Raw genomic sequence first — 56,662 nt, 5'->3', positions numbered from 1 at the left:
CTTCAGGCCCGACACGATCGCCGGCAGCACGAAGTTGCCTGCACGATCGATGCGGGTGCCGCCGGTTTCGATGGTGCCGCCGGCGGCCTTGGCCTGGGCGATGGCGTCGAGGAACTGCTGGACGGCGCCGTCGCTGTTCAGTGGGCCCATCAGGTTGGCGGCATCGGTGGGGTCGCCGATCTTGCCTTCCACCTGCTTGTAGGCCTTGACCAGGGTGGCCAGCACGTCGGCGTAGATCGAGCGGTGCACGATCAGGCGGCGGGTGGTGGTGCAGCGCTGGCCAGCGGTGCCGACGGCGCCAAAGACGATGCCCGGCACCGCCAGCTTCAGGTCGGCGGTTTCGTCGAGGATGATGGCGTTGTTGCCACCCAGCTCCAGCAGGCAGCGGCCCAGGCGGCGGGCGACCTTCTCATTGACCGTGCGGCCGACCTGGGTCGAGCCGGTGAAGCTGATCAGCGGCACGCGGCGGTCATCCACCAGCTTTTCCGACAGCGCGGTACCGGCATCGTTGACCAGGAAGAAGATATCCGGGAAGCCAGCTTCGCGCAGCGCGTCGTTGCAGATGCGCATGGAGGCGATGGCGGTCAGCGGGGTCTTGTTGGACGGCTTCCAGATGCAGATGTCACCGCAGATGGCGGCCAGGAAGGCATTCCAGCTCCACACCGCGACCGGGAAGTTGAAGGCAGAGATGATGCCGACCAGGCCCAGCGGATGGTACTGCTCGTACATGCGGTGGCCTGGGCGCTCCGAATGCATGGTGTAGCCGTACAGCATGCGGCTCTGGCCCACGGCGAAATCGGCGATGTCGATCATCTCCTGCACTTCGCCGTCACCTTCGGGCTTGCTCTTGCCCATTTCCAGTGCGACCAGCGAACCCAGGGCGTCCTTGTGCCTGCGCAGCGCTTCGCCGCACAGGCGCACGGCTTCGCCGCGGCGCGGGGCCGGGGTGGTGCGCCAGGTCTTGTACGCTTCCTGGGCACGGGTAATGACGGTTTCGTACTCGGCTTCGGTGGTGGCGCGGACCTGCGCGATCGGCTCGCCGGTGGTCGGGTTGACCGGGGTGATCAGCTCGCCGCCGGTGGCGCTCGACCATTCCCCGTTGCCCAGGTAGGTGCCAGCGTTGATCGCGTCCAGACCAAGGGACTTGAGCAGCTCGGAAGACATGCAGACTCCTGTGTTTCGTTACGTTGTTGGCGCCACCGCGGGCAGGTGGGGGTCGCGGCGGACTGAACCGGCGATGGTAGCAGAGGGCTGTGGCGAGGCTTGGTGCAGTGCGGGGTGGGGCCACGCCGAGACGCTTTCCCAGTGCGGGGTGCCTGTTCAGGCAGGCAGGGCTTCTTGCAGGCTTCGCGCGGTGCCAGGAATGGCCGGCTGCGGCGACCACGCAGGCGGGTTGCGATGCCATTGCCAGGCGCTGTCAATGATCGGTGCCAGCTCAGTCCATTGCGGCGTCCACCCCAGGATTTCGCGGGCGCGGGTGGAGGAGGCAACCAGACTGGTGGGATCGCCCGGCCGGCGTTTCGCCATCTCAAATGGAATGCTTCGCCCGCTTACCTCTGCGGCAGCGGCGATCACTTCGCGGACAGAGAATCAGCAGGGCCAGCATTGCCCTGCAGAAAAGACCGAAATTCTCGCTGGCCTTGAGGTTCCCGCCAGCAGTGTACCGGCCACCGGATAGATGGCGCTCGACATCGCGGCATGCCCTGAAAACCCAGTGAAATCGATGCTCGCAATGCCCACTTCCCAGCCCATGTACGCAAGCTTGCTCGCCAGCGTCAACGCCGCCGTGAGCGCGATAGCCATCAATGCGCGCCACTTGAATGCCGAACGAGGCAGGCTTGACAGCAGGATGGCAATCATCGGCAGCAGCCAGCGGCTGTCACCTAGGCTTGATAGCAGTTTCCAGGCGTCGGGCATCTGTCTTGTAATTTGGGAGGGCAAAAGATGATAGCGACACCCGTGGGATTCCAGCGCCCCCATGCTTGGTCCATTCACCCAGACGCGGTATCCTTCCTTGCTGCCGATGGCCCCGTAGCTCAGCTGGATAGAGCGTCCCCCTCCTAAGGGGAAGGTCGCCCGTTCGAATCGGGCCGGGGTCACCAAAATCAATAACTTAGGCAGGGACAGTCAAGCGCATTTCTCACTTGTTCCCGCATATCCACAGGATTTGGTCCCAGTGGTCCCAGTGGCGCGGATCGGTACCTCAGCTTCGCCACGTCGCCATCGTCGCCTTCAGGCGTTAGGTGGGCGTAGTACTTCTCGGTCGTGACGTAATCGGCATGGCTGGCCAGAATCTGCACCCGCCGCAAGGGCACCCCGGCCATGACCATGTGCTCGCAGAATGTGTGCCGCAGGCGGTGGAGGCTGCCGCCGATCCCCGCGCGCTTGGCATCTGAGGCAAACCAGTCAGAGGCCGTGTCCTTGTGCACGGCCACCAGCGGGTCGGGCAGACGGCGCAGCGCCCAGCGCACATACCGATTCAGTGGAACCTCTCGCCACTTGCCAGACTTGGTGCGCCCCTGACCATCCTCCCTCGTCTGGCTTGCTTTCCACCCCGAGCCTGCGCCCGGCCACCGATTCCTTGCAAAGCCCAACCAACTCTCCTCGGCGTAGTCCTGTGTGGGCCATGAACAGCCACAGCGCGCCCGGTCAGGGTTGGCATGGTACAGCTTTCGCATGGCCAGACGGCCGTAGAACCTCACCGCCACGCTACGGACACCGCGCGGTGCTTTGGTTTCTTCCAGGGGGTTGAAGTCCGGCTTTTTCCACTTCACGCCACGCCGAAACGCGGCCTGCAGCCGGCGCACCTCTTTGCCGACGGTCTCCGGCGCAACCTTGTCCTTGGTCAGGCGATCTGTTCTGTAGGACTCCATTTCCATGGGGCGCAAGGTATCGATGGGCCGATGACCGGAGCGGGCAATGAACATGGCGCCGGCGCAAGCACTGATCCAGAGATGCCGGTGTTTCCCGTCGTACAGGGGTGGGCGGGTCAGCCGGCTGCGGGTGGATCGCCAGCGCGCATCCTGAATGGCCCGCGCGCCTGCTCCTGACGCGTGCACGCGCACTGCACATGCACACCGCGAAGCTCGTTCCATCCCTGTTATCACGATGGAGCAAGCAATGAACAACCCCGGCACCCGCAAGCCCACATGGCGCCAGAGCAAGGGCCTGTGGATCATCATCGGCGTGGCCTTGGCCATTTTCGTGGTGACGCTGTTCATGCGCTGGTAAAGGAGCCGCCGCAGGTAAGTAGATCCACGCCATGCGTGGATGAGGGCCCCCGCAGTGCGGACCAACGGTCCGCACCCACCATCGCCCGCCACCCGCAGTAGATCCACGCCATGCGTGGATGCCTCAGCCCTGCTGCAGCAGCTCCACCAGCTGCCGCAGGCGGTAAGGCTTGGGCAGGAATTCAACCTGCTCCGGCAGCGGCGGCAGCTGCGATCGTGCATAACCGGATGACAGGATCATCCGGGCGTGTGGCTGGTCACGGGCCACGTGCTCGCTCAACTCGATGCCGGACATGCCATTGGGCATGCTGATGTCGCTGAACACCACGTCGAAACGCTGTCCTCCCTGCAGCAGGGCGACGGCCTCATGGCCGTCGGCCGTGGTCGCCACGTCGATGCCAAAATCGCGCAGTGCCAGGCCGATCATTTCGCGCAGATCGGACTGGTCCTCGACCATCAGTACGCGGATCGGTTCATCAGTCATGGGCAGGGTCCTCCATTGCGGGTAGCAGCAGGCTGACGGTGGTGCCAACACCGGGCGTGGTGGACACATCAACGAAGCCGCCGCTCTGGGTAGTGAAACCGAACACCTGGCTGAGGCCCAGGCCGCTGCCTTTGCCGATGTCCTTGGTCGTAAAGAAGGGCTCGGTCGCCCGTTCAGCGATGTCCGGGGCCATGCCATGGCCCTCGTCGCACACGCTTAGTGTCACATATCGACGCTGCAGCGCGGTGTCCGCGTCTGGGTCCAGCCGGTGCTCGAGCGCGGTGGCCACCAGTACGCGACCACCGTCCAGGGTGGCGTCGGCAGCGTTGGCCACGAGGTTGGCAAGCGCGGTCTGAAGCTGCAGCGGGTCGCTACTGAGCGGTGGCAGGCCGGGCGTAAGTGCTGCTTCCACGGTGACCCCGGGCGGGCAGGCACTGCGCAGGGCCGGCAGCCAGTCGCTGATCTGCTGGTTGATGTCCAGCGGCTCGCGGATGAGGGTCTGGCCGGTGCTGAAGGCCAGCAGTTGCCGGGTCAGCAGCGCGCCGCGGTCGGTCGCTGCCTGGGCGGTCGCCAGCAGATCGGCCGCGCGGGCATCGCTGCCCACGCGCAGCGCCAGCAGGTCCAAGGCATTGCCGACGGTGGTCAGCAGGTTGTTGAATTCGTGCGACAGGCCGCGGCTGAGGCGGCCCACGGTTTCAAACTGCTGGGTCTGTCGCAGGGCGCGCTGGGCATCGCGCAGCAGGCGCTGGGCCCGCCACTGCTCGGTGATGTCACGGGTGATCTTGACGAAGCCGAGCAGCTCGCCGTTCTCCACGACCGCTTCGATGACGATGCTGGCGCGGAACGAAGACCCGTCACGGCGTACCCGCCAGCCTTCGCTGGACGCGTGGCCGTTCTGTGCTGCAAGCCGGAGCAGTCGCTCGGGTTCGCCGGCGTCGCGTTCATCGGGCAGGTAGAAGCGGCTGAAGTGGGTGCCGATGACCTCACTGGCACGATAGCCCTTGATGCGCTCGGCGCCGGGGTTCCAGCTGCACACCTTGCCTTCCGGATCGAGCAGGTACAGCGCATGATCGCGCACGCTGTCGATCAGCAGCCGCAGTTGTCGTGAGGTGTCGGTCAGTACCGACGGCGTAGATGCACCTGCGTCCACCTGGAAATCAGAATTGCCCCTGTGAGGCACGAGACCCTAGGTACTGAAGTGTGAAGAATGCGTGCACGAGCGACCTGTGCCATTGGTCCTGTGCGGCTGAATGCGACACGGGGTACCATCACCCACCTTTTGTGATCTGGAACCCATTTGCATGCGTCCTGGTGCAACTACGCGTGACCGCTGGATCTGGGCCGCCGGCGCCGTGCTGCTGGCAGCGACCATCACCATGGAACTGGTGGTTCCACTGGGGTACGCGGTGTGGCTGCTGTACTTCATGGCCATCGGCGTCACGGTATTCCAGCGCAGCGCCCGCGCACCGTTCGTGGTCGCCGTGCTGGCCTGCGGCCTGTTGGCGATCGGTTACAACGTTGCTCCGGCCAGTGCCAGTTCCTCGTTCTCGTTGGTCAACCGCACCATTGGCGGCGTGGCTTTCCTGATGATCGCGCTGATTGTTTCCCGCGCGATCACGGCGCGGCGCGAGGCGATGCGGGCACTGTGGCTGCAGGAGGCCGAAAATGCGGTGGCCATGAGCCTGCGCGGTGACCTGGGGCCCGAACAGATTGCCGATGCGGCGATGACCACCTTGGCTGCGCAGCTGCGGGCCGAGGTCGGCGTGCTGTACCGCATCGAAGGTGGCCGGCTGCAGTTGACCGGCGGTGTTTCGCTTCCAGGCGGGCTGCCGGCGTCGGTGACGCTGCAGGAAGGCCTGCTGGGCCAGACTGCGCGCGACCAGCAGATCCGCCATGTGCAGGGCGACGACCAGCATGCGTTGCAGCTGCAGTCCAGCTTGGGCCAGGTGGCGGTGCGCGAGCGCATCCTGGCGCCGATCAGCAGCGATGGTGTGGCGGTGGGTGTTGTCGAACTGGGGCGCTCGCGGGACGCAGGCCAGCGTAAGCTGGATGTGGAACTGCTGGAGCGCTGCGGCGATACGGTGGGCATGGCGCTGCGTGCGTCATTGCTGCGCGCCCAGCTGGTAGTGCTGTTGGAAGAGTCGCAGCGGCAGGGCGAGGAACTGCAGGCCCAGCAGGAAGAACTGCGCGTGGCCAATGAAGAGCTGGAAGAGCAGAGCCGCAGCCTGATGCAGTCGCAGGCCAATCTGGAGCAGCAGCAGGTCGAGCTGGAACAGAGCAATGTCCAGCTGGAAGAGCGCACCCACGAACTGGAGGCGCAGAAGCAGGCGCTGCTGGTGGCGCAGGGCCAGCTGGTGCGCAACAGCAACGAGCTGGCGGCGACCTCGCGCTACAAGTCCGAATTCCTGGCCAACATGTCGCACGAGCTGCGTACGCCGCTGAACAGCTCGCTGATCCTGGCCAAGCTGCTGGCCGACAACAAGGACGGCACGCTGACCGAAGAACAGGTCAAGTACGCCCGCGCGATCCTGTCTTCCAACAACGACCTGCTGGCACTGATCAACGACATTCTCGATCTGTCCCGCATCGAAGCCGGCCATGTGGAACTGTCCGACGAAGTGGTGGTGGTCGACAGCGTGCTGCAGCGCCTGCGCGAGACGTTCGAGCCGATGGCACGGCAGAAGGGCCTGGGCCTGCAGATCGAGGCCGATGCGCTGGCACCGAGCCAACTGGTGGCCGACAACCAGCGCTTGCAGCAGATCCTGAAGAACCTGCTGGCCAACGCAGTGAAGTTCACCGAGCACGGCAAGGTCAGCCTGCACGTTCGTGCCGGTGGCCGTGGCCGCATCCGCTTCGAAGTGTGCGATTCAGGCATCGGCATCGCCCGCGACCAGCTGCAGGTGATTTTCGAAGCCTTCCGCCAGGCCGATGGCAGCACCCGTCGTCGTTATGGTGGCACCGGCCTGGGCCTGTCGATCTCGCGCGATCTCGCTGCACGCATGGGCGGCGACATCCAGGTGGACAGCGAGCCGGGTCGAGGCAGCTGCTTCATCCTGGAACTGCCGTTGCAGGGTGCGCCGGCCAGCGAGGTGCCGCGCGAGGCATTGGAGGCGACACCGCAGTCGTCGCCCCCGGTGCAGTCAGCCCCGCCGACGGTGCGCAAGCCCACGACTGCCCCGGTTGCAGCAGCGGTTGCCGTGGCCGATGACCGCAGCAGCCGACAGCGCGCCGGGCGTCTGATCCTGGCGGTGGAAGACGATGCAAGCTTCGCCGAGGCGCTGGTGTCGCTGGCCCATGAACTGGACTTCGACTGTGTGGTGGCCACCACGGCGGAAGAGGCGCTTGCTCTGGCGAGCGAACTGCGGCCCAACGGCATTCTGCTGGATATCGGCCTGCCCGACGTCTCCGGCCTGAGCGTGCTTGAACGTCTCAAGCGCAACCCGGAAACCCGTCATATTCCCGTGCATGTCGTCTCGGGGATGGACCGCAGCCAGGTGGCGCGCGAGCTGGGCGCGATCGGTTACGCCGTAAAGCCGGCCACCCGCGAACGACTTGCCGCAGCCATCGAACAGCTGGAACAGACCAGCCAGCGTGATGTGCGCCGGCTGCTGATCGTCGAGGACGACAGCGATCTGCGCCGCAACCTGGAACTGCTGCTGGGCCGTGACCAGCTGCAGATCGTGGCGGTGGGTACTTTGGCCGCTGCGCTGGAACAGCTGAGCACGGTCACCTTCGATTGCATGGTGATGGACCTGTCCCTGCCCGATGGCAGTGGCTACGACCTGCTGGAACACATGGCCGGCAACGATGATGTCGGCTTCCCGCCGGTAATCGTCTACACCGGCCGCGCGCTCAGCCGCGAGGAAGAGCAGCGCCTGCGCCGTTATTCCAAGAGCATCATCATCAAGGGCGCACGCTCGCCCGAGCGCCTGCTGGACGAGGTGACCCTGTTCCTGCACAGCGTCGAGGCCAGCCTGCCCAGCGACCAGCAGCGCCTGCTGCGCGAGGCCCGTCGCCGCGACACCGTGCTCGACGGCCGCACCGTGCTGCTGGCCGAGGACGATGTGCGCAACATCTTCGCCCTGTCCAGCGTGCTGGAACCGCTGGGGGTGACCCTGGAGATCGCGCGCAATGGCCAGGAGGCGGTGGATCGCCTGGCCCAGCGAGAGGTCGACCTGGTGCTTATGGACATCATGATGCCGGAGAAGGATGGGCTGACCGCCATGCGCGAGATCCGTGCACAGCGCCACCTGCAGGATCTTCCGATCATCGCGCTTACCGCCAAAGCCATGCCCGATGACCGCGAGCGCTGCCTGCAGGCCGGCGCCAATGACTACATCGCCAAGCCCATCGACGTGGACAAGCTGGTCTCGCTGTGCCGGGTCTGGTGCTCGCGGCAATGAACGAACAGGCGCTGTTCGACCTGGAACTGAAGGTGCTGCTGGAAGCGCTGTACCAGCGCTACCACTACGACTTCCGCAGCTACGCGGTCTCCTCGCTGCGGCGGCGCATCCGCCAGGCCATGCAGCGCTATGACTGCGAGCGCCTGGTCGACCTGCAGCACCGGTTGCTGCACGAGCCGGACCTGTTCGCCCAGGCGATGCAGTTCTTCACCGTGCAGGTGTCGGAAATGTTCCGTGACCCGGCCTATTTCAAGCAACTGCGCGAGCAGGTGGTGCCCGTGCTGCGCACCTACCCGTCGGTGAAGCTGTGGGTGGCCGGCTGCAGTACTGGAGAAGAAGTGTGGTCGCTGGCCATCCTGCTGCATGAGGAAGGACTGCTGGAACGCAGCATCGTCTACGCGACCGACATCAATCCGGCCGCGCTGGCCAGTGCGGAAGCCGGTGCCTACAGCATCGACCGCCTGGCCCAGTTCAGCCGCAATTACCTGGCCGCCGGCGGTACCGGTTCGCTGTCCGATTACTACGCCACCGCCTACGACGGTGCGGTGTTCGACCGCCAGCTGCGCCGCAACGTGGTGTTTGCCGACCACAGCCTGGCCACCGATACGGTGTTCTCCGAAGTGCACCTGGTGTCCTGCCGCAATGTGCTGATCTATTTCAACCGCGACCTGCAGGATCGTGCGGTAGGCCTGTTCCGTGAGGCGCTGGTGCACCGCGGCTTTCTGGGCCTGGGCAGCAAGGAATCGCTGCAGTTCGGCCAGCACCACGACGCGTTTGAAACCTGTTCGCGCGAACATCGGCTGTACCGGAAGGTCGTCTGATGGGAACTGCACGCCCGCATCTGCTGGTCATCGGCGCCTCGGCCGGTGGCGTGGCCGCACTGCAGCTGCTGCTCGGCGCGCTGCCGGCGGGTCTGCCGGTGCCGGTGCTGGTGGTGCTGCATGTGCCGCGCGACCGCAGCAGTCGTATCGCCGAAGTGCTGTCGCCGTACTGCGCGCTGCAGGTACGCGAGGCGGAGGACAAGCAGCCGCTGCAGGCGGGCACGGTGACCTTCGCTGCACCCGATTACCACCTGCTGGTGGAAGATGCGCAGACCATTGCGCTGTCGATGGACGAGCCGGTGCTGTTTTCGCGCCCGGCCATCGATCCGTTGTTTGAATCTGCCGCGGCCGTGTTCGGGCCGCAGCTGCTGGCGGTGCTGCTGACCGGTGCCAGCAGCGATGGCAGCGAAGGTGTGGCCGCGGTGCGCGCCGCAGGTGGCCGGGCCTGGTTGCAATGCCCCGAGGAGGCCGAGGCATCGATGATGCCGGCGTCCGCCCTGCAGCACGCCGGCGCTGATGCCGTGCTGCCTCTTGAATTGATGTGCCGTCGCTTGAAGGAGTTGTTTGCATGAATCTGCTGCCACCGGACCCTGCGCAGTCGCAGGCACCGGTCAACCTGCTGATCGTCGATGACGTACCGCAGAACCTGGTGGCGATGCAGGCGCTGTTGCGCCGCGAGGGCGTCAACCTGCTGCTGGCCGGCTCGGGCGCGCAGGCGCTGGAGCTGCTGCTGGAGCACGAGGTGGCGCTGGCCCTGCTGGATGTGCACATGCCCGAGATCGACGGCTTCACCTTGGCCGAGCTGATGCGTGGCTCGCAGCGCAGCCGCGATGTGCCGATCATTTTCCTGACCGCCTCGCCGGATGACCCGGTACGTGCATTCAAGGGCTACGAAAGTGGCGCGGTCGATTTCCTGCACAAGCCGGTGGCGCCGCAGGTGATCCTGAGCAAAGTCAATGTCTTCATCGAGCTGTACCAGCAGCGGCAGTTGCTGAAGTGGCGCAACGATGCGCTGGAGCGGGCGCTGAAGTTGAACGAGACGATGGCGGCCGTACTCACCCACGATCTGCGCACACCGCTGTCGGCCATCCTGTTGTGCGCCGACAAGCTGTCGCTGGAACTGCCACCGGGCAACACCAGTGCGCAGCAGACGCTGCAGCATCTTGAGGCCAGTACCGTGCGCATGGCGCGCATGGTCGAGCAGCTGCTTGATTTTTCGCGTATCCGCAGCGGTGGGCTGCGGCTGGAGGCTGCCAGCTGCGACCTGGAGGAGCTGGCACGCGCGGTGATTGCCGAGGCGGGCAGTGCGCACGGCAGTGATCGCATCGCGTTCGAAGCACGTGGTGATGCCACCCTGCACGGCGACATGGATCGCCTGGGCCAGGTCGTCGCCAACCTGGTCGGCAACGCGCTCACCCATGGTGGCAAGGATGTGGTGCAGGTGGCTGTAGATGGCAGCGATACGCGCGCGGTGACGCTGCGCGTGCGCAATGTCGGCCACATCGGGGAGGCGCTGCTGCCGCGGCTGTTTGAGCCGTTCAAGGCGAGCTTCCACCAGAGCAAGGGTCTGGGGCTGGGCCTGTACATCGTCGACCAGTTCGTTGCCGCGCACGGTGGGCGCCTGAGTGCACACAACGAACAAGGGCAGGTGGTGTTCGAAGCGGTGCTGCCGCGCTGCGCCGACACTCCCATGCGCCGTTGACTGAACTCTTCAGGGAACGCGTGCGCGATCTGAGACGGGCTCGTCCGTAACTGTTACCTTGGCCGCTCACGTTGCCAAGGACGCTTCATGCCATTGCGCGCCATCGCTTACGCCAGCCAGGCCCGGCCGGACCTCGCCGCCGAACGCCTGCAGACGTTGGTGAACGATGCGGCCCGTTTCAACCGGATGGCCGGGGTGACGGGGGTCCTGCTGCATGACGGGCAGCGGTTCCTGCAGTACATCGAAGGGCCGCCCGATGGCATCGACCCGGTGTATGAGCGCATCCTGCAGGCGGGCAGCCATGTGGACATCGTCGAGCTGGCGCGCGGGCGGTTGGGCCAGCGCCAGTTTCCTTACTGGTCGATGCGCGCGTTGCAGATCGATGCGCCGAAGCTGCGTCAGCTCAGCACCAGCGACTGGTCGGGTTTCTCGCGCACGGCGGATGGAGATCGTGCGGTACCCACGGCGGTGGATCTACTGAGCGAGATCGTGCGTCCGGCGCTCAACGCCGGTTGATTGCACCGGAACGTCGTGGTGCCGAGCCAGGCGTGATTGCGCTTGCGGTGCTACGCGCAGTACGCCGCATGCAGTGCCTGCAGTACGCCCTGCGCCGGACCCTGTTCAAGCCGATAGTGGATGGCCTGTGCCTCGCGCCGAGTGGCCACGATCCGTAGTGCGCGCAGAACGGCCAGATGCTGGGACAGCGCCGATGCGCCCAGTCCGGTCAGTGCCTGCAGTTCCGGTACCGGCGCCTCCCCCTCGACCAGCCGGCACAGCACGCGCAGCCGCGCGGGGTGGGCAAGTGCCTTGAGCAGGGTGGCGGCCTGGTCGGCGTGGCGGGCCATGGTGGCGCTGTCCATCGTCGCGGTAGGCATGGGCTTGATCTTTTATTTCAGAAGGAGCTAATTTAGACATATCTTAATTAATGGGCAAGTCGATGTACGGTTCTGACAAGGGTGGGGTATGAGCCTGCCGTGGGCCGCGCTGGCCGGGGGCGGCCTCATAGGGTTGGCTGCTGTGGTGCTGTTGGCTGCAACCGGGCGCGTGGCCGGCATCAGTGGCATCGCTGCGGGCGCGCTGCAGTCCAGTCGCGGTGATCGCTCCTGGCGCGGGGCCTTCCTGGTCGGCGTGCTGGTCGCTGCAGGCCTGGTGTTGTGGTGGCAGGCAGGGCCGGGGCAGGCGCCGCGCGTTCTGATCCGCGACATGCTGCCGGCCTGGCAGCTGATCGGGGCGGGGCTGCTGGTCGGCGTCGGGACGCGCCTGGGTAACGGTTGCACCAGTGGCCATGGGGTGTGCGGCATGGCGCGCGGTTCGCGTCGTTCGCTGGTGGCGGTACTGGTCTTCATGGCCTGTGCGGTGGCCACCACGTTCGTCGCGCGCCACGTGCTGGGAGCGCAGGGGTGAGTCGCGCAACCTGGGCGGCCGCTGCCGCAGGCGGGTTGTTCGGCGCAGGACTTGCGCTGGCCGGAATGACCGACCCGCGGAGGGTACTGGGTTTCCTTGACGTTGCCGGCGCTTTCGATCCAACACTGGCATGGGTACTCGCCGCTGCAGTGATGGTCAGTGCGGTCGGCCAACGCTGGGTACTGCGCCGTGCGCATCCATGGTATGCCGCTGGTTTCCAGCTGCCCGCCACGCAGGGTATTGATCGCCGGTTGCTGCTCGGTGCAGCGCTGTTCGGCATCGGCTGGGGTTGGGCGGGCTATTGTCCCGGCCCGGCACTGGCGGGGCTGGCCGTGGGTTCGCGCGAAGCGCTCTGGTTCGTGCCCTCCATGCTCCTCGGCTTCTGGCTGCACGACCGCTGGCGGGGCTGAGATTTCACCCGGGCTTCACCAGTGCAGGTTTCAGATCGGGGCTTTCAGGGGGAAGGAGCACGGTATGAAGCGGATGAACTGGCAGGGCGGGGCGGCGCTGGCCATGGCGCTGGCTGCGGCAGTCGCACCGGCGTGGGCGTGCACGCGCGCGGTCTATCTGGGTGACAACGGCGATGTGATCACTGCCCGTTCCATGGACTGGAAAGTGGACGTTGCCACCAACCTGTATGTCCTGCCGCGTGGCATCGAGCGTACCGGCCAGGCCGGGCCGAAATCGGCGAAATGGACGGCGCGCTACGGCAGCGTGGTCGCCACCGGCTACGACGTGTCCACCACTGACGGCATGAACGAAAAGGGCCTGGCCGCCAACCTGCTGTGGCTCGTCGAATCGGAGTATCCGCAGCAGCGCGGCAACAAGCCCGGACTGGCGATCTCGCTGTGGGCCCAGTACGTACTGGACAACTTCGGCAGCGTGGCCGAAGCGGTGGCCGCGCTGGAGAAGGAGCCGTTCTCCATCGTCACCGAAAAGGTGCCCGGCGAGGACCGCCAGGCCACCCTGCACCTGTCGATGTCCGATGCGAGTGGCGACAGCGCCATCATCGAGTACATCGGCGGCCGCCAGGTCATCCACCACGACCGCCGCTACCAGGTGATGACCAACTCGCCCATCTTCGAGCAGCAGTTGGCGTTGAACGCATACTGGAAGCAGATCGGTGGCACGGTGATGCTGCCCGGGACCAATCGCTCGGCTGACCGTTTCGCGCGTGCGTCGTTCTATATCAATGCCATTCCCAAGTCGGAAGATCCGGTGGAGGCGCTGGCCAGTGTGTTCAGTGTCATCCGCAACGTGTCGGTGCCCTTCGGCATCACCACGCCGGGCGAGCCGAACATCTCCTCCACGCGCTGGCGCACGGTGGCCGACCACAAGCGCCGGCTGTACTTCTTTGAATCGGCATTGACGCCCAACACCTTCTGGGTCGACCTCAACAAGGTCGACTTTGGCGGGCAGGTGCTCAGGCTGGATCTGGGGCCGGACCAGCGCAACACCTTCTCCGGTGATGCGCTGTCCCACTTCGTGCCGAGCAAGCCCTTCGCCTTCCTCGGTACCGACGGTTAGGGCCCGCGCGAGTCGTCCTTCGGATAGACCGCCAGGATGTCGCAGCCTGGGCGGGCGAAGCCTGGGGTATGGCTGCGCCCGTCCCCTTCGATTGCTGAAGGCACCATGACAATGCGGTCGCGGGGATTGCCGCAGATCAGGCCGTTCTGCAGGCCGGATTGGAATTCCACGTCGGTTGAGCCGGCCAGGATCGAGCAGCTGCTGGCCAGTTCCACATGGTAGTAGCGGTGGCCGCCATTGCGGCGTGGGTTGGTTTCCACCACCACGCCTTCCGGGCTTTCACTCCAGCCGCGCACGTTGCGGGTAGCGAAGCAGACGGCGGACGAGGTCTGGAAGGTATGCCGGGCGTCGCTGCTGCGGCGCCCCCGGCCCTTAGCGGTTACGGTAACGCCGGGCAGGGTGGCCGCATACTGACGGCTGCTTTCGCGGGCGATGGTGGCGAAACTACGGGCGTCGATCAATGTGACCGTGCTGACCGGGCAGCTGCGACCGTCGACCACCACCCGCTCACCCGGCTGGCCGCAGGCCCAGCCTCGGGGTGCTTCCAGCCTGAGGGTGTCGGCTTCATTGACGCCGGGGCAGGCGGTGGTGAATTCAATGCGGAAGGCGCGCCCCTGGCTGTCGGCGACAGCGATGGCGCCGGGCGTGTTCTGTTCCACCTGCTGCACATCGCGCGCATCCAGGCAGTCCGGCGCCGGTGGCGTTCGCGCTTCCTGCGCGTGCAGCGTGGTCGCGGTGAAGCTGGCAAAGGCCAGCGCGAGGAGCAGCGGTCGGACATTCATCATGCAATCCATGCGGGGTGAACCTTCCCCGAAGTTAGCACGCGCCACGTCCACCTTGATGACCGCGTTGCGGGCCGCTGGCTGCGCGCGCACACTTCGCAGATGGGCGCCATCTTCCATCTGCGGCACTACGGCCAGGCCACCGGCCTGGACCGCCATGACTACGCACAGTGGGTGCTGCCGCTGCAGGGGGAGCTGCAGTTCGAGCTGGAAGGGCGTGGTGGCCGGCTGGACCTGCTGCAGGGTGCATTCGTCGCCGCAGGTGAGGCGCACGATCAGGTGGCGCGCGGGCCGAATGGTTTCGTGATCGTTGATTGTGGCCCCGGCGTGCTCGATGACCTTACCCACGAACACCTGAGCCGTCAGCGCTGGCTCCACCTGCCACTGGGGCTGCGGCAGCAGCTGGCCCAGGTGCAGGTTACGGGTAGCGTTCCCCAGCTGCTGCCGCAGTTGCTGCGGTTGTTCGCCCCGGCAGGCAGCGGTGCGCGCCTGCAGGGGCTGTGCGCGTTGCTGCAGGCCGCGCCCGGCCAGGCGTGGCCGGTGGCGCGCATGGCGGCCTTTGCCGGTGTCAGCGGGAGCCGGCTGCATGCCGTGTTCCAGCGGGAGTTCGGGCTGAGTCCGCATGCCTGGCTCAGTGCCAGCCGGCTGCGCTGGGCAAAGCATGCACTGCTGACCAGTGCGGCGCCGATCAGCGATATCGCGCTGGCCGCAGGGTATTCCGAACAGAGTGCCCTGACCCGCGCACTGCGCCGCGAAACCGGCCTGACCCCCACCGCCTGGCGGCGAGGCGAGTCGCCTTCGTAGCGTCGAGCCTGCTCGACTGGCTTTTGCGTCGCCTTTGTAGAGCCGAGCCCATGCTCGGCTGCCTGTGGTCGCGCCTGTGGAATTCAGCCGAGCATGGGCTCGGCTCTACAGAAGCAAAACGCCAGGGCAGGGCAGTATTCCAGGTCAAGACGTTGCGAGTACAGGCGCCTACACTGCGGGGCCTGCTCTGCCGAACTCCGTGACATGCGCAACAATCCGATGGCCCTGGGCATCGCCAATGGCGTTGCCGCGGGTGCGCTCTGGGGCGTGGTCTTCCTCGCGCCCGCCGTGCTGCATTCCTTCAATGCGCTGCAGTTGTCCGCAGGCCGCTATCTGGTTTACGGCTTGATTGCCGTGCTACTGCTGCTGCCGCGCTGGAAGCGGCTGGCGCCGACGCTGGGGCGTGCGGAATGGTTCGGCCTGTTGTGGCTCAGCCTGGCCGGCAACCTGGTGTACTTCCTGCTGCTGGCCACGGCGGTGCAGGGGGCTGGCGGTGCGGCGGCCTCGCTCATCGTGGGTCTCATCCCGGTGGTGGTTACGCTTGTGGGGGTGCGCGAGGAGGGCGCGGTGCCGCTGAAGACACTGCTGCCGGCATTGGGGCTCTGCGTGCTGGGGGTCGCCCTGGTCGGCTGGGAATCGTTGATGTCCGAGCACTTGGTTACGCCCTGGCGGCAGCGCCTGATCGGCCTGCTGTGTGCGTTTGGTGCGTTGTTGTCGTGGGCGCTCTATTCGGTGGGCAACAGCCGTTGGCTGGCCCGGCGTACCGATATCTCCAGCCATGACTGGTCGCTGCTGACCGGGGTGACCACGGGTGGATTGTCGCTGCTGCTGGTGCCGCTGGCTTTCATCGGGCAGAGCACCGGCCACACGCCGGCGCAGTGGAGCCTGTTCTGGGCAGTCAGTGCTGGCGTTGCAGTCGTCGCTTCGATCATCGGCAACGCGTTCTGGAACCGCGCAAGCCGCCTGCTGCCGTTGACCCTGACCGGGCAGATGATCGTGTTCGAAACGCTGTTTGCGCTGCTGTACGCGTTCGCGTGGCAGTGGCGTTGGCCAAGCCTGCTGGAGGCGCTGGCGATTGTCTTCCTCGTGGCGGGTGTGCTGCTGTGCGCGCACGCCCACCGCGCCCCGCGCGCGATCGCCGAACATGCCGGCTGATTGCCGGCCTCAAGCGTGCTGATGCGTTCTTTGTCTCAATTGCAACCATATAACGGCACGTTGGGCGATGATCGGCGCAGGAGATTTTTGCATCGCAGCACTTGACAGCCGCCCGGCGTACGGTGTTTTCTGTGCGCCATGGTCTTCGATGCCGCCCTCGCCAACCTGACTGCCCCCGCATGCGCGGACGGGTCGACTGCGCCGGTCGCCATCACCACCATTATTACCACCACCGCCACCACTGCCCTGGTGCGGCCCGTCGTCTTCGTGTAACTCCCGAAAACAACGGCCCCGCACCATCCAGGTGACGGGGAAACCCTCCACCTGCATGCGACGGGGCCTCCTACCGAGGTCTGCATGTCTTCCCACGCCCCCGCCCATCCTGCTGCCCCGGTCGATCTGGCCGCGCCGTCCACCGTCGTCCACAAGTTCGGCGGCACGTCGGTGGCCAATGCCGAACGCTACCGGCATGTGGCCGGCCTGCTCTTGGCCCGGCCCGAGTCGCTGCAGGTCACCGTCGTTTCGGCGATGAAGGGCGTCACCGATGCGCTCATCGAACTGGCGCAGCTGGCGGCGAGGGGCGATGCGGGCTGGCGCGAGGCCTGGCACGCGCTGCGCGCGCGCCATCGCGGCGCAGCCGTGGCCCTGCTCGGCGAGCAGGTGGGCGAGACCGTGGAATGGATCGACGTGCGCTTCGACCACCTGGCCGAAGTGCTGGGCGCGCTGGCCGTGATTGGTGAACTGCCGCGCGAGGTACTGGACCGCGTGCAGGGGCTGGGCGAAGTGTTCTCCGCACAGCTGCTGGGCATGCACCTGCAGGCGCTCGGCGAGGCGTGCGCGGTGCTCGATGCCCGTGACGTGCTGGTGGTGGGCCACGGCGAACTGGGCGTGGACGTGGACTGGGAGGCCAGTGCTGATCGCTTGGCCAAATGGCGCCTGCAGCACCCGCAGCCGCGGGTGGTCGCCACCGGTTTTGTCGCTCGTGACCGTGAGGATCGCATCACCACGCTGGGCCGCAATGGCAGCGACTATTCCGGCGCGATCTTCGCTGCGCTGTTCAACGCCGACGAACTGCATATCTGGACCGACGTCGATGGCGTGTTGTCGGCCGATCCGCGGCTGGTCCCCGAAGCCGTGCAACTGGACGCGCTGAGCTACGACGAGGCCTGCGAACTGGCGTACTTTGGCGCCAAGGTGGTGCATCCGCAGACGATGTCGCCGGCCATCCGCCTCGGCCTGCCGATCTTCATCCGCAACACCTTCCATCCGGCGCATCCGGGCACGCGCATCAGCGCCGAGCGCTCGCCGCGCGGACCGGTGAAAGGCCTGACCCTGAGCCCCGACCTGGCGCTGCTGAATCTGGAAGGCACCGGCCTGATGGGCGTGCCGGGTACGGCCGAGCGCGTGTTCTCGGCGCTGCGCCAGGCGCAGGTATCGGTGGTGATGATCTCGCAGGGTTCCTCCGAGCACTCGATCTGCTGCGTGGTACGGGTCGGTGAGGCCGCGCGCGGGCGTGAGGCGCTGCTGCACGCCTTCGCCCATGAACTGGCTGTGGGCCAGGTGCAGCGGGTGCAGGTGGGCGAGGGGGTCAGCGTGCTGGCGGCGGTGGGTGACGGCATGGCCGGCCAGCCTGGCGTGGCCGCGCGTCTGTTCGAGGCCCTGGGCCGGGCACAGGTGAACATCCTGGCGATTGCACAGGGCTCGTCGGAGCGCAACATCTCGGTGGCCATCGCCAGCGCTGATGCAACGCGCGCCCTGCGTGCGGCGCACGCCGGTTTCTGGCTGTCGCCACAGACCTTTGCCGTGGGCGTGATCGGGCCGGGCAATGTGGGTGCGGCGCTGCTTGACCAGTTGCTCGCTGCGCGACCGCAACTGCTGGCCAAGGCCAACGTCGATCTGCGCCTGCGTGCACTGGCCTCGCGCTCGCGCATGCGCCTGGAAGCCGACGTTCTGCACGCCGATTGGCGGCAGGCGCTGCACGGCGATGGCCAGGCCAGTGACCTGGACGCCTTCACCGAACACCTGCTGGCTGCGCACCTGCCGCACGCAGTCGTGATCGATTGCAGCGGCAGCGCCGACGTTGCCGAGCGCTACGAGGGGTGGCTGGCCGCTGGCATCCATGTGGTCACCCCGAACAAACAGGCCGGTGCAGGCCCGCTGCCGCGTTACCAGCGCATCCGCGCTGCCGCGGCCGCCAGTGGCGCACGCTTCCGATACGAGGCGACGGTGGGCGCCGGGCTGCCGGTGATCACCACGCTGCGCGACCTGGTCGACACCGGTGATGAGGTGCTGGCGGTGGAAGGCATCTTCTCCGGCACGCTGGCGTGGCTGTTCAACCGCTTCGATGGCAGCCAGCCCTTTTCCGAGCTGGTCGCACAGGCACGTTCGATGGGCTATACCGAGCCCGATCCGCGCGACGACCTGTCCGGCGTGGACGTGGCCCGCAAGCTGGTGATCCTCGCCCGGGAGGCCGGCCATGCATTGAGCCTGGAACAGGTGCAGGTGGAAAGCCTGGTGCCGGCGCTGCTGCGCGACGGCAGCGTGGACGACTTCATGGCCCGGCTGGGTGAATCCGATGCCGGCCTGCTGCAGCGTCTGCAGGATGCGCGGGCACGTGGCGCGGTCCTGCGCTATGTGGCCGCGCTCGGTGCCGATGGCGCCTCGGTGGGCCTGCAGGAGCTGCCTGCCGATCACACCTTCGCCAACCTGCGCCTGACCGACAATGTCGTGCAGTTCCGTACACGCCGTTACTGCGACAACCCGCTGGTGGTGCAGGGCCCGGGCGCCGGGCCGGAAGTCACCGCCGCCGGTGTGTTCGCCGATCTGCTGCGGGTGGCGGCCGGCGAAGGAGCGCGGCTGTGATTGCACGTGCGTTTGCCCCCGCTTCGGTCGCCAATGTGGCGGTGGGCTTCGATATTCTCGGCCATGCCATTGCCGGTATCGGCGATACGGTGACGGTGCGTCGCATTGACGAACCGACCGTCCGCATTGATGCCATCCGTGGCAGTGCGGTCGAGCTGCCGCTGGATGCGCCGGGCAATACCGCCGGGGCTGCATTGATCTCGCTGCGGGAAGGCCTCGGGCTTGCGCATGGTTTTGCCATCGAGATCGACAAGGGCATTCCGTTCGGCTCAGGCATGGGCGGTTCAGCGGCCTCCTGCGTGGCTGCGCTGGTAGCTGCCAACGCACTGCTGGACACGCCGCTGCCGCGCGAGGCGCTGTATCGGCATGCGCTGGATGGCGAGGCGGTGGCCAGCGGCGGTCGGCACGGTGACAACGTGGGGCCGCTGCTGCTGGGTGGACTGGCGCTGTGCACGTCCGATCGTCTGTTGCCCATTCCGGTGCCGGCCACCTGGCACAGCCTGCTGGTGCATCCGCATGCGGTGCTGGAAACGCGGCGCGCGCGCCAGGCCCTGCAGGGCAGCTATGCGCTGGGCGAGTTCGTCGCGCAGAGTGCCAACCTCGCCCTGGTGCTCAGTGGCTGCCATCGCAGCGACGCGGCGCTGGTGCGTGCCGGCCTGCGTGATGTGCTGGTGGAGCCGCGCCGCGCCGCGTTGATCGCTGGCTTCGATGCAGCCCGCGATGCCGCGTTGGCCGCCAATGCGATGGGTGCAGGCATTTCCGGTGCCGGCCCCAGCGTATTTGCCTGGTTTGAAGACGCCGGCCAGGCCCATGCCGCTGCGGCGCCGGTGCGCGCGGCCTTCGCTGCGGCCGGTTTCGACAGTGATGCCTGGGTCTCGCCGCTGGATGCTCCGGGAGCGCAGCTGTGCTGAACCTTTCCCCCTTGCTGGATACCCACCCCATGCAATTTGTTTCGACGCGCGGCCACGCACCTGCTGCTGGTCTCAGTGCCGCCATTGCCGCCGGACTGGCGCCCGATGGCGGCTTGTACGTGCCCGACGTGCTGCCTGCGCCGCGCGAACTGCACGCGGGCGCCACCCTGGCCGACACCGCTGCCGAGCTGCTGGCACCGTTCTTCGAAGGCGACCCGCTGCAGGACGCGCTGCCCGCCATCTGCCGCGAGGCCTTCAATTTCCCGGTGCCGCTGCGCCCGCTCGGTCGCGACGGCGACCATGTGCTGGAACTGTTCCACGGCCCGACCGCCGCCTTCAAGGATATCGGTGCGCGCTTCCTGGCCGGCACGCTGTCGCGCCTGCAGACGGGCAAAGCGCGTGATCTGACCATCGTCGTGGCCACCTCGGGCGATACCGGCGCCGCCGTGGCCGCCGCTTTCCATCGCCAACCCGGCGTGCGCGTGGTCGTGCTCTATCCGGATGGCCGCGTTTCACCGCGCCAGGCGCATCAATTGGGATGCTTCGGCGACAACATCCAGGCGCTGCGGGTGGCCGGCTCGTTCGATGACTGCCAGGCGATGGTCAAACAGGCGCTGGGCGATATCGCGCTGCAGGCGCAGGTGCCGCTGAGTTCGGCCAACAGCATCAGCCTGGGTCGGCTGCTGCCGCAGATGAGCTATTACGCGCATGCGGCGCTGACCCATCGCGACCGAACCCGGCGTCGTCTCAACCTGGTGGTGCCGACCGGAAACCTTGGCAACGCCATGGCAGCTGTACTCGCGCGCGCGCTGGGGGTGCCGATCGGGCAGATCGTGCTGGCGACCAATGCCAATGCGGTGCTGCCGGCGTACTTCAACGGTGGTGCGTACCAGCCGCAGGCCAGCGTGGCCACGGTGGCCAATGCGATGGATGTGGGGGCACCCAGCAACTTCGAGCGCCTGCGCTGGCTGTATGCCAGAGATGATGCCGAGCTGCGCGCCGCGTTCCGTGCGTTCGCGGTGGATGATGTGACCATCCGCGCGACGATTGCCAGTGCGCATGCCAGCAGTGGAGAGGTGTTCTGCCCCCACACTGCCACCGCGGTAAAGGTGCTGCAGGATCTGCGCGCGCGCGGGGCCAAGGGAGACTGGGCGGTGGTGTCCACCGCGCACCCGGCCAAGTTCGAGGCGGTGGTGGAACCGTTGATCGGCGAGCCTGTGGCCGTGCCGCCGGCGCTGGAGTCGCTGCTGCAGCGTCCGGCACATGCCGAGCCGCTGGCCGCCGACTATGCCGCGTTGCGTGAGGTGTTGCTGCGCTGACGGTAGATCCACGCCATGCGTGGATGAATCGCCGGCCAGCGGCCGGCACTACCAGTTGCAGATCGGACGGGTAGCGCCGGGCCATGCCCGGCGAGCACAGCGGCGGTCAGGTCAACCCTTCGCCCGCCAGTTCGCGCAGCCCTTCCTCGTTGAGGATTTCCACCACGTTCAGATGCGGCAGGGCAATCAGGCCCTGCTGCCGCAGCTTGGTGAAGGTGCGGCTGACCGTTTCCATCGTCAGGCCCAGGTGGTCGGCGATATCGCCGCGGCCCATCGGCAGCGACACGCGCAGGCCATCGCCACCCAGCCGGGCCTCGCGTGCGGCCAGGCGCAACAGGAAGTCGGCCAGCTTTTCCGCCGGTTGCAGGCGGGCCAGGGACAGTGCGGCATCCTGCGCGGCATCCAGTTCCTGGCAGGCGCGCTGCAGCAGCTTGCGCTCCAGGTGCGGGTAGCGGCCGCGCAGCGCCTTCATCTGCGGCAGGCTCACGCGGCAGACGCGGCTGTCGGCGATGGCCTCGATATCGTGGCGATGATGGTCACTGCCGCTCAGGCCCAGGTAATCGCCGGGCAGGACGAAGCCGTAGATCTGGCGCCGGCCATCGGCAAGCGTGCGCACCAGGCGCAGCGCACCGGCGGTCAACGTGTAGACATGCTGCCGTTCCTCGCCGGTGCGGGCCAGGGTGCTGCCCATGCCCACCTGCTGCGGCACCGTCACCTGTTCCAGCGCCTGTACTTCATCGGGTGACAGCGCAGAGCAGACCGCCAGGTGGCGGACCGAGCAGTGCAGGCAGTCCAGCGTGGTACAGGACGGCGCGGCGGATTCGTGGGCGGCGGACGGAGCGCCAGGAGGCCGGGACATGGTGCGGGGGGCGTATCACGGGCGGGGGAGGGCCTTATGATACTTCATGCGGCCTGATGGCCCCTTGTCGGCGCCTGGGCGATGCGGGGCGCTAGAATGTCGCCCCCTCCCACGTTCCCGTTCCTGCAGGAGTTCCGCCCGTGATCAAGCCCCGTACCCCGCCCGGCACCCTTGAACTGTTGCCGCGCGAGCAGATTGCGTTCCAGCGCATGCTGGACGTCATCCGCCGCAACTACGAGCGCTTCGGGTTCCTGCCGGTGGAAACCCCGGTGTTCGAGCTGTCCGACGTGCTGCTGACCAAGTCCGGCGGCGAGACCGAGCGCCAGGTGTATTTCGTGCAGTCCACCGGCGCGCTGGCCAATGCCGCCGAATCGGGTGACCGCTCGCTGCCGGAAATGGCACTGCGCTTCGACCTGACCGTGCCGCTGGCCCGTTACGTGGCCGAACACGAGCACGAGCTGACGTTCCCGTTCCGCCGCTACCAGATGCAGCGTGTGTACCGCGGCGAGCGCGCCCAGCGCGGGCGTTTCCGTGAGTTCTACCAGTGCGATATCGACGTGATCGGCAAGGACAGCCTGAGCGTGCGCTATGACGCCGAAGTGCTGGCCGTCATCCATGCGGTGTTCTCCGAACTGCGCATCGGTGCCTTCAGCATCCAGCTGAACAACCGCAAGCTGATGCGCGGTTTCTTTGAAAGCCTGGGCGTGGCCGAGGGCGAGCGCCAGCTGGCCGTGCTGCGCGAAGTGGACAAGCTGGACAAACGTGGCGCCGATTACGTGCGCGAGACGCTGGTGGGCGAGGGCTTCAACATTCCGGCCGGACAGGTCGAGAAAATCCTGGCGTTCGTTGCTGTGCGCTCCCAGGGCCACCAGGACGCGCTGGCGCAGCTGGCTGCGCTGGAAGCCAGTGCCGCATCGTCGGAGACCCTGCGCGACGGTGTGGCCGAGCTGCGCGAAGTGCTGCAGCTGGTGCAGGCGCTGGGCGTGCCGGAATCGGCGTACTGCCTGAACTTCTCCATCGCCCGCGGCCTGGATTACTACACCGGCACCGTGTACGAGACCACGCTGACCGATCACCCGCAGATCGGTTCGATCTGTTCCGGTGGCCGCTATGAAGACCTGGCCAGCCACTACAGCAAGTCCAAGCTGCCGGGCGTGGGCATCTCCATCGGCCTTTCGCGCCTGTTCTGGCAGCTGCGCGAAGCCGGCCTGATCGACGGCATCGAAGCCAGCAGTGTGCAGGCGCTGGTGGCGCTGATGGACGAGCAGGGCATGGCGCAGTCGCTGGACATCGCCCGCCGCCTGCGCAGCGGTGGCATCAATACCGAAGTGCAGATGGAGCCTAAGAAGATCGGCAAGCAGTTCCAGTACGCGGCCAAGGCCGGCATCCGCTTCGTGGTGCTGGCGGGTGAAGACGAGCTGGCCCGCGGCGTTGTCGCGGTGAAGGATCTGGTGCGCGAGCAGCAGTTCGAAGTGTCCCGCGACGAACTGGCCAGCACCCTGCAGGTCGAGCTGGAGCAGTCGAAGGTGATGTAACGGCCCTGGGCAGCACCCAGAGGTTGAACGAAACGCCCACCACCCGGTGGGCGTTTTCGTTTCCGGGCCCCGTGCCGACCAACGGTCGGCACCCACCAACATCAGCAGATCCCAACAGCAGGTCCCAACAGCTCGCAGGAAACTGTCGAAGGCGGGGTGGCTCCGGTGGCAGGGGTGTGAGCGGCATGGATGCCGCGACCAAGCCCCCATGGACGGGTTAACGGCGTCCCCTGCCACCGGACCCGCCCCGCCCACCCACAGGAAACCAGCTCTTGCTGTTGCTCTGGCTCATAGCGGGTGCAGGGCGCAGCCCTGTAGCACCCCCACCCAATCCTCGATTTGACGCACTGCGCAAGAATGCGCTAATGTACTAGCGCGCTATTACATTGATGCAAGAATTCCGCCCCGTGAAAGCCCGCCCCGACATTGCCGCCAAAGACCCCCAGGCCGACCTCGCGTCCCTGGCCAAGGCCTTTGCCGCCCTGCGCGAACCCGAGCAGGTGCTCGCCTTCCTGCGCGACCTCTGCACCCCGGCCGAGCTGGAAGCCATGGCCGACCGCTGGAAGGTCGTGCCCCTGCTGCAGCAGGGCGTGCCCTACCGCGAGATCCATGAGCGCACCGGCGTCAGCGTGACCACCACCGGACGGGTGGCGCGCACGCTCGAGCATGGTCATCGAGGCTATGCCGCCGCCGTCGACCGCCTTGCTTCGCGCTGATCCGCGCCCCGTACCGAACTTCGAGACCTCCCCCATGAGTGCAACCCAGGCAGCGCCGGCACGTGACCGGCTGCGTATCGCCATCCAGAAGAGCGGCCGTCTGGCCGAACCCGCCCGCAATCTGCTCAGTGCCTGTGGCCTGAGCTGGCGCGAAAGCCGCGACAAGCTGTTCTGCTACGGTGAATCGCTGCCGGTGGATCTGCTGCTGGTGCGCGACGACGACATCCCCGGCCTGATTGCCGACGGGGTCTGCGACCTCGGCATCGTCGGTCGCAACGAACTGGACGAACAGGCCGCCGCGCGCCGCCAGATCGGCCTGGCTGAAGCCTACCAGGCCCTGCGCGGGCTGGGCTTCGGCCAGTGCCGGCTGATGCTGGCCGTGCCGGAGGAGTGGCAGTGGCAGGGCCCGGCGCAGCTGGCCGGGACCCGCATCGCCACCAGCTACCCGGCCATCCTCAAGCAGTGGCTGGCCGAGCAGGACGTGGACGCACAGGTGGTCGAACTCTCCGGCTCGGTGGAAATCGCCCCGCGCCTGGGTACCGCCGACCTGATCTGCGATCTGGTCTCCAGCGGCGCCACCCTGCGCGCCAACCAGCTGACCCCGGTGCACAACCTGCTGGACAGCGAAGCAGTGCTGGCCGGTGCGGTGCGTGTGCCTGACGACGCCCGGGCCGGGCTGCGCAGCATGCTGCTGCGGCGCCTGGATGGCGTGGTGCAGAAGCAGGACCGCAAGCTGCTGATGTTCCGTGCCAGCGAAGACCGCGTGGATGTACTGGCCCAGCTGCTGGCCGATGCCGAGCCGCTGGTGCGTTTGCCTGCCGATGGCGGTGCACTGCGCCTGCAGACCATGTGTCCCGGTCCGCTGACCTGGCAACGCATGGAAGAACTGGAGCGTGCCGGTGCACAGGGTTTGATGGTCCTGAGCGTGGAGCGATCGCTGGCATGAATCGTCTGATCTGGTCAAACCTCGATGAAGCCGCTCGCAGCGCGGCGCTGACCCGCCCGGTGCAGACCGTGGCGCAGCAGACCCGCGATGCCGTGGCCGCGCTGATCGCACAGGTGCGTGCGCAGGGCGATGAGGCGCTGCGCGCGATCACCGCCCGTTTCGACCGCGTCGAACTGTCTTCGTTTGAAGTGAGCGAAGCCGAGTACGCTGCGGCGGAAGCCGCCGTTCCCGCCGAGCTGCGCCAGGCCATGGTCGACGCTGCCGAACGCATCACGCGCTTCCACAAGGCCGGCATGGGGCAGGGTTATGCGGTGGAAACCGCGCCTGGCGTGGTCTGCGAGCGCATGCTGCGCCCGATCGGCCGCGTCGGTCTGTACGTACCAGCGGGCACTGCACCGCTGCCGTCCACCGCATTGATGCTGGGCGTACCGGCACAGCTGGCCGCCTGCCCGCAGGTCGTGCTGTGCACGCCACCACGTGCTGATGGCACGGCCGATCCGGCAGTGCTGGTGGCCGCGCGCCTGACCGGCGTGCAGCGTGTGTTCAAGCTGGGCGGTGCCCAAGCCATCGCCGCGATGGCCTATGGCACGGCCAGCATTCCCGCGTGCGACAAGCTGTTCGGGCCGGGCAACAGTTTCGTCACCGAGGCCAAGCAACAGGTTGCACAGGATGGCGCGGCCGCCATCGACATGCCGGCTGGCCCCTCAGAAGTGCTGGTGATTGCCGATGCGGGCGCCAACCCGGCGTTCGTGGCGGCGGACCTGCTATCGCAGGCCGAGCACGGCCCTGATTCGCAGGTGCTGCTGCTGACCGATGATGCGGCGATGCTGGCCGCCGTGGAAGCAGAAGTGGAGCGCCAGGTCGCGCTGCTGCCGCGGCAGGACATCGCGCGCCAGGCCCTGTCGGCCTCGCGCCTGATCCTGGTGGATGCACTGGATGAAGCCTTCGCGATCAGCAACCGCTACGCGCCCGAGCACCTCATCCTGGCCGTGCGCGAACCGCGTGACTGGCTGGACCAGGTGCAGGCGGCCGGTTCGGTGTTCCTCGGCGATTACACCCCGGAAGCACTGGGCGATTACTGCAGCGGCACCAACCACGTGCTGCCCACCGCGGGTGCCGCGCGCGCCTACAGCGGCGTCAGCGTGGCCAGCTTCCAGAACCTGATCAGCGTGCAGAGCGCCAGCGCCGCCGGCCTGGCTGCCATTGGCGGCTGCGCGCGCATCATCGCCAGTGCCGAAGGCCTGGACGCGCACGAACGCGCGGTGGCCCTGCGCATGGAGGCGGTGGCATGAGCACCGCTATCGATGACGTGCTGGCGCTGGTGCGGCCGGACCTGCAGGCCTTTGCAGGCTACAGCTCGGCGCGCAGTGCAGCGGTGCAGGGCGAGGTCTGGTTGAACGCCAACGAATCGGCCTGGGCCAATCCCGCCGACAGCGCCGGCAGCAGCCGTCGCTACCCCGAACCGCAGCCGGTGGTGCTGCGCGAGGGCCTGGCAGCGCTGTACGGCGTGCAGCCGCAGCAGCTGCTGGTGGGCCGTGGCAGCGACGAGGCGATTGATCTGCTGGTGCGTGCCCTGTGCGTGCCCGGCCGCGACGGCGTGCTGGTCACCTCGCCGGTGTTCGGCATGTATGCAGTCTGCGCACGCCTGCAGGGTGCGCCGTTGATCGACGTGCCGCTGGTGGAGGGCGAGAACGGCTTGGGTGCCGATCTCGACGCGATCATCCGCACGGCACAGGCGCAGGGCGCAAAGCTGGTCTTCCTCTGTGCGCCGTCCAATCCGGCCGGCAGCGATATCGGACTGGCCGATATCAAACGCGTGGCCACCGCACTGCGGGGCCAGGCGCTGGTGGTGGTCGATGAGGCCTATGTCGAGTATGCCCAGCGCGCGTCGGCGACCACGCTGCTGTCCGCGCATGCCAATCTGGCCGTGCTGCGCACGCTGTCCAAGGCGCACGCGCTGGCCGCCGCCCGTATCGGCACGCTCATTGCCGCGCCGGAACTGATCGCGGTGCTGCGCCGTTGCCAGGCGCCGTACCCGGTGCCGACCCCGTGTGCGGAGCTTGCCGTGCAGGCGCTGCAGCCGGCCGCGCTGGCGCGCACCGCCGAGCGGGTGGCCATGGTCATTGCCGAGCGCGAACGCCTGTTCGCCGCGCTGCCCGATCTGCCCGGCGTGCGCCGCGTGTACCGTTCATCCGGTAACTATCTGCTGGTCCGGTTTGCCGATGCACAGGCTGCGTTCGATGCGCTGCTGGCCGCTGGTGTAGTGGTGCGTGACCAGCGTGCCGCGCCGCAGCTGGGCGATGCATTGCGCATCAGCATCGGCAGGCCCGAAGAAAACGACCGCGTACTTGCGGCCCTGTCGGCCCGGAGGGCTGCTGCATGACGCCCATCCTGTTCATCGACCGCGACGGCACTCTCATCGAAGAGCCCGCCGATTTCCAGATCGATGCCTACGAAAAGCTGCGCTTCGTGCCGCAGGTGATTCCGGCGCTGCTGAAACTGCGTGACGCTGGCTACCAGTTCGTCATCGTCAGCAACCAGGACGGCCTGGGCAGCGAGGGCTACCCGCGCGCCAGCTTCGATGGTCCCAACGACCTGATGCTGCAGATCTTCGAAAGCCAGGGCATCGTGTTCCGCGACGTGCTGATCGACTGCAGCTGGCCGCAGGACAATGCGCCCACGCGCAAGCCGGGCATCGGGCTGATGACGGCCTACCTGCAGGACCGCAGCATCGACTGGGCGCGTTCGGGCATGGTCGGCGACCGCATCACCGACCTGCAGTTCGCCCAGAACCTCAACATCCGTGGTTTCCAGCTGCGTACCGAGCAGTTTGGTGGCGAGTGGGACTGGCCGGGCATTGCCCACGTGCTGGCAGATGCACCGCGCACCGCCGTGGTCCAGCGCAACACGAAAGAGACGAAGATCCGCGTTGAACTGGACCTGGACCGTGCAGGCGATTCGCAGATCTCCACCGGTCTGCCGTTCTTCGATCACATGCTGGAGCAGATCGGCAAGCACGGTGGCTTCGTCCTGGACATCCAGGCCGAGGGTGACCTGCACATCGATGAGCACCACACCATCGAAGACACTGGCCTTGCCCTGGGCCAGGCGCTGCGCGAGGCGCTGGGTGACAAGCGCGGCATCGGCCGCTACGGCTTCACCCTGCCGATGGATGAGACCCTGGCCAGTGCTGCGCTGGATTTCAGCGGGCGCCCGTATTTCGTGTTCGAAGGCGAGTTCAAGCGCGAGCGGGTGGGCGATATGCCAACCGAGCTGGTGCCGCACTTCTTCCGTTCGCTGTGCGATGCCGGCGGCCTGAACCTGAACCTGCAGGTGCGCGGCGACAACGACCACCACAAGGTGGAAGCCTGCTTCAAGGCGCTGGCCCGTGCATTGCGCCCGGCACTGGCCCGTCAGGGCACCGCGCTGCCGACCACCAAGGGGGCGCTGTGAGCGAGGTTGCCCTGATCGATGCCGGCGGTGCCAACCTCGGTTCGGTGCGCTATGCGCTGGAACGGCTGGGCGCCACCGTGCGGCTGGTGCGCGATGCTGACGGCCTGGTCGGCGTACAGCGGGTGATCCTGCCCGGCGTCGGCGCTGCGGCACCGGGCATGCAGCGCCTGCATGCGCAGGGGCTGGTTGAGCCACTGCGGCGGCTGGAAGTGCCGCTGATGGGCATCTGCCTGGGCATGCAGCTGCTGTTCGAGCGCTCGGAAGAAGCGGGTGTGGACACCTTGGGCCTGATTCCCGGCGTGGTCCGCAAGCTGGTACCGGCCTGTGGCATCCGCGTGCCGCACATGGGTTGGAACCGGCTGCTGACGCTGCGCCCGTCGCTGCTGCTGCAAGGCGTGCCGGACCGTTCCAGTGCCTATTTCGTGCACAGCTATGCCGCACCGTTGAACACCCACACCGTAGCGGCCTGCGACCACGGTGGCCTGTTCACCGCCGTGATCGAACAAGGGCGCTGCTTCGGCGCCCAGTTCCATCCCGAGCGTTCCGGCGATACCGGCTCGCTGATGCTGCGCAATTTCCTCGAGGGCACTGCTGCATGAGTTTCACCGTCTACCCCGCACTGGATATCCGCGAAGGCCGCGTGGTGCGGCTGCGCCAGGGCGATTACGCGCAGGAAACCTCCTACGGCGACGACCCGCTGCCGCGCGCGCAGGCCTTCGCCGCGCAGGGCGCGCAGTGGATGCACCTGGTGGACCTTGATGCCGCCCGTGCCGGTGGCTACACCCTGGCGCCGTTGCTGGCGTCGATCCGCCAGCACACCCCGCTGCAGGTGCAGACCGGCGGCGGTGTACGCGGCCGTGATGATGTGGCGCGCATCCTGGATGCCGGTGCCAACCGCGTGGTGGTCGGCTCGCTGGCTGTGCGCCGCCCGGACGAAGTACTGGGCTGGCTGGATGAATTCGGTGCCGGACGCATCACCATCGCCCTCGATGCCCGCCAGGACGTACGGGGCCAGTGGCAACTGCCGGTGCACGGCTGGACCGAGAATGCCGGCGTAACCTTGGACAACCTGGCCCAGCGCTATGCGCGCGCCGGCATGCGTCACCTGCTGTGCACCGACATTGCCCGCGACGGCATGCTGGCCGGCCCCAACATCAGCCTGTACACGCATCTGTCGGCCTTGCTGCCGGGCGTGGCGGTGCAGGCCTCCGGCGGCATCCGCAACGTGGCCGATGTGGCCGGAGCGCGTGCGGCCGGCTGCGGCGGTGCCATCCTTGGCAAGGCGCTGCTGGAGCAGCGCATGGACCTGGGCGAGGCACTGGCATGTTGAGCCGCCGCATCATCCCTTGCCTGGATGTACGCGATGGCCGCGTGGTCAAGGGCATACGCTTCCGCGACCACGTCGACATGGGCGACATTGCGGAGTTGGCCCAGCGCTATCGCGACCAGGGCGCCGACGAGCTGGTGTTCTATGACATCGGTGCCAGCCCCGAGGCCCGTTCCGTGGACGTGGCCTGGATAGAGCGCATCGCCCGGTTGATCGATATTCCGTTCTGCGTCGCCGGTGGCATCGACAGCGTCGAGACCGCGCGCCGGGTGCTGTTTGCCGGTGCGGACAAGGTGTCGATCAATTCGCCCGCGCTGGGCCGCCCCGAACTGATCACCGAGCTGGCCGAGGAATTCGGCGTGCAGTGCGTGGTGGTGGGCGTCGATTCGGTGCGCGAGGAGGATGGTCAGTGGCGGGTGCGCCGTTTTACCGGTGATCCCGGCAAGACCCAGGCGGTGCCGCTGCGCACGTTGGACTGGATCATCGAAGCGCAGCACCGCGGTGCCGGCGAGATCGTGCTGAACTGCATGGACAGCGATGGTGTGCGCCGTGGCTACGATGTGCAGCAGCTGCGCCAGGCGCGCGACGTGTGCAACGTGCCGCTCATCGCCTCTGGCGGTGCCGGTGCAATGGAACATTTTTTCCAGGCCTTCGACCAGGCCGATGTGGACGGGGCGCTGGCCGCCAGCGTGTTCCACAGCGGTGCCATCGCCATTGCCGATTTGAAGCGCTACCTGCGCGAACAGCAGATCGAGGTTCGAGATGTCTATTGAAGTACGCCCGTCGCCGCAGGCGCTGGAATCGCTGGACTGGGCAAAGGGCGATGGCCTGCTGCCGGCCGTGGTGCAGGATGCCGACACCCTGCAGGTGCTGATGCTGGGCTATGTCAACGCCGAGTCGCTGCACATCACCCAGGTGACCGGGCACATGACGTTCTACAGCCGCAGCAAGCAGCGCCTGTGGACCAAGGGCGAGCAGTCCGGCCACGTGCTGGCGGTGCAGTCGATCAGCGTGGATTGCGATGCCGACACCGTACTGGTGCTGGCGCGGCCCGCCGGTCCGACCTGCCATACTGGTGCCGAGAGCTGCTTCGACGGTGCGCCGAAGGATTTCCTGGGTGGGCTGGGCCAGCTGGTGGCCGTGCGTGAGGCGCAGCGCCCCCCCGGCAGCTACACCACGTCGCTGTTCGAAGGCGGTATCCGCCGCATTGCGCAGAAGGTGGGCGAGGAGGGCGTGGAGACCGCGCTGGCGGCCGTCGCCCAGGATGATGCGGCCCTGCTGGGCGAGTCCGCCGATCTGCTGTATCACCTGCTGGTGCTGCTGCGCGCACGCGGGCTGTCGCTGCAGGACGCCCGCGATGTGCTGGAAATGCGCCACCGTTGAACAAGGTGTGCGGACCAACGGTCCGCACCTACAATGGGCGGTCTTTCTTTCCCGGACCGCCCCCATGAAACTGCCCGCCGCCTGGCTGTGCTGCCTGTTGCTGACGTCGCCGGCCTGGGCCGCCGATACGGTGGTCAGTGGCAAGGTCTACCTCGAACGTGACGGCAGGCCCGGCCGCGGTGCGACTGATCCCGGCCTGGCCGGAGTGCAGGTCTCCAACGGCGAAACCATCGTCAAGACCGCCGCCGACGGCAGCTACAGCCTGCCGGTGCGCGACGGGCAGACTGTGTTCGTCATCAAGCCCGATGCCTACGCGTTCCCGAAGGCGGCCGATGGCCTGCCGGCGTTCTGGCGGCATTACCGCCCCAGTGGTTCGCCGGCACTCAGGTACGGCGGCATCGCCGCCACCGGTGACGCCGGCCGTGGCTGGGATTTCGCCCTGCAGCCTGACCGCCATGACAGTCGCCGTGGCTTCCAGATGCTGGTCTTCACCGATTCGCAGACGGCCAGCCTGAAGGACATCGGCTACTACCAGCAGTCCATCGTGGCACCGCTGGTGGGCCAGACCAAGGCGCGCCTGGGTACCACCCTGGGCGACATCGTCAACGACGATCTGAGCCTGTATCCGGCCATCAACAAGGTCACCACCGCGCTGGGCGTGCCGTGGTTCCATGTACCGGGCAACCACGACCTGGATGCCGACGCGGCCAACGATGACCACTCGCTGGACAGCTGGCGCAACATCTACGGGCCTGATACCTACGCGGTGGAAGAGGGCGGCGCCAGCTTCGTGTTCCTCGATGACGTGGTCTACGACCCCAACGCCAGGCCGAAGTACGTCGGTGGCCTGCGCGAGGACCAGTTCGTGTTCCTTGCCAGCTACCTGAAGGGCCTGCACAAGGACCGCCTTCTCGTGCTGGGCTTGCACATTCCGCTGTTCGATGCGGCACCCGGGCGCGAAACGTTCCGCCACGCCGACCGCCAGCGCCTGTTCGACCTGTTGAAGGATTTCCGCAACGTGCTGGTGCTCAGTGGCCACAGCCACACCCAGCAGCATGTCTACCACGGCAGGCCGGAGGGCTGGCAGGGTGACAAGCCACTGCACGAATACAATGTCGGCGCCAACTGCGGCGCGTTCTGGTCGGGCGTGAAGAATGCTGCGGGCGTGCCCGACAGCACCATGAGCGACGGAACGCCCAAGGGCTATGCGCTGCTGGACGTGGCCGGCAACGGCACCTACCGCCTTCAGTACCGCGTGGCCGGTGCGCCGGCCAGCGAGCAGATCGGCCTGCATGCCCCCAAGGTGCTGCGCCAGGGCGCGTACCCGGCGTGGGGCGTGTACGCCAACGTCTACATGGGTGAGGACGGCAGCGTGGTCGAGTACCGCGTCGATGGCGGCGCCTGGCAGCCGATGAAGCAGGTCAGCCAGCCTGATCCGCGTCTGCTGGTGGAAAACGTGGCCGACGATACCGCCGAGACCCTGCGTGGCTACGACCGCTCGCCGGAGGCCACTGCATCGCCGCACCTGTGGCGCGGCACGCTGCCGACCAACCTCGAGGTGGGCAGCCACAAGGTGGACGTGCGGTCGACACAGCCTGATGGTGCGGTGTTCACCGCCAGCACCCGCTACAGCCTGCAGACGGCGCAGCCCTGAGCCGGGACGACGGTTCCCATCACAAAAGGACGCAGCATGGATATCCGTTTCATGGCCGGCACCACGCCGGTCACCCTCAGCCGCCACTGGTTCACCGGCGCGATGTTCCTGCAGAGTGCCGATGAGAAGGTCTGGGTACAGCATCCGCTGCACCCGGGCACCCAGTTTTCGTTCTCGCTGGTACAGTCGTGGATGCGCCACATCGCCGGCCACCAGGTCCTGGTCGAGCGTACCCGCCCGCTGCTGTTCGCCGGTTTCCGCCCGCAGCGTTTCCGCGTGCTGGTGGACGGGGTGCAGGTGGCCGAGCAGGAAGGCATGTAACGCTGCGCCTGCGCGACAGCTCCAGCGGTGGCGCCGCGATTGGCAAAGTGCCGCCAATGCCTGAGAATCGGGTCGATTCAATCGATCCAAGCAGGCCAGCGTGAACGTTGCAGCAGCGTCCCCGGTTCATCCCGATTCCGCCGGTAGCGGCGTTCTGCACACCGGCGTGCCCGCCAGTGGCGTTCTCCGTTCGCTGGTGGTGGCCGATGTCGGCGGTACCTTCGCCCGTCTGGCCCTGGCTGAAACCGCACCGGGGCAGACGCCGCGCCTGGGCAGTTACCGCACCTATGCCTGCGCGGACCACCCGAGCCTGGCCGCGATTCTGGCCGATTTCACTGCCAGCCTGGGCCAGCCGGTGCGCACCGCGGTGGTGGCCATCGCCGGCCTGCTCGATGGCGACGTGCTGATCAATGCCAACCTGCCGTGGACGGTGTCGCTGTCCACCACGCGCGACCAGTCCGGCCTGCAGGAACTGCAGCTGATCAACGATTTCGAAGCGGTGGCGCTGGCCATTCCCTACCTGCAGGCCCACACCCTGGTGCCGCTGAACGGCGATGCCGATCCGGCACAGGCTTTTCCGGCGCTGGTGCTGGGCGCAGGTACCGGCCTGGGCGCTGCGCTGCGCTTTGCCGATGGCGACCGGCCGGTGCTGGCCAGCGAGCTGGGCCACGCCGCACTGGGTGCCGGCAACGCGCTGGAACTGCAGGTGCTGGCCATGCTGCTGCAGCGCTGGCCGCACGTGGACAACGAGCGCGTGCTGTCGGGCAGCGGCTTGATGAATCTCTATCCCTGCCTGTGCGAACTGCGCGGCGCCACGCCGCAGTGGACCAGTACCGAAGCGCTGATCGGCGCGGCGCGCAGCGGCGAAGATGCGCTGGCAGTGGAAACCCTGCAGGTGTTCTGCGCCTGGCTGGGCAGCCTGGCTGGTGACGCAGCGATCGCCGTGGGCGCACGTTCGGTCTATCTGGCAGGGGGCATCTCCGCGCATGTACAGGATTTCCTTGCCGATGGTCGCTTCCGCGAGCGCTTCCTCAACAAGGGCGTGCTGACCGACGTGCTGCGCCAGGTGCCGGTGTGGCGCGTTGAACACGGCCAGCTGGGCGTGCTGGGCGCAGCGGTGTGGCACGCAGCACGCGCGCCGGCATGAACAGATAGAAGGCTGCCGGCAGCCTGCCAGCGGCGGAAGGGACGACGGAGGCGGACATGGTGGATCGAAGGCAGTTCCTGCAGGCCGGTGCATTGGCCGCAGGCATGGCGGCAATGCCGGGTGTGCAGGCCCGCACGCAGGGCGGCGCGAAGGTCGTTTCAACCTGGGATTTCGGCGTGCAGGCCAACCAGGCCGCGTGGAAGATGCTGGCCGAGGGCGGCAGCGCGCTGGATGCGGTCGAGGCCGGCGCACGCTGGGCCGAGAGCGAGCTGTGCAATCCGACGGTCGGCCATTGCGGCAACCCTGATCGCGACGGCGTGCTGAGCCTGGATGCCAGCATCATGGACGGCGATGGCCGCTGTGGTGCTGTGGCTGCGCTGGTGGACATCCTGCATCCGGTGTCGGTGGCGCGCAAAGTGATGGAGAACAGCCCGCACGTGCTGCTGGTGGGCGAGGGCGCGCAGCAGTTCGCGGTGCAGCAGGGCTTCGAGCGCCAGCACCTGCTCACGCCGCAGGCAGAAGCGGCATGGCGCGAATGGTTGAAGACCGAAAAGTACCAGCCGCAGATCAATGCGGAACGCCGCGGCCTCCCCGGCAACAGCGACAACCACGACACCATCGGCATACTGGCGCTGGATACCAACGGCCACCTCGCCGGTGCCTGCACCACCAGCGGCATGGCCTGGAAGCTGCATGGGCGGGTGGGTGACAGCCCGATCATCGGTGCCGGCCTGTACGTGGACAACGACGTGGGTGCGGCCACCGCCTCGGGTGTTGGCGAGGAGATGATCCGCAATGCGGCGTCGTTCCTGGTGGTCGAGCTGATGCGCCAAGGGCGCACGCCGGCCCAGGCCTGCCGCGAGGCGATCGACCGCGTAGTGCGCAAGCGCCCCGAGGCAACCAGGACGCTGCAGGTCTGCTTCCTGGCGATGAACAAGCAGGGCGACGTGGGTGCCTATGCGCTGCATCGCGGCTTTGTCTATGCGGTATGTGATGCACAGCGCCAGGACGACCAGCGCGATTCGCCGTCGATCTACCCGAGCACGCAGACGTGAGCGCGCGCCTGGGGTTGGAGATCGCCAGCAACTCGGTGGCCTCGGCGCTGGCCGCGCAGGCCGGGGGCGCCGACCGCATTGAACTGTTCGACAACCTGGCCGAGGGCGGCACCACGCCGTCGTTTGCCAGCATTGCCATCGCCCGCGAGCGCCTGCAGATTCCGCTGTTCGTGCTGATGCGACCACGGGCGGGCGATTTCCATTACGACGCGCTGGAAACCGAGCTGATGCTGCGCGACATCGCGCAGTGCCGGGCACTGGGCTGCGATGGCGTGGTGGTCGGTGCGCTCGATGCGCGGGGTGACATCGATCTGGCGCTGTGCCGCGAGCTGGTGCAGGCCGCCGGGCCGCTGCAGGTGACCTTCCATCGCGCGTTTGATGCCACCCGCGATCTTCCTGCAGCGCTGGAACAGGTGATCGGGCTGGGTTGTCAGCGCGTGCTGACATCGGGGGGCCAAGTCAGTGCCGAAGCCGGCAGCAACGTCCTGGCCTCACTGGTTGCCCAGGCGGCGGGCCGCATCAGCGTGATGCCCGGTGCCGGGCTGGGCCCGTCCAACATCGCCGGCGTGGCCCGGCAGACCGGCTGCAGAGAACTGCATGCCTCGGCCAAGGCCCTGCGACGCTCGGCCATGCAGTTCCAGAACCCCGTCCTGTGCGGCCTGGACCCGGACTGGTGCCAGACCAGCACCGCCACCGTGGCCGCCCTGCGCAAGGCGCTGGACGCTGACCTGCTTCTGTAGAGCCGAGCCCACACTCGGCTGTGTTTCGCGCAGATCAACAGCAGCCGAGCATGGGCTCGGCTCTACCAAACAAAAACGGCGGCCACCTGTGAAAGCGTGGCTGCCGTGGAGGACCGTTGTAAGGGCTAGAACTTGTAGGTCGCGCCGAAGTAGATCTGTCGGCCCGAATACAGGTTCGAGATCAGGCGGGACTGGGTGTCGTTGCCCAGGTAGATGCGCTGTTCGGACTTGGTGGCGTTGAGTACCGAGGCGGTGAAGGTCAGCGCGTCGGTGAAGTTGTAGGCCACGTTCAGATCCAGCTGATCGTACGGTTCGGAGTACTGGGTCATGCCGTTGACCAGGCCGCCCACCACTTCGCCGCGACGGTTGTACGAGGCGCGGGCCAGGAACCGGTCGGCTTCGTAGAACACCGTCAGGTTGGCCTGGTTCTTGGCGCTGCCTACCAGCGGCGATGCGCCGAGGTTCTCGCCATTGAGTTCGATCGACGCCAGGTTGGTGTCGTTGTAGGTGTAGTTGGCCTGCACGCCCAGGCCGAAATCGAAGGTGTACTGGCCGTACAGCTCCACGCCCTGCGAGACCGCATCGCGGCCGTTGGCCTGGGTGCTGTAGTCCTGCACCGTTACCATCTCGCCGCCGACTTCCATCTGCACGTCACGCACGATCGGCACGGTGAAGTTGCTGATGTCCTTGCGGAACAGGCCGACGCCTGCCACCGCGCCCGGCATGAAGTACCACTCCAAGCCGAGGTCATACTGGGTGGCCTTGAACGCTTCGAGGTTCTTGTTGCTGCCGCTGCCGGCCCAGCCTTCGGTCGGTGCGCCGCCGGCCACGCGGCGGTCATTGACGTACTCGGCGCTGTAATAACTCAGGCTGCCCGGCGAGGCGATGCTGGTGTAGCTCGGACGCGCCACGACCTTCGATGCCGCGCCGCGCAGGACCAGCGTATCGGTGATGTCCCAGGCGATGTTGAAGCTGGGCAGCACGTCGGTGTAGGTGTGGTCCGAGCCGATCAGCTCGTAGGTCTTCCCGCGTGCCAGATTGTCAGGCAGTCGCACGAAGCCACTCTCGCAGCCGTAGGTGGGGTAGGCGGCCGCTGCCGGATCATCGCAGGACATCGGCGCGCCGGAGGCGTTGTCCAGGAAGTAATCGTTGAAGCGTTCGATGGAGTCGCTGGACTGGGCGAACTGCTCGGTACGCACCACGCGCACACCGACGTTGCCGCGCAGGCGCTCGGTACGGAAGTTGGCCTGGAGATAGCCCGAATAGATCTTCTCGTTGACGTTGTAGACGAAGTCGTCCTCGACGCGGTTGTGCGACTGCCCGTACGTGCTGTTCAGGTAATCGATGTAGGCCGGGTAGTTGATGCCCGGGAACACGTTGGCATTGAAGCCGTGGCCGAGGCCGGTGATCGGGTTGGACAGGAAGAAACCGGGCTGGGCGATGCCGGCGGTGTTGTCACAGCCAGCCTGGTAACGGCTGTCGTAGTCGCTCGGGTCGGCGCCCTGGCAGACCCAGTAGGTGTTGCCGGTGTTGCGGTGGACCTTGCCGTCACGGTACTTGGCGCCGAACTGGATCGAGTCGAGCCAGCCGCTTTCGAACAGCTTGGTGACATCGGCCTGGAAGTGGCTCTGCTTGACCTCGGTCTGCATCCACGACGAATCGGTCGAACCGGTGTCGACCTCGGCGATGCCATTCATCAGCACCTCCTGAAGGTTGGGCGAGACGGTCAGGGTCGGCGTGCCGGTCAGGTCCCAGGCGGTGTACTGGTTGCCGGATTCCCACACGCCGTTGACGCGGCGGCGCGGCTTGGCCGACATGCGGAAGTTCATCGACGGACCGCCTTCTGACCAGGTGCGGCCGCCGCTGAAGGAGGCCTTCCACAGCGGGCTGATATCCCAGTCGATGGTCAGGTCAGCGGTCTGCGACAGCGCCTTTTCGCGGCTGTAGCCGCCGGTCAGCTGCGGGGTGGGAATGGTGCAGTCGTCCGGTCCCCAGCCACCGGGGGCCAGGCCGGCGGCTGCGGCTTCGTCTTCACTGCAGTAGTAGGTCTTTCCCGGCAGCTTCTCGAACTGCGCGCCGGTGACCACGGTGCCGCTGGGGTCGAAGGTCAAACCATTGAGCAGGCGGCCGCCGGCCCAGTTGCCGTCGCCGTTGTAGCGCGCCATGTTCCATTCCGGCACCTTGAGCATGTTCTGCGCATAGTCGCCGTCCAGCTGGAAGCGGAAATAGTTGGCGGTCAGGGTCAGGTTGTCGACCGGCTTGAACTGGAACGTGAGCTGGCCGCCCCTGCGCTCGCGCTTCTCTTCCTTCACGGCGAAGTTCACCGAGGTGGGCATGAAGAAGTCGCTGTAGTTGTGCCCGAACTGGTCGTTGAAGCCCGAGTTGCCCCACCAGTAGTTGATGCCGCCCTGGCTGAGGGCGTTGCCGTTGACATCGCGGGCGTCAACGTCGGTGCCGTACCACTGGTAGTTCTCGGTGCTCACTTCCATGGTGCGGCTGGTGCGCTTCTGCTGGGTTACGCCGACCAGCACGCCGAAGCGCTCGTCCTTGCTGTGCCACGAGTACAGCGCCGACGCCTGCGGGTCGACATTCTGGTGGGTGTCGGAGGACACGCCTTCCAGCGTCACGTAGCCGGAGTTGGATTCCATTTCCAGCGGTCGGCGGGTATGCAGGATGACCGTGCCGCCGATGCCGCCTTCGTCGATGCGTGCTTCCGGCGATTTGAACAGCTCGGCGCTGGACAGCATGTTCGACGGCAGCAGGGTGTAGTTGAACGAACGGCTGGCTTCGTCATTGGTTTCTGAGGTGGCGATGTAGTTGCCGTTCAACTGGGTCAGCGTCAGGTCCGGATCGAGGCCGCGCACGCTGACGCTCTTGCCTTCGCCGCCGTCGCGGGTGATGACCACGCCGGGCACGCGCTGCAGCGAATCGGCGACGTTCTTGTCGGGGAACTTGCCGACGTCTTCAGCGGTGATCACTTCGACCACGGCGTTCGCGTCGCGCTTCTGCTGCAGGCTTTTTTCGATGGCGTAGCGGTAGCCGGTGACCTGGACGCTGTCCAGCGTAGTGGCCTCGCTGCTGGCGGTGGTGGGATGTGCGGGGGCCTGCTGGGCAGCGGCGCCGGTCGGCGCGACGGCTGCGGCCAAGGCCACCGCGACGGCGAGCGACAAGGTGTCGCGACCGTGCTTACGAGTTGAATGCTTCATTGCCATCTCTCCATCTCTCCTGGATTGATCCGGTGACTGACGCGGAACTTGAATCGATCTAATCTGTGATGCCGATTTTTTGCTTGAGCCGCGCGGCTGCGTGGCACGGCGCGCTGGTACTCGGGTATGTACTGTTCCGGTCCCCAACTCCGGGCCATCCCTGAAACTGCTTGGATCGATCTAAGCGATGGCGGGGCGATTTTTAGCACGGCTGGCGGGCGTGCGCATGCTGCTGCGCAATATTGCAGTGACGTGTCTGCCGAATGATGATTCGCTGAAATGCGCTGGAATCGTTTACATGCGCAAAGGGGAGGGTGGTTCGGCAGGGCTTGCAGCCCTGCACCTGCTTCAAGCCGAAGCCGAAGCCGAAGCCGAATCCGAAGCAGGATCAAAGGCGGCTCTGGGTTGCTTTGAGTTGGGCGGGGTGGTGTGGGCTGGCAGGACACGCCGTAAACCCATCCATGGGGGCTCGTAGGCGCCATCCATGGCGCCTGCGGTCCTTCCAGCCCACACCGCCCCACCCCCGACAGTTTCCTGCTGACGGTTGGAACATCGACATCACTCGCCATCGAGATCTATCAGATATCGAAATTCATCTGGGGTCAGAGCCCGTTGCGTAGCAACGGGATCCGACCCCTGGCTCCGGCAGATCGCGGAGAACTGTCGAAGGCGGGGTGGGTCCGGTTGAGGGGGCGTGAGCCGCATGGATGCGGCGACCGAGGCTACATGGACGTATTTACGCCGTCCCCTCAACCGGACCCACCCCGCCATCCCACGGAAAGCCAGCCTTTGACGTTGCTGTTGCCCGTTGCATTGAGCAGGTGCAGGGCTGCAAGCCCTGCAAAGAGACCCCCCCTTGTTTTGCTGCGGCGCAGAATGCATGGAGGGGCGCTGCCTGCTTTACTTCAATCGATCTAAATCCGCCGGGGTGCGGATTTGTACCGATGGAAACGAGGCATTCGGCCAATCCGGCCGTCGCTTTGCTGCCGCCCTGCCGCCAAGGAGTCCTGTCCGTGACCAGGTTGTCCCGCCATCCGTCCGTCCGCCGCCCGTTGGCACTGTCCCACCGCCCGCTGGCCCGCATCGCCTGCCTGCTGGCATTGGCCGTCACGCCCTGGCTGCAGGCTGCGCCGGCCGCGCTGGAGCGCGAGGTCAACACCTTCATCGGCAGCAAGGATGACGGCAACACCTTCCCCGGCGCCTCGGCCCCCTTCGGCCTCATCCAGGTCAGCCCGATCGGCAGCCACTACTCGGGCTGGCGCTACGACGACGACAAGATCCGCGGCTTCGGCCATTCGTTCCTGTCCGGCGCCGGCTGCTGGGAGCAGGGCGGTCAGGTCTCCATCCTGCCGGTCACCGGCAGCATCGGTCCGGGCGGCGATTTCGACACCGGCAATCCCAAGCGGTTCGATCACAAGGCCTACGCCTCCCGCTATACCCACGACGGTGAAGTCGGCCAGGCCGGCTACTACAAAGTGCGCCTGACCAGCTACGGTGGCATCGACGCGGAGGCGACCGCGCGTACCCGCGCCGCCGCTGAGCGCTACACCTTCAGCCAGCGCAGCGGTGATGGCCATGTGCTGGTCAACGTCGGCCAGGCCAACGAGCGCCACTCGGTCATCGGCAGCGTGATCGATGTGGTCGGTGATCGCGTGGTGGAAGGCAAGCTGGTCACCAAGAGCTTCTGTGGCGGGCACCAATACACCACCTGGTTCCGCGTGGAGTTTGATCGTCCGTTCAAGGCATACGGCACCTGGGGCGAGACCGGTGGCCTGCCCAACGCACGGCACAGCATGGAAGGCGAGCAGAAGCCGAACGGCGCCTGGCTGACCTTCGATCTGGGCAAGGGTCAGTCGGTTACTGCGGTGAGCGCTATTTCGCACGTCGATGCTGAAGGTGCACGCAGCAACCTGCGCGCCGAGGGCATGCAGGGGGGATCGCTGATCGGTTTCGAGAAGATGCGTTCGCTGTCCCAGCAGGCCTGGCGCGAACAGTTGGCGCGCGTGCGCGTGCAGGGTGGCAGCAGCGATGACCGGACGGTGTTCTACAGCGCGCTGTACCACGCGCTGCTGCAGCCGCTCACCGGCAGCGATGCCGATGGCCGCTACCGCGGCTATGACGATGGCATCCACCGCGCCGATGGCTGGACGTATTACGAGTATTTCTCACTGTGGGATACCTATCGCGCGCAGAACCAGTGGCTGGCGCTGACCCGCCCGGACGTGGCCCGCGACATCGGCCGCACCCTCCTGGCCATCGACGAGCAGGGCGGCTGGCTGCCGCGCTGGGGCTATGCCAATTTCGAAACCAACATCATGACGGGTGACCCGATCACCCCGTTCATGGTCGACCTGTGGCGCTTCGGTGCGCTCGAGGGTCGTGAATCGCAGGCCTGGGATGCGCTGCGCCGCAATGCCTTCGGTACGCCGCCGCTGAACTCGCGCATGGCCGGTCGCTCGGGCAACCCGACCTACCTGGACAAGGGCTATGTGGTCTATGACCGCGCGTTCCCGTCCAAGGGCATGGACGTCGATCCGCATCACGGCGGTTCGGCGACGCTGGAGTACGCCCTGGCCGACTGCGCACTGTCGCAGATGGCCGATGGCCTGGGCCACGCCCAGGATGCGGTGACGCTGCGCGAGCGCGGCCGCAACTGGCGCAAGATGTGGGACCCGCAGGTGCGTGATGAGGAGACCGGCTTCACCGGCTTCCCGCGCCCGCGCACCGAAGACGGCCAGTGGTACACCCCGGCCGACGGTCATTACAGCCCGCGCTCGCACCACGGGTTCCATGAAGGCACCGCGTGGCAGTACCAGTGGCTGGCGCAGCAGGACGTGCCGGGCCTGGTGGAAGCGATGGATGGCCGCGAACAGGCCGGCCGCCGCCTGGATGCGTTCTTCGGGATGGCCGCGCTGCAGGCCGACCCGCTCAACGCCGCTCGCAAGGAGTGGGTGGTCGGGCCGTACAGCTACTACAACCAGTTCCGCTACAACCCCAACAACGAGCCGGACCTGCATGCACCGTGGCTGTACACGCTGATCGGCCAGCCGTGGAAGACCGCCACGGTGCTGCGGGCAGCGCAGCAGCTGTTCACCAATGCGCCCAATGGCGTGACCGGCAATGACGATCTGGGCACGATGTCGGCCTGGTACCTGTTCAGTGCCATCGGCATGTACCCGGCGGTGCCGGGCAGTGGCGAGTTCCTGCTGCATACGCCGCGCTTTGCCAACGTCGAAGTGGACATGGGCAATGGCCGCACCCTGCGCATCGACGCGCCGGGCGCCGATGGCCGCCGCCTGCAGTATGTGCAGGGCGTGCAGGTGGATGGCCAGGCCCATGCGCCGGTGTGGCTGGACTGGGGCCGCCTGCAGCAGGGCCCGCGCGTGCGTTTCGCCCTGGATGGCCAGGCGCCGACGCAGGGCTGGGGCACTGCCGTGGCCGACCTGCCAGTCTCCTGGTGCGCTGCACCAGGCATCCCGCTGCGATGATCGGCGCTGCGTCTCTGCAGGCTGCCCAGCGAACGGCACGCCATGAGGCGGCCCCGATCCATTACGCTTGAGCTTCCAGCGGAGTCCGGGAAGACGATGAACGACACCAGCGACAGTTCCAGCAAGCGTTCCGGCAAGGCGGTGACGGTGACCGACATCGCCCGTGCCATCGGCGTTTCGCGCGCGACCGTGTCGCTGGTGCTGCGCGGCAGCCCACTGGTCAATGTCGATACCCGGGCCAAGGTCGAGGCCGAACTGCGCCGCCAGCGCTATGTCTACAACCGTGCGGCGGCCAATCTCCGCCGGCGCACCTCGTCCAGCATCGCGCTGGTCATCAACGATCTGTCCAATCCGTTCTTCGCCGAATTCGCTTCCGGCGTGGATGAGGCACTGGGCGGGCGGGGTTACGTGACCCTGCTGGGCAGCACCGGCGAATCGCCCGAGCGTCAGCATGCGGTGCTGTCCACCCTGATGGAACACACTCCGGCGGGCCTGATCCTGTCGCCTGCCGAGGGCAGCGATGCGACGCGGCTGCGCCAGGCGCTGGGCGCCAACGCCAACGTGCTGCTGTTCAACCGCGAACTGGCCGGCGCCGACTGGGATTTCCTGACACTGGACAACCAGCACGGCGCTTACCTGGCCACGCGCCACCTGATCGAGCGTGGCCATCGCCAGATCGCATTCTTCGGCGGCCATGCCGCATCGAGCTCGTGCCACCAGCGCCGCGCCGGTTTCCAGCAGGCACTGGCCGAGGCCGGGCTGTTGCTGCCACCGGGCTGGATGATCGAATCGGCGCCGAACCGCCTGGAAGCCGCGGCGCGTACCGACGAGTTGTTTGCCAACGGCCATCGCCCGAGCGCGGCGGTCTGCTACAACGACACCGTCGCGCTGGGGCTGATGCTGGGCCTGAACTCGCGAGGCATCCGCCCCGGTGGCGATTTTGCAGTCACCGGGTTCGATGACATTTCCGAAGCGTCGGTTGCAGTGCCGCCGCTGACCACCCTTACCGCCGACCCGCGCGAGCGCGGCCGGCAGGCGGCCGCACTGCTGCTGCAGCGCCTGAACGACCCGGATGCGCCGCCGCAGCGCACGGTCGCCCCGGTGCAGCTGCGCATCCGTGAAAGCAGCGCCGCCCGCCCCACCTGATCCTGTCCAACGCACCCCCCTTCCACGCAACAACGACCTTCCGCGCATCGAGGCGCGAACCGCATGCCGATTTCCGCAACGCCCCGCCCATCGGGTTCTCCCGGCAACGCACCGGCCGTCACCAACGGCAAGGCACTGGCCGTGGTCACCACCATCTTCTTCATGTGGGGCTTCCTGACCTGCCTCAATGACATCCTGATCCCGCACCTGAAGGCGGTGTTCGAGCTGAACTACGCCAAGGCGATGCTGGTGCAGTTCACGTTCTTCGGCACCTACTTCCTGATGTCGTTGCCGGCCGGTCGCCTGGTCGCTGCGCTGGGCTACAAGAAGGGCATCGTGGCCGGCCTGGTCATCGCCGGCATCGGTGCGCTGGGCTTCTGGCCGGCCGCCGAGCTGCGCGTGTATGGCGCCTTCCTCGGGGCATTGTTCGTGCTGGCCACCGGCATCACCGTACTGCAGGTGGCAGCCAACCCCTACGTGGCGCTGCTGGGCCCGGAACAGACCAGTTCCAGCCGCTTGACCCTGGCCCAGGCACTGAACTCGCTGGGTACTGCCATTGCGCCGATCTTCGGCGGCATGCTGATCCTGTCCAACACGGTCAAAAGTGCCGATGAGCTGAACGCGCTGCCGGCTGCCGAGCAGCTGGCCTACCGCGCCGCCGAAGCGCAGGCTGTGCAGGGCCCCTACGTCGGCCTGGCCGTCGCACTGGTGCTGCTGGCGGTGTTTGTGTTCCTGTTCCGCCTGCCGGCGCTGAGCGATGCCACCGAGCAGGCCGACGAGGGCCAGCACCACAGCTACCTCGACGCGCTGCGCACGCGCCACCTGCTGCTGGGCGTACTGGGCATCTTCTTCTATGTCGGCGCGGAAGTGTCGATCGGCAGCTTCCTGGTCAACTACCTGTCGATGCCCAGCATCGGTGGTTTCAGCGAACAGCAGGCAACGCACTACGTGTCGGCCTACTGGACGATGGCGATGATCGGCCGCTTCGCGGGCTCAGCCCTGCTGGCGCGCTTCTCGCCCAGCCGCCTGCTGGCCCTGTTCGCGCTGATCAACGTGGCCCTGCTGGCCACGACCATGCTCAGCTCCGGCAGCATCGCGCTGTACTCGGTGGTGGCGATCGGCCTGTTCAACTCGATCATGTTCCCGACCATCTTCGCGCTCAGCATCGAGCGCCTCGGCCCGCTGACCAACAAGGGCTCCAGCCTGCTGATCATGGCCATCGTCGGCGGTGCCGTGGTGCCGTACCTGCAGGGCCAGCTGGCTGATCACATCGGCGTCCAGGCCAGCTTCATCCTGCCGCTGCTGTGCTACGGCTACATCATCTATTACGGTCTGGTCGGCGCGCGCACGTCGGTCTCCGCAACGCAGGGAGGCTGAGTCCAGAATGGGTGGCATTGTCTGCTTCGGCGAAATTTTGATCGATCTACTAGCGCAGCCGCCGGCTTCGGCCGACACCCCGCGCGCGTTCCTGCAGTACGCCGGCGGTGCGCCGGCCAACGTCGCCGTAGCCGCCGCGCGGCTGGGTGCGAAGACGCAGTTCGTCGGCATGCTGGGCCGCGACATGTTCGGTGACTTCCTCGCCGAAAGCCTGGTCGAGCACGGCGTGGGCACCGACTACATCGTGCGTACCGATGCGGCCAAGACCGCGCTGGCCTTCGTCGCCCTGGACGCGACCGGCGAACGCAGCTTCAGCTTCTACCGCCCGCCAGCGGCCGACCTGCTGTTCCGTGACAGCGACTTCCAGGCCGCGTGCCTGGAAAACGCGCAGTGCTTCCACGTCTGCTCCAACAGCCTGACCGAGCCGGCCATCGCCGAAACGACCTTCGCCGGCATGGACCGTGCCCGGGCGGCCGGTGCGGTGGTCAGCCTGGACCTCAACCTGCGCCCGGCACTATGGCCGGCCGACGTCGATCCGACGCCGTGGCTGTGGCAGGCACTGGAACGCGCCGATCTGGTCAAGCTGTCGCGCGAGGAACTGGATTACCTGGCCGCGCCGCTCGGCGCTGACGGCGAGGCTGCTGTCCTGCAGCGCCTGTTGGCCGCGCAGGCGCGCTGGGTCATCGTCACCGACGGTGCGGCCACGCTGCACTGGTACACCCGTGAGCAGCAGGGCCAGGTCACCAGCTTCAGCGTGGCCACGGTTGATACCACAGCGGCCGGCGATGCTTTCGTCGGTGGCGTGCTGGTCGGCCTGCTGGAGCGGGGCGGTGCAGGCGCTGGTTTCGCCGCGTTCTGCCAGGACCCGCAGGCCATCACCGCGACGCTGCGCTTTGGTGCCGCGGTCGGCGCACTGGCCGTTACCCGCAAGGGCGCGTTCGCCGCGATGCCCTCGCTTGCTGAAGTGCAGCAGCTGCTGCAGGCACAGGACCTTTCCGCATGAGCACCTCGCCCGATTTCCGTTCGCCCGCCTTCCTGCGCGCGCACATCGCCGACACGATGGCGTTCTACCACCCGCGCTGCATCGACCCCAACGGTGGCTTCTTCCATTACTTCCGTGATGACGGCAGCATCTACGATGCCGGCCACCGCCACCTGGTGAGCAGCACGCGCTTCGTCTTCAACTACGCGATGGCCTACCGCGAGTTCGGCAATGCCGAGTACCGCGAGGCGGTCGAGCATGGCGTGCGCTACCTGCGCGAGGTGCACCGCAACCCGGCCACCGGCGGTTACGCCTGGACCCTGCGCAATGGCAAGGTCGAGGACGACATGAACCACTGCTACGGCGTGGCCTTCGTGCTGCTGGCCTACAGCTGCGCGCTGAAGGCCGGTGTCGAGCAGGCCCGCGCGTGGATGGACGAGACCTGGCAGCTGCTGGAGGCGCGCTTCTGGGAGCCACAGCACGGCCTTTACAAGGATGAAGCCGATGGCCAGTGGAACTTCACCGGTTACCGCGGCCAGAACGCCAACATGCACATGTGCGAGGCCATGCTGGCGGCGTTCGAGGCCAGTGGCGAACAGCGCTACGTCGAGCGCGCGCTGCAGCTGGCCGACAACATGACCCGCCGCCAGGCTGCCAAGGCCGGTGGCCTGGTCTGGGAACACTACGATGAGAACTGGGAAATCGACTGGGATTACAACCTGGACAATCCCAAGCATCTGTTCCGCCCGTGGGGTTTCCAGCCCGGCCACCAGACCGAGTGGGCCAAGCTGCTGCTGATCCTTGACCGCCACGTGCAGGCCGAGTGGCTGGTGCCGACCGCGCAGCACCTGTTCGACGTGGCCGTCGAGCGCAGCTGGGACGAGGCACGTGGTGGCCTGTACTACGGCTTCGCGCCGGAGTCGCGCCGCCAGCCGGGCATGGACGGCGCGCCGATCGGCGGCGACAGCTTCGTCTGCGACGACGACAAGTACTTCTGGGTGCAGGCCGAAACGCTGGCCACCGCCGCGCTGATGGCCAAGCGCACCGGCGATGACCGCTACTGGCAGTGGTACGAGCTCATCTGGGCGTACGCGTGGGAGCACTTCGTCGACCACCAGTACGGTGCCTGGTACCGTATCCTCGATGCCGACAACCGCAAGTACAGCGACGAGAAGAGCCCGGCTGGCAAGGTGGATTACCACACGATGGGCGCGTGCTACGAAGTGCTGAACGTCGTTCGTTGAGGTCTGCCGCGCTGCGCGCTCGCCGGGCATGGCCCGGCGCTGCCGTGGCGTGTCGCATGGGTAACGCCGGGCCGCGCCGCGTCGCGGTTAACGCGCCGGAATGATGAACGCATCGCCATGCGCGCGAAGCCGACCGCACGCAGTGGACACCGGCTTAGGCGTTCAACAGAAAACAGGAGCACCACGTGCATCGTCTTTCCCTCGCTGTCCGTCTGCTCCTGCTGCTGTTCACGCTTGGCAGCTTCCCCGTGCTGGCCGCGCCGCTGCAGGCACAGTGGGAGTTCCGCCTGCTGCCCGGCGATGCCCAGGGCGCCTCCCACCCTGGCCTGCAGCAGTGGCGTGCTGCCACCGTGCCCGGCAGCGTGCACACCGATCTGCTTGCCCATGATCTGATCCGCGATCCGTACGTGGGTGCGGCCGAAGCCGAGCTGCAATGGATCGGCTTGGCCGACTGGCAGTACCGCGCCCACTTCGACGTGGATGCGGCCACTCTCGCCAGGCCGAATGCCGAACTGCGCTTCGATGGCCTGGATACCTATGCCGAGGTGTCCCTCAACGGAACGCCGCTGCTGCGCGCGGACAATGCGCACCGCACCTGGCGTGCGCGCGTGGAAGGGCGCCTGAAGGCCCGCGACAACGAGCTGCTGATCGTGTTCCGCTCACCGATCCGCACGCTGCTGCCGGGCGTGCTGGCGATGCCGCACAGGATCGCCGGCAATTACCCTTCGCCCTACGGTGACGAACCGAAGGACGCGATGGTCGGCAACTTCGCACGCAAGCCGGCCTATCACTTCGGCTGGGACTGGGGCCCGCGCTATGTCACCGCCGGTGTGTGGCGTGGGGTGGACCTGCAGGCCTGGGATGCTCACCGGCTCACCGATCTGGCCGTGCGTACCGACGCCCTGGACGCGCGACAGGCCAGGTTGGCGGTGCTGCTGCAGGTGGAGCAGGGCAGTGCCGCCGGTTCGGCCGTGGTGGATGTGGAAGTGCGCGATCCCGAGGGCCGCAGCGTGGCCCAGGTGCAGCGCACGGTACTGCTGAAGCCGGGCCCGAACAGCGTGGAGGTTCCCGTTGAACTGACCCAGCCCCGCCGCTGGTGGCCGGTCGGCCATGGCGCACAGGACCGCTATACCGTGCGCGCGCGCGTGGATGACGGCGGCACCCCCGAACTGGCACGCGAGCAGCGCATCGGCCTGCGCACGGTGGCACTGCGCCGCGAAGAAGACGGCAAGGGTGGGCAGGGCTTCGCCTTCGTCATCAACGGTGTGGAGGTCTTCGCCAAGGGCGCCAACGTGATTCCGTTCGATGCCTTCCCCGCACGCGTCGAGGAGGCCCGCCTGCGCCAAGTGCTGACCGCTGCGCGCGATGCCAACATGAACATGCTGCGCAACTGGGGCGGTGGCTACTACGAGGACGACGCGTTCTTCGACATTGCCGACGAGCTGGGCCTGATGGTCTGGCAGGACTTCATGTTCGGCGGTGGCATGCAGCCCGGTTATGACCCCGCGTTCCGCGCCAGCGTGGTGGCCGAGGCGCGCGACAATGTGCGCCGGCTGCGCCACCACCCCAGCATCGTGCTGTGGTGTGGCAACAACGAGGAAGAGACCGCCTGGAAGGACTGGGGCCACGGCCGTGATCTGACAGCAGCCGATCCCGCTTTTGCTGCCAGAGTATGGCAGGGCTACGTGGACCTGTTCGGCCACGACCTGCGGCAGGTGGTGGGCGAGGAAGGCCTGGGCGTGCCGTACTGGTCCAGTTCGCCCAGCAACGATCTGGACGTGAAGGCCAATGATTCGACCCGGGGTGACAAGCACTACTGGCAGGTCTGGGGCAACCCGGCGCTGCCTGTGCAGGCGTACCTTCGCGAGACCCCACGGTTCATGTCCGAGTATGGGCTGCAGGCGTGGCCGACCATTGCGACGGTTGACCAGATCGCCAGCCGCGCCGAGCAGCGCATCGACAGCACGGTGATCCGCGCGCACCAGAAGTTCATGGCTGGCGAGGGCAACAGCCGGCTGCTGCAGTACATCGAACGCGGCTACGGTACGCCGAAGGATTTCGAGGACTTCGTCTACCTCAGCCAGGTGATGCAGGCCGATGGCATTGCCCTGGCGGCGCTCCATCATCGAGCCTCGCGGCCGTACACCATGGGGTCGTTGTACTGGCAGCTCAACGATGTGTGGCCGGGTGCCTCGTGGTCGAGCGTGGATTACTTCGGCCGCTGGAAGGCGTTGCATTTCGCCGCGCGCCGCTTCTTCGCGCCGGTGACGCTGGCGGCATTGCGTGATGAGGGCGGCACGCGGGTGCGCCTGCTCAACGACGGTGCCGCGCTGGATGCACGTTGGCGGATGCGGGTGATGGATGTGGACGGCAAGGTGCTGCGTCGACGCGAGGACGCGGTGACGTTGACGGCGGAGGGTGTCACCTCGATCGGTGATTTACACGATGCCGAGCTCTTGGCCGGTGCCGATCCGAAGCGCACGGTGGCGGTGTTCGAGTTGCTGCAGGATGGCAAGGTGAGCGCGCGGGAGGTGGTCGGATTCGTCGAAGCCAAGGACCAGGTATTGCCGCGGCAGAAGCTCAAGGCCACCCTGTCCATCAAAGGCGACCACTATCGACTACGGCTGGAAAGCGCGGCCTACGTGCGCGCGACGTGGATCGATTTTGGTGCGCTGGACGTGACGCTTGAAGACAACCTGCTGGACCTGCTGCCGGGTGAGACCCGCGACATCGCCGTGCGTGGCCCGGTGGACCTGACGACCCTGCGCGACGCGCTGAAGGTGAAGACCCTCAACGACCGTTGAGGGCATGGGTGCGGACCGTAGGTCCGCACGCCCTTACAGCTGGATCTGCTGGAAATTCTCTACGCGGTCATGGCCGTTGGCGGCCTGGCCGCTGCGCGGCATCGGGTAGTCGTCCCGGCGGTCGATCAGGCGGGTCTGCAGGCCGGCCTCGCGGGCGGCATCCAGTTCTTCCACTACGTCGGAGAGGAACAGGATCTCACCCGCCGGCACACCGATCGCCTGGACGATGCGGCGGTAGCTGTCCGCCTCTCGCTTGCCGCCGATCTCGGTATCGAACCAGCCCGACACCAGCGGGCTGAGGTCACCGGCATCGCTGAAGCCGAAGAACAGTTTCTGCGCCGGCACCGAGCCGGAAGAATAAACGTACAGCGGCAGACCCGAGGCGTGCCAGCCCTTCAGCACTGGCGCCACTTCCGGGTAGAAGTGCGCGGTGTAGTCGCCGCGGCGGTAGCCGGCATCCCAGATCAGGCCCTGCAACGCCTTCAGTGCAGTGTGCTTGCGGTCCTGGTCGATCCAGCCCTGCAGCGTCTCGGCCACCACGCTGTCCTGGCAGGCACCCCCGATCTCGGCGGCCACTGCGTCCAGCCAGCGACGTACCTCCGGCCGCCGGCCATGCTCGGCTACGAAGGCCGGCAGCGCCTGGCGGGCATAGGGAAACAGCACGTTCTTGACGAACGAAATACTGCTGGTGGTGCCTTCGATATCGGTCAGGATGACGCGGGGCTGCATGGATCAGGACGCCTGGGTGGGAACGTAACGGGGGAATTTCTGTGCGATGTCGGTGCCGGTGAAATGACCGATCCAGCCGTCCGGCTCGGTGAAGAAACGGATGGCCACGAAGTTCGGCTCATCGCCCATGTCGAACCAGTGGGTGGCGCCATCAGGTACGGCGATCAGGTCGTCCTTCACGCACTCGATCTCGTAGACCTTGTCACCGACGTGCAGGGTGAACAGGCCCGAGCCGGCGACGAAGAAGCGCACCTCATCTTCCTTGTGGAAGTGTTCGTCGAGGAACTTCTTCCGCAGCTCGGCGCGGTTCGGGTTGTCCGGGGCGATGGAGGCCACGTCCACACTCTTGAAGCCGCGTTCGGCGACCAGACGGTCGATGTCGGCGCGATAGGCGGCGAACACCTCGTCCTGGCTGGCACCCGGCGCGACCGGTGCGGTGGCCTGCCAGCGCTCGAAGGTGACGCCGATCTTCTGCAGCTCGGTCGTGATGATCGCCCCGTCCTGGGTGTCCAGCAGCGGCGATTCAGGGCGGGTGTCGTCGTAGATGCGCAGTCGGCTCATGGCGGCAGCTTGAACGTCTCGGGGGGAAGACAGGGTAACAGGGTGGTGACGGGGTGCAGATTCCGGATTGGAATCTGCACCGCGGCGCGGGCTCAGCCGCGCAGCTTGCGCAGTTCCAGTTCGCAGTGGAACAGGAACTCGAAGGCTTCCATGTGGCGGCGCGCTTCGGCCATGTCGCGGCCCCAGGCGTACAGGCCGTGGCCGTCGATCAGGTAGCCCCACAGGGTCTGCGTGTCGAGCAGGGCATCGACCTGTGCCGAGAGCACGTTCATGTCCTGGGTGTTGGCAAACACCGGTACATCGATGGCCATCTCATGGGTGCTGTTGCCGGCGAAGGCCTTCAGCAGCTCGTAGCCTTCCAGGCGGATGTGGCCCTGCGGCGCGTACAGGCGCGAGGCGATGGTCTGCACCGGCGAATGGGTGTGCAGGACGCAGCCGATGTCCGGGAAGCGGCGGTACAGCTGGGTGTGCAGCAGGGTTTCGGCGGACGGGCGCAGCGGGCGCCCGACGGCCTGTCCGTCGAAGTCCACCACCATGATGTCGTCCTCGATCAGGCGGCCCTTGTCCTTGCCCGAGACGGTGATCGCGGCGTGGCGGTCATCCAGGCGGTGGGAGAAATTGCTGCTGGTGGCCGGGGTCCAGCCGGCGTGGGCCAGTTCGCGGACGTTGTCGATCAGCAGCTGGGCCAGTTCGCTCAGGCGCGCGGTGTCGTAGGGGAAGGTGGGGGCGTTCATGGGGTCGATTTTACTGGATTCGGCCAATGGCTGAGCCCCTCGTGGCGGGCGGTTGGTCGCAGAGAGCGGGTTTCGGGATCTGGCCGGCTCCGTGCGCGCCAGCCACGGAGTGAAGAAGGAAAGGCGAAAAGCGGGTCGCTGCGCTGCGCTTGCTCGCAGCGGAGCATGGCTCCGCTCTACAGAGGATTCATTGACCGGAGAAGATTCAATTCTCCGGATGGAACTCATCCACGCATGGCGTGGATCTACCGGACGCGCCGGGAGACTGTCGTAGGCGGGGAGGGGTGAGATTGCGGGGGCGTGAGCCGCATGGATGCGGCGACCGAGCTTACAGGGACGTACTTGCAGCGTCCCCCGCAATCTCACCCCTCCCCGCCAACCCCTCAATCCAGCCTTGTTGTTGACGTTGCTCCAGCGGGTGCAGGGCCGCAGGCCCTGCAATACCCAACCCCTTACTGACCCCGCAGGCGGCTGTGCCTGAACCCGTAACCGAAATAGATCACGAACCCGACCACCGTCCACACGCCCATCAGCATCCAGTTGTGCAGCGTCATCGCCGACAGCAGCGCCAGGCAGCTCAGCACGCCCAGGGTGCAGATCAGCCACGCCATCGGCATGCGGAACGGACGCGGCAGGTCCGGCTGGGTGCGGCGCAGGATCAGCACCCCGGCGCATACGGCCGCAAACGCGATCAGGGTGCCCATCGAGGTCAGTTCGCCAAGGATGTCCAGCGGGAACAGCGCGGCCAGCAGGGCGATGCCGATGCCGGTGATGACCGTGTTGATGTGCGGCGTGCGGTACTTCGGGTGGATCTTGGTGAACACCGGCGGCAGCAGGCCGTCGCGGCCCATGATCATGAAGATGCGTGGCTGGCCGATGATCATCACCAGCACCACCGAAGACAGGCCGACCAGGGCGCCGACCTCGACCACCCAGCGCAGCCAGCCCAGTTGCGGGTGCGCCGCCACCGCGGTCACCACCGGTTCGTCGGTGCCCAGCAGCGGGTAAGGCACCAGGCCGGTCATTACCGCCGCCATGGCGATGTACAGCACCGTGCAGATCACCAGCGACAGCATCATGCCGAAGGGCATGTCGCGCTGCGGGTTCTTCGATTCCTGCGCCGCCACTGACACCGCCTCGAAGCCGATATAGGCAAAGAACACCATGGCTGCGCCGCGCAGCACGCCTTCCATGCCGTACTTGCCCGGGCCTTCGTTGGCCGGGATGAACGGTGTCCAGTTGCTGGTGTCCACGTACTTCCAGCCGACCACGATGACCAGCACGATCAGGCCGGTCTTGAGCACGACCATGGCCATGTTCATCGCCGAGGACTTGCTGATGCCGACGTAGCACAGCCAGGTCAGCAGCAGCACCAGCCCGGCCGCCGGCAGGTTGGCGATGGCGCCGGTCGGGCGCAGTTGGGCGTCCAGTGGCGCGCTGACCAGTGACGCGGGTAGATGGATGTCGAACTGGCTGAGCAGGCTGAGGAAGTACCCGGTCCAGCTGACCGCCACTGCCGAGGCCGACACGCCGTATTCCAGCACCAGCATCCAGCCGATGAACCAGGCCGAGAGCTCGCCGAAGGTAGCGTACGTATAGGTGTAGGCGCTGCCGGACACCGGCACCATCGAGGCGAACTCGGCGTAGGCCAGCGCACAGAAGGCGCAGCAGATGGCCGCCAGCACGAAGGACAGCATGATGGCGGGGCCGGCGTGATTGGCCGCGGCCTGGCCGGTGATGACGAAGATGCCGCCGCCGATCACCGCGCCGATGCCCAGGGCGGTCAGGCCCCACGGGCCGAGGTGGCGGCGCAGGCTGAGGCCGTTGGCGTCTTCATGGGCGGCATGCGGGTGCTTGGTGGCCCACAGTTGCTTGAACATGTGTGTCGATCTTTTCGAAGCGCGCCGGTGGGCGCGCGGGGCAGAAACGGACGGGCCGGCGCAGGGGCCGGCCCGTAGGCACATCAGGATGACTTGGCCAGCTTGCTGTTGCGGATGCCGTAGCCTAGGTAGATCAGCAGGCCCAGCACGGTCCAGCCGACGAACAGATGCCAATGCACCACGAAGGCCTGCCAGAACAGGAACAGGCAGGTAGCCGCGCCCAGCGGGCAGATGATCCACACCGCCGGCACGCGGAACGGGCGGTGCAGGTCCGGCTTGCTGTAGCGCAGGATCAGCACGCCGATGCAGACAGTGGCGAAGGCGAGCAGGGTGCCCATCGAGACCAGTTCACCCAGCACGTTCAGCGGCACCAGGCCGGCCAGCGCCGCGGCGATCACGCCAACGACAATCGTGGCCCAGTACGGGGTGCGGAAGCGGGCGTGGACCTTGCCGAAGAACTTCGGCAGCAGGCCGTCGCGCGAGATCGTATAGGCGATGCGGGTCTGGCCCATCATCATCACCAGGATCACCGAGGACAGGCCGGCGATGGCGCCGATCTCCACGGCGGTCTTCAGCCACGACAGGGTCGGGAAGGGTTCCAGCGCGGTGGCCACCGGCTTGTCGGTGCCCAGAAGGTGGTACGGCATCATGCCGGTCAGCACCGCGCAGACGATGATGTAGACCACGGTGCACACGGCCAGCGAGCCGAGCAGGCCGATCGGCATGTTGCGCTGCGGGTCCTTGGTTTCGCCGGCAGCGGTGGACACCGCGTCGAAGCCGATGTAGGCGAAGAACACGATGGTGGCAGCGCGGAAGATGCCGCTCCAGCCGAACTCGCCCGGGCCGGTGTTTTCAGGGATGAAGGGGTGCCAGTTGGCCGGGTCGATGTGCGCTGCGCCGATGCCGATGAACAGGCAGATGACGGTGACCTTGATCGCCACGATGATCGCGTTGACGAACGCCGACTGGGTCACGCCGACATACAGCAGGCCCGACACTGCGGCGATGATCAGTACCGCCGGCAGGTTGAACAGCTTGCCCGAAGAGACGAATTCGCTGCCGGTCCAGGCGATGGGCGCGGCACTGAGTGCATCCGGGAAGGGCATGTGCAGCGTGGTGGTGAGGAAGCTGATGAGGTAGGCCGACCAGCCCACTGCGACTGAGGCCGAGGCGAACAGGTATTCCAGCACCAGGCACCAGCCGATGAACCAGGCCATGCCTTCGCCGAGGGTGGCGTAGGAGTAGGAGTAGGCGCTGCCGGAGACCGGCATCATCGCGGCGAATTCGGCATAGCACAGCCCCGCCAGCGCGCAGGCGAAGCCGGCGATGACGAACGAGAGCATGACCGCCGGGCCGGCGTGGTTGGCCGCAGCCTGGCCGGTCAGGACGAAGATGCCTGCACCGATCACCGCACCGATGCCGAGCAGGATGAGGTGTTTAGCCGTGAGGGTCCGTTTCAGCGTGGCTTCGCCATCCAGGCTGCCTTCGATGGGTTCGCCGGCATCGACGTGCCCGGCCGGTTGCACCGGCTTGACCCTCAACAGAGCTTTCAGCATGCAGAACTTTCCTGATGATCGGATTGGGGCCGCCGGTGCGTTGCCGGCGGCCTGGAGTGGTGAAGGCCGCGCGAACGGCCCGCTGTACCTTAGCCAAAGCTGAAGCCACCGCACAAGCGCAATCGCAACAATGACCGGCGATAATGGGCAGCATTTTTCCGATTGCCCCGCATTCATGGATCAACCTGCCGAATCCCTTGCCGCGCTTGATGAACACCTCCGCGGGCTGGTCCGGGACTACGCCCGCAGGGAGCCATCCGACGACGTGTTGGCTGCCGAATTCGGCACATTGATCGATGATCCGGAAGACGCCTTTCGTCGTGAACGCCTGGCTGGGCATTTTACGGCCAGCTGCTGGCTGGTCAGCGCCGACGGCCAGCGCCTGCTGCTGACCCACCACCGCAAGCTGCTGCGC

General features: G+C 66.8%; 50 protein-coding genes, 1 tRNA gene and 1 pseudogene (1 of these 52 cut by a window edge). 38 read left to right on the top strand and 14 right to left on the bottom strand.

From position 1 onward, the window contains the following. Positions 1–1,164, bottom strand: partial view of an L-piperidine-6-carboxylate dehydrogenase gene (amaB, locus tag ACQKDV_RS01315; RefSeq protein WP_427781990.1) — the 5' portion only. It extends 369 nt beyond the left edge of the window; 1,164 of the gene's 1,533 nt are visible here — the first part of the coding sequence; the start codon lies at positions 1,162–1,164; its stop codon lies off the left edge, out of view. Positions 1,165–1,590: 426 nt separating this feature from the next. After that, complete coding sequence (locus tag ACQKDV_RS01310; protein WP_427781989.1) at positions 1,591–1,917, bottom strand: hypothetical protein; 327 nt, start codon at positions 1,915–1,917, stop codon at positions 1,591–1,593. A gap of 108 nt (positions 1,918–2,025) precedes the next feature. Between ACQKDV_RS01310 and ACQKDV_RS01305 the strand changes: the two genes are divergently transcribed. Next, positions 2,026–2,102: transfer RNA gene (locus ACQKDV_RS01305), tRNA-Arg, on the top strand. A gap of 3 nt (positions 2,103–2,105) precedes the next feature. Here the strand turns inward: ACQKDV_RS01305 and ACQKDV_RS01300 are convergent. From ACQKDV_RS01300 to ACQKDV_RS01290, 3 genes are all read right to left on the bottom strand, one after another. Continuing rightward, positions 2,106–2,927 (bottom strand): tyrosine-type recombinase/integrase, encoded by an 822-nt coding sequence (locus tag ACQKDV_RS01300; RefSeq protein WP_427781988.1) that lies wholly within the window; start codon positions 2,925–2,927, stop codon positions 2,106–2,108. Between the two features lie 427 nt (positions 2,928–3,354). Next, positions 3,355–3,714, bottom strand: coding sequence for a response regulator (locus ACQKDV_RS01295; protein ID WP_427781987.1), 360 nt, complete (start codon positions 3,712–3,714; stop codon positions 3,355–3,357). Then, complete coding sequence (locus ACQKDV_RS01290) at positions 3,707–4,864, bottom strand: two-component system sensor histidine kinase NtrB (protein WP_427781986.1); 1,158 nt, start codon at positions 4,862–4,864, stop codon at positions 3,707–3,709. The genes ACQKDV_RS01295 and ACQKDV_RS01290 overlap by 8 nt, the downstream gene beginning before the upstream one ends. 151 nt (positions 4,865–5,015) lie before the next feature. Here ACQKDV_RS01290 and ACQKDV_RS01285 point away from each other — a divergent pair, with 151 nt between their 5' ends. The 5 genes from ACQKDV_RS01285 to ACQKDV_RS01265 all read left to right on the top strand — a co-directional run bounded on the left by ACQKDV_RS01285 (position 5,016) and on the right by ACQKDV_RS01265 (position 11,156). After that, positions 5,016–8,117: a response regulator gene (locus ACQKDV_RS01285; RefSeq protein ID WP_427781985.1), complete on the top strand. Its 3,102-nt coding sequence runs from the start codon at positions 5,016–5,018 to the stop codon at positions 8,115–8,117. Then, entirely contained in the window at positions 8,114–8,938 is an 825-nt protein-coding gene (locus ACQKDV_RS01280; RefSeq protein ID WP_427781984.1) for a CheR family methyltransferase, read from the top strand. The genes ACQKDV_RS01285 and ACQKDV_RS01280 overlap by 4 nt, the downstream gene beginning before the upstream one ends. Further along, positions 8,938–9,510 carry a chemotaxis protein CheB gene (locus ACQKDV_RS01275; RefSeq protein WP_427781983.1) on the top strand — a complete coding sequence of 191 codons (573 nt, stop codon included), beginning with the start codon at positions 8,938–8,940 and terminating at the stop codon, positions 9,508–9,510. The genes ACQKDV_RS01280 and ACQKDV_RS01275 overlap by 1 nt, the downstream gene beginning before the upstream one ends. After that, complete coding sequence (locus tag ACQKDV_RS01270; RefSeq protein ID WP_427781982.1) at positions 9,507–10,640, top strand: hybrid sensor histidine kinase/response regulator; 1,134 nt, start codon at positions 9,507–9,509, stop codon at positions 10,638–10,640. Before ACQKDV_RS01275 ends, ACQKDV_RS01270 begins: the two co-directional genes overlap by 4 nt. Before the next feature lie 87 nt (positions 10,641–10,727). Beyond that, entirely contained in the window at positions 10,728–11,156 is a 429-nt protein-coding gene (locus ACQKDV_RS01265) for a BLUF domain-containing protein (RefSeq protein WP_427781981.1), read from the top strand. Between the two features lie 50 nt (positions 11,157–11,206). Here the strand turns inward: ACQKDV_RS01265 and ACQKDV_RS01260 are convergent, their stop codons facing one another. After that, a complete protein-coding gene (locus ACQKDV_RS01260; RefSeq protein ID WP_427781980.1) occupies positions 11,207–11,515 on the bottom strand; it encodes a metalloregulator ArsR/SmtB family transcription factor in 309 nt (102 codons plus the stop codon). 88 nt (positions 11,516–11,603) lie between these two features. On the opposite strand from ACQKDV_RS01260, the gene ACQKDV_RS01255 reads away from it, so the two are divergent. The 3 genes from ACQKDV_RS01255 to ACQKDV_RS01245 all read left to right on the top strand — a co-directional run bounded on the left by ACQKDV_RS01255 (position 11,604) and on the right by ACQKDV_RS01245 (position 13,571). After that, positions 11,604–12,044 (top strand): YeeE/YedE family protein, encoded by a 441-nt coding sequence (locus ACQKDV_RS01255; protein ID WP_427781979.1) that lies wholly within the window; start codon positions 11,604–11,606, stop codon positions 12,042–12,044. After that, a complete protein-coding gene (locus ACQKDV_RS01250; RefSeq protein ID WP_427781978.1) occupies positions 12,041–12,454 on the top strand; it encodes a DUF6691 family protein in 414 nt (137 codons plus the stop codon). Before ACQKDV_RS01255 ends, ACQKDV_RS01250 begins: the two co-directional genes overlap by 4 nt. 64 nt (positions 12,455–12,518) lie before the next feature. Continuing rightward, positions 12,519–13,571 (top strand): linear amide C-N hydrolase, encoded by a 1,053-nt coding sequence (locus ACQKDV_RS01245; RefSeq protein ID WP_427781977.1) that lies wholly within the window; start codon positions 12,519–12,521, stop codon positions 13,569–13,571. Here the strand turns inward: ACQKDV_RS01245 and ACQKDV_RS01240 are convergent. Next, a complete protein-coding gene (locus tag ACQKDV_RS01240) occupies positions 13,568–14,353 on the bottom strand; it encodes a DUF6491 family protein (protein WP_427781976.1) in 786 nt (261 codons plus the stop codon). The two genes, ACQKDV_RS01245 and ACQKDV_RS01240, sit on opposite strands and share 4 nt — an antisense overlap. 102 nt (positions 14,354–14,455) lie before the next feature. Here ACQKDV_RS01240 and ACQKDV_RS01235 point away from each other — a divergent pair, with 102 nt between their 5' ends. From ACQKDV_RS01235 to thrC, 6 genes are all read left to right on the top strand, one after another. Next, positions 14,456–15,157, top strand: a complete 702-nt coding sequence (locus tag ACQKDV_RS01235; protein WP_427781975.1) for a helix-turn-helix domain-containing protein — start codon at positions 14,456–14,458, stop codon at positions 15,155–15,157. A gap of 204 nt (positions 15,158–15,361) precedes the next feature. Further along, positions 15,362–16,312 carry a DMT family transporter gene (locus ACQKDV_RS01230; protein ID WP_427781974.1) on the top strand — a complete coding sequence of 317 codons (951 nt, stop codon included), beginning with the start codon at positions 15,362–15,364 and terminating at the stop codon, positions 16,310–16,312. A gap of 138 nt (positions 16,313–16,450) precedes the next feature. Beyond that, positions 16,451–16,585: a hypothetical protein gene (locus tag ACQKDV_RS01225; protein WP_427781973.1), complete on the top strand. Its 135-nt coding sequence runs from the start codon at positions 16,451–16,453 to the stop codon at positions 16,583–16,585. 84 nt (positions 16,586–16,669) lie between these two features. Beyond that, a complete protein-coding gene (gene thrA, locus ACQKDV_RS01220; RefSeq protein WP_427781972.1) occupies positions 16,670–19,174 on the top strand; it encodes a bifunctional aspartate kinase/homoserine dehydrogenase I in 2,505 nt (834 codons plus the stop codon). Then, positions 19,171–20,085: a homoserine kinase gene (locus ACQKDV_RS01215; RefSeq protein ID WP_427781971.1), complete on the top strand. Its 915-nt coding sequence runs from the start codon at positions 19,171–19,173 to the stop codon at positions 20,083–20,085. Before thrA ends, ACQKDV_RS01215 begins: the two co-directional genes overlap by 4 nt. Before the next feature lie 29 nt (positions 20,086–20,114). Continuing rightward, a complete protein-coding gene (gene thrC / locus ACQKDV_RS01210; protein WP_427781970.1) occupies positions 20,115–21,404 on the top strand; it encodes a threonine synthase in 1,290 nt (429 codons plus the stop codon). 106 nt (positions 21,405–21,510) lie between these two features. On the opposite strand, the gene ACQKDV_RS01205 is transcribed toward thrC, so the two are convergent. Beyond that, positions 21,511–22,263: a Crp/Fnr family transcriptional regulator gene (locus ACQKDV_RS01205; RefSeq protein WP_427781969.1), complete on the bottom strand. Its 753-nt coding sequence runs from the start codon at positions 22,261–22,263 to the stop codon at positions 21,511–21,513. A gap of 140 nt (positions 22,264–22,403) precedes the next feature. Between ACQKDV_RS01205 and hisS the strand changes: the two genes are divergently transcribed. The 15 genes from hisS (at position 22,404) to ACQKDV_RS01130 (ending at position 36,540) form a co-directional block, all read left to right on the top strand. Then, positions 22,404–23,798 carry a histidine--tRNA ligase gene (gene hisS, locus ACQKDV_RS01200; protein ID WP_427781968.1) on the top strand — a complete coding sequence of 465 codons (1,395 nt, stop codon included), beginning with the start codon at positions 22,404–22,406 and terminating at the stop codon, positions 23,796–23,798. Between the two features lie 407 nt (positions 23,799–24,205). Beyond that, positions 24,206–24,514: a YerC/YecD family TrpR-related protein gene (locus tag ACQKDV_RS01195; RefSeq protein ID WP_427781967.1), complete on the top strand. Its 309-nt coding sequence runs from the start codon at positions 24,206–24,208 to the stop codon at positions 24,512–24,514. A 34-nt stretch (positions 24,515–24,548) separates the two neighbouring features. Beyond that, positions 24,549–25,460, top strand: a complete 912-nt coding sequence (gene hisG, locus ACQKDV_RS01190) for an ATP phosphoribosyltransferase (protein WP_427781966.1) — start codon at positions 24,549–24,551, stop codon at positions 25,458–25,460. After that, positions 25,457–26,752 (top strand): histidinol dehydrogenase, encoded by a 1,296-nt coding sequence (gene hisD / locus ACQKDV_RS01185; protein WP_427781965.1) that lies wholly within the window; start codon positions 25,457–25,459, stop codon positions 26,750–26,752. Before hisG ends, hisD begins: the two co-directional genes overlap by 4 nt. Beyond that, positions 26,749–27,843: a histidinol-phosphate transaminase gene (gene hisC / locus ACQKDV_RS01180; RefSeq protein WP_427781964.1), complete on the top strand. Its 1,095-nt coding sequence runs from the start codon at positions 26,749–26,751 to the stop codon at positions 27,841–27,843. The genes hisD and hisC overlap by 4 nt, the downstream gene beginning before the upstream one ends. Beyond that, positions 27,840–28,913: a bifunctional histidinol-phosphatase/imidazoleglycerol-phosphate dehydratase HisB gene (hisB, locus tag ACQKDV_RS01175; protein ID WP_427781963.1), complete on the top strand. Its 1,074-nt coding sequence runs from the start codon at positions 27,840–27,842 to the stop codon at positions 28,911–28,913. The genes hisC and hisB overlap by 4 nt, the downstream gene beginning before the upstream one ends. Continuing rightward, the gene (gene hisH, locus ACQKDV_RS01170; RefSeq protein ID WP_427781962.1) at positions 28,910–29,512 is read left to right on the top strand and encodes an imidazole glycerol phosphate synthase subunit HisH; all 603 of its coding nucleotides are present in this window, start codon (positions 28,910–28,912) and stop codon (positions 29,510–29,512) included. Before hisB ends, hisH begins: the two co-directional genes overlap by 4 nt. Continuing rightward, positions 29,509–30,243, top strand: a complete 735-nt coding sequence (gene hisA, locus ACQKDV_RS01165; protein WP_427781961.1) for a 1-(5-phosphoribosyl)-5-[(5-phosphoribosylamino)methylideneamino]imidazole-4-carboxamide isomerase — start codon at positions 29,509–29,511, stop codon at positions 30,241–30,243. The genes hisH and hisA overlap by 4 nt, the downstream gene beginning before the upstream one ends. Continuing rightward, entirely contained in the window at positions 30,237–31,013 is a 777-nt protein-coding gene (gene hisF / locus ACQKDV_RS01160; protein WP_427781960.1) for an imidazole glycerol phosphate synthase subunit HisF, read from the top strand. The genes hisA and hisF overlap by 7 nt, the downstream gene beginning before the upstream one ends. Beyond that, the gene (hisIE, locus tag ACQKDV_RS01155; RefSeq protein ID WP_427781959.1) at positions 31,003–31,623 is read left to right on the top strand and encodes a bifunctional phosphoribosyl-AMP cyclohydrolase/phosphoribosyl-ATP diphosphatase HisIE; all 621 of its coding nucleotides are present in this window, start codon (positions 31,003–31,005) and stop codon (positions 31,621–31,623) included. Before hisF ends, hisIE begins: the two co-directional genes overlap by 11 nt. A gap of 64 nt (positions 31,624–31,687) precedes the next feature. Then, a complete protein-coding gene (locus ACQKDV_RS01150) occupies positions 31,688–33,277 on the top strand; it encodes a calcineurin-like phosphoesterase C-terminal domain-containing protein (protein ID WP_427781958.1) in 1,590 nt (529 codons plus the stop codon). 36 nt (positions 33,278–33,313) lie between these two features. Continuing rightward, entirely contained in the window at positions 33,314–33,598 is a 285-nt protein-coding gene (locus ACQKDV_RS01145; protein WP_313442674.1) for a hypothetical protein, read from the top strand. A 100-nt stretch (positions 33,599–33,698) separates the two neighbouring features. Beyond that, positions 33,699–34,745, top strand: coding sequence for a glucokinase (locus ACQKDV_RS01140; protein WP_427781957.1), 1,047 nt, complete (start codon positions 33,699–33,701; stop codon positions 34,743–34,745). A 56-nt stretch (positions 34,746–34,801) separates the two neighbouring features. Further along, a complete protein-coding gene (locus ACQKDV_RS01135) occupies positions 34,802–35,800 on the top strand; it encodes a N(4)-(beta-N-acetylglucosaminyl)-L-asparaginase (RefSeq protein WP_427781956.1) in 999 nt (332 codons plus the stop codon). Continuing rightward, positions 35,797–36,540: a copper homeostasis protein CutC gene (locus ACQKDV_RS01130; protein WP_427781955.1), complete on the top strand. Its 744-nt coding sequence runs from the start codon at positions 35,797–35,799 to the stop codon at positions 36,538–36,540. The genes ACQKDV_RS01135 and ACQKDV_RS01130 overlap by 4 nt, the downstream gene beginning before the upstream one ends. A 125-nt stretch (positions 36,541–36,665) precedes the next feature. Here the strand turns inward: ACQKDV_RS01130 and ACQKDV_RS01125 are convergent, their stop codons facing one another. Continuing rightward, positions 36,666–39,752 carry a TonB-dependent receptor gene (locus ACQKDV_RS01125; RefSeq protein WP_427781954.1) on the bottom strand — a complete coding sequence of 1,029 codons (3,087 nt, stop codon included), beginning with the start codon at positions 39,750–39,752 and terminating at the stop codon, positions 36,666–36,668. A 220-nt stretch (positions 39,753–39,972) separates the two neighbouring features. Here ACQKDV_RS01125 and ACQKDV_RS01120 point away from each other — a divergent pair, with 220 nt between their 5' ends. The 7 genes from ACQKDV_RS01120 to ACQKDV_RS01090 all read left to right on the top strand — a co-directional run bounded on the left by ACQKDV_RS01120 (position 39,973) and on the right by ACQKDV_RS01090 (position 50,787). Next, a complete protein-coding gene (locus ACQKDV_RS01120) occupies positions 39,973–40,221 on the top strand; it encodes a hypothetical protein (RefSeq protein WP_427781953.1) in 249 nt (82 codons plus the stop codon). Between the two features lie 577 nt (positions 40,222–40,798). Continuing rightward, positions 40,799–43,234 carry a GH92 family glycosyl hydrolase gene (locus ACQKDV_RS01115; RefSeq protein ID WP_427782000.1) on the top strand — a complete coding sequence of 812 codons (2,436 nt, stop codon included), beginning with the start codon at positions 40,799–40,801 and terminating at the stop codon, positions 43,232–43,234. A gap of 96 nt (positions 43,235–43,330) precedes the next feature. Next, the gene (locus ACQKDV_RS01110) at positions 43,331–44,380 is read left to right on the top strand and encodes a LacI family DNA-binding transcriptional regulator (protein WP_427781952.1); all 1,050 of its coding nucleotides are present in this window, start codon (positions 43,331–43,333) and stop codon (positions 44,378–44,380) included. Positions 44,381–44,443: 63 nt separating this feature from the next. Next, the gene (gene fucP / locus ACQKDV_RS01105; RefSeq protein ID WP_427781951.1) at positions 44,444–45,757 is read left to right on the top strand and encodes an L-fucose:H+ symporter permease; all 1,314 of its coding nucleotides are present in this window, start codon (positions 44,444–44,446) and stop codon (positions 45,755–45,757) included. 7 nt (positions 45,758–45,764) lie between these two features. Further along, the gene (locus tag ACQKDV_RS01100; RefSeq protein WP_427781950.1) at positions 45,765–46,760 is read left to right on the top strand and encodes a carbohydrate kinase family protein; all 996 of its coding nucleotides are present in this window, start codon (positions 45,765–45,767) and stop codon (positions 46,758–46,760) included. Further along, positions 46,757–47,983, top strand: coding sequence for an AGE family epimerase/isomerase (locus ACQKDV_RS01095; RefSeq protein WP_427781949.1), 1,227 nt, complete (start codon positions 46,757–46,759; stop codon positions 47,981–47,983). The genes ACQKDV_RS01100 and ACQKDV_RS01095 overlap by 4 nt, the downstream gene beginning before the upstream one ends. A 185-nt stretch (positions 47,984–48,168) precedes the next feature. Continuing rightward, positions 48,169–50,787 (top strand): beta-mannosidase, encoded by a 2,619-nt coding sequence (locus ACQKDV_RS01090; RefSeq protein WP_427781948.1) that lies wholly within the window; start codon positions 48,169–48,171, stop codon positions 50,785–50,787. Between the two features lie 33 nt (positions 50,788–50,820). Here ACQKDV_RS01090 and mtnC read toward each other — a convergent pair whose 3' ends face one another. The 5 genes from mtnC to ACQKDV_RS01065 form a co-directional block, all read right to left on the bottom strand. Next, positions 50,821–51,516 (bottom strand): acireductone synthase, encoded by a 696-nt coding sequence (mtnC, locus tag ACQKDV_RS01085; RefSeq protein WP_427781947.1) that lies wholly within the window; start codon positions 51,514–51,516, stop codon positions 50,821–50,823. Positions 51,517–51,519: 3 nt separating this feature from the next. Next, a complete protein-coding gene (locus tag ACQKDV_RS01080; protein WP_427781946.1) occupies positions 51,520–52,077 on the bottom strand; it encodes a 1,2-dihydroxy-3-keto-5-methylthiopentene dioxygenase in 558 nt (185 codons plus the stop codon). Positions 52,078–52,169: 92 nt separating this feature from the next. Next, positions 52,170–52,811, bottom strand: coding sequence for a methylthioribulose 1-phosphate dehydratase (locus tag ACQKDV_RS01075; protein WP_427781945.1), 642 nt, complete (start codon positions 52,809–52,811; stop codon positions 52,170–52,172). 452 nt (positions 52,812–53,263) lie between these two features. Then, positions 53,264–54,691: an amino acid permease gene (locus tag ACQKDV_RS01070; protein ID WP_427781944.1), complete on the bottom strand. Its 1,428-nt coding sequence runs from the start codon at positions 54,689–54,691 to the stop codon at positions 53,264–53,266. 83 nt (positions 54,692–54,774) lie between these two features. Then, positions 54,775–56,247: an amino acid permease gene (locus ACQKDV_RS01065; protein WP_427781943.1), complete on the bottom strand. Its 1,473-nt coding sequence runs from the start codon at positions 56,245–56,247 to the stop codon at positions 54,775–54,777. A 130-nt stretch (positions 56,248–56,377) separates the two neighbouring features. Between ACQKDV_RS01065 and ACQKDV_RS01060 the strand changes: the two are divergent. After that, positions 56,378–56,662: pseudogene (locus ACQKDV_RS01060) on the top strand (NUDIX hydrolase); the annotation flags it as partial.

This window comes from Stenotrophomonas sp. NPDC077659, from assembly GCF_050268705.1.
In the GTDB taxonomy this organism is placed as follows: Bacteria; Pseudomonadota; Gammaproteobacteria; order Xanthomonadales; family Xanthomonadaceae; genus Stenotrophomonas.
This window is presented reverse-complemented; position numbering and strand designations above follow the sequence as displayed.

Coding starts and splice junctions, on each gene's coding strand:
- ACQKDV_RS01100 (WP_427781950.1), top strand. CDS start 45,765: ATGGGTGGCATTGTCTGCTTCGGCGAAATTTTGATCGATCTACTAGCG.
- hisG (WP_427781966.1), top strand. CDS start 24,549: ATGAGTGCAACCCAGGCAGCGCCGGCACGTGACCGGCTGCGTATCGCC.
- ACQKDV_RS01135 (WP_427781956.1), top strand. CDS start 34,802: ATGGTGGATCGAAGGCAGTTCCTGCAGGCCGGTGCATTGGCCGCAGGC.
- ACQKDV_RS01270 (WP_427781982.1), top strand. CDS start 9,507: ATGAATCTGCTGCCACCGGACCCTGCGCAGTCGCAGGCACCGGTCAAC.
- fucP (WP_427781951.1), top strand. CDS start 44,444: ATGCCGATTTCCGCAACGCCCCGCCCATCGGGTTCTCCCGGCAACGCA.
- ACQKDV_RS01285 (WP_427781985.1), top strand. CDS start 5,016: ATGCGTCCTGGTGCAACTACGCGTGACCGCTGGATCTGGGCCGCCGGC.
- hisF (WP_427781960.1), top strand. CDS start 30,237: ATGTTGAGCCGCCGCATCATCCCTTGCCTGGATGTACGCGATGGCCGC.
- ACQKDV_RS01300 (WP_427781988.1), bottom strand. CDS start 2,927: ATGTTCATTGCCCGCTCCGGTCATCGGCCCATCGATACCTTGCGCCCC.
- hisC (WP_427781964.1), top strand. CDS start 26,749: ATGAGCACCGCTATCGATGACGTGCTGGCGCTGGTGCGGCCGGACCTG.
- mtnC (WP_427781947.1), bottom strand. CDS start 51,516: ATGCAGCCCCGCGTCATCCTGACCGATATCGAAGGCACCACCAGCAGT.
- ACQKDV_RS01225 (WP_427781973.1), top strand. CDS start 16,451: ATGGTCTTCGATGCCGCCCTCGCCAACCTGACTGCCCCCGCATGCGCG.
- thrA (WP_427781972.1), top strand. CDS start 16,670: ATGTCTTCCCACGCCCCCGCCCATCCTGCTGCCCCGGTCGATCTGGCC.
- ACQKDV_RS01095 (WP_427781949.1), top strand. CDS start 46,757: ATGAGCACCTCGCCCGATTTCCGTTCGCCCGCCTTCCTGCGCGCGCAC.
- ACQKDV_RS01230 (WP_427781974.1), top strand. CDS start 15,362: ATGCGCAACAATCCGATGGCCCTGGGCATCGCCAATGGCGTTGCCGCG.
- thrC (WP_427781970.1), top strand. CDS start 20,115: ATGCAATTTGTTTCGACGCGCGGCCACGCACCTGCTGCTGGTCTCAGT.
- ACQKDV_RS01295 (WP_427781987.1), bottom strand. CDS start 3,714: ATGACTGATGAACCGATCCGCGTACTGATGGTCGAGGACCAGTCCGAT.
- ACQKDV_RS01255 (WP_427781979.1), top strand. CDS start 11,604: ATGAGCCTGCCGTGGGCCGCGCTGGCCGGGGGCGGCCTCATAGGGTTG.
- ACQKDV_RS01120 (WP_427781953.1), top strand. CDS start 39,973: ATGCTGCTGCGCAATATTGCAGTGACGTGTCTGCCGAATGATGATTCG.
- ACQKDV_RS01275 (WP_427781983.1), top strand. CDS start 8,938: ATGGGAACTGCACGCCCGCATCTGCTGGTCATCGGCGCCTCGGCCGGT.
- ACQKDV_RS01235 (WP_427781975.1), top strand. CDS start 14,456: ATGGGCGCCATCTTCCATCTGCGGCACTACGGCCAGGCCACCGGCCTG.
- hisIE (WP_427781959.1), top strand. CDS start 31,003: ATGTCTATTGAAGTACGCCCGTCGCCGCAGGCGCTGGAATCGCTGGAC.
- ACQKDV_RS01265 (WP_427781981.1), top strand. CDS start 10,728: ATGCCATTGCGCGCCATCGCTTACGCCAGCCAGGCCCGGCCGGACCTC.
- hisD (WP_427781965.1), top strand. CDS start 25,457: ATGAATCGTCTGATCTGGTCAAACCTCGATGAAGCCGCTCGCAGCGCG.
- ACQKDV_RS01080 (WP_427781946.1), bottom strand. CDS start 52,077: ATGAGCCGACTGCGCATCTACGACGACACCCGCCCTGAATCGCCGCTG.
- ACQKDV_RS01125 (WP_427781954.1), bottom strand. CDS start 39,752: ATGGCAATGAAGCATTCAACTCGTAAGCACGGTCGCGACACCTTGTCG.
- ACQKDV_RS01075 (WP_427781945.1), bottom strand. CDS start 52,811: ATGAACGCCCCCACCTTCCCCTACGACACCGCGCGCCTGAGCGAACTG.
- ACQKDV_RS01260 (WP_427781980.1), bottom strand. CDS start 11,515: ATGCCTACCGCGACGATGGACAGCGCCACCATGGCCCGCCACGCCGAC.
- ACQKDV_RS01245 (WP_427781977.1), top strand. CDS start 12,519: ATGAAGCGGATGAACTGGCAGGGCGGGGCGGCGCTGGCCATGGCGCTG.
- ACQKDV_RS01205 (WP_427781969.1), bottom strand. CDS start 22,263: ATGTCCCGGCCTCCTGGCGCTCCGTCCGCCGCCCACGAATCCGCCGCG.
- ACQKDV_RS01280 (WP_427781984.1), top strand. CDS start 8,114: ATGAACGAACAGGCGCTGTTCGACCTGGAACTGAAGGTGCTGCTGGAA.
- hisA (WP_427781961.1), top strand. CDS start 29,509: ATGAGTTTCACCGTCTACCCCGCACTGGATATCCGCGAAGGCCGCGTG.
- ACQKDV_RS01145 (WP_313442674.1), top strand. CDS start 33,314: ATGGATATCCGTTTCATGGCCGGCACCACGCCGGTCACCCTCAGCCGC.
- ACQKDV_RS01240 (WP_427781976.1), bottom strand. CDS start 14,353: ATGAATGTCCGACCGCTGCTCCTCGCGCTGGCCTTTGCCAGCTTCACC.
- ACQKDV_RS01310 (WP_427781989.1), bottom strand. CDS start 1,917: ATGCCCGACGCCTGGAAACTGCTATCAAGCCTAGGTGACAGCCGCTGG.
- ACQKDV_RS01065 (WP_427781943.1), bottom strand. CDS start 56,247: ATGCTGAAAGCTCTGTTGAGGGTCAAGCCGGTGCAACCGGCCGGGCAC.
- ACQKDV_RS01070 (WP_427781944.1), bottom strand. CDS start 54,691: ATGTTCAAGCAACTGTGGGCCACCAAGCACCCGCATGCCGCCCATGAA.
- ACQKDV_RS01150 (WP_427781958.1), top strand. CDS start 31,688: ATGAAACTGCCCGCCGCCTGGCTGTGCTGCCTGTTGCTGACGTCGCCG.
- ACQKDV_RS01110 (WP_427781952.1), top strand. CDS start 43,331: ATGAACGACACCAGCGACAGTTCCAGCAAGCGTTCCGGCAAGGCGGTG.
- hisB (WP_427781963.1), top strand. CDS start 27,840: ATGACGCCCATCCTGTTCATCGACCGCGACGGCACTCTCATCGAAGAG.